The sequence below is a fragment of the Aureibaculum marinum genome (assembly GCF_003813905.1).
GTDB lineage: Bacteria > Bacteroidota > Bacteroidia > Flavobacteriales > Flavobacteriaceae > Aureibaculum > Aureibaculum marinum.
Window position 1 is genome coordinate 1 of sequence record NZ_RPFJ01000014.1, and the last position, 57,671, is coordinate 57,671.

Genomic DNA, 57,671 nt, shown 5'->3' on the forward strand with positions numbered 1-57,671 from the left:
AAAACGAGATCTAGGTCTCACAGAACTGAACGTGATTTTAAGTAGAAAAGAGAGAGGATTACCAATGTTGTCGAAGTCTAAGCTTCACCGTATATATTAACCTTAATTCTCTCTTTGGTTCTTTATGATTAATAGTTAAATTTAATAAAATTCAAATTTAAGCAGTATATAAAAAATAGGCGAAATATCAGTAAATTCAAGGTTTTTAGCTCGAATCAAACTTTGTGCTTATCCGAAAATTTGGAGCATCGAAACCGCCTACTTTTCATATACTAAACGTTGTAGGCAATATTGACCAAACCGACAGAAATTTAATGAACGAAATAACTTTACATTATCATTTAATAATTCCATCAATAATTTCAATTTTAATTTTAGGAATAATATTCTTGAAAAGAAAGCGAATATTTGGAAACGGAAAACTGAAATGGTTTTGGATAAGTTTGACAGTTTTCTTTCTGTTTTATTTATTTATTGTTGGAGGAGCAACTTATAATGACATTTATGCTCAATGGAATTCGAATAAGTTTGACTTAAATCAAGACGGATTTTTTAGCGGAAATGAAATCACGCCTGAACAGCAAGAAGCGATGAGAAATCTGATAAGTGATACTGGAAGAAATTTTTCATTTATAACTGGATTAATTTTTTCTGGAATTATTGCGTTCTTTGTTTTCGGAATCGGAAAAATAACTGAATTAATAAAAAAGAAAAAAACTACACACAACACCGTATCCTATGAAAAACACTAGTCACTCACTTCAAAGTGAATATTTTATTTTTAATTATTACATAATGATGTTTTTGGGGTGTTAAATTGTTGATAATCCTTTTTATCTTTTATATTGATTATCAATAATTTAATACCATATATAACTTGCTCCGCATCCTATATGTGATCAACTTCTAGAGTCGTCACCAGCATCTGTATGATTATAAGTTATAAAGCTCAATTCAAACCGTTGATAATGTAGCTCACGCAAAGAGAGCTGCAAAAAATGCAATAAATTTATACAACCAAATAAGATTACACTTATCTTTAAACTTTAAAACACCAAATATGGTATATTTAAAAACAGCGTAAATTCAATTTTAACCTGTAGCCATATTTCAGGACAAGATATTTGAAAAAAACATTGAGAAAACAACAATGATTTTAGATGATTTAGAATATTTAACTATTGAAAACCAAACAACTGAATTTCCAAAACACTTTCACGAAACGTTTTGCATTTCGTTAATACACTCAGGAATTGAACAAATTGATTTTGAACATCAAAGCCTTTTTAGTGAAGCAGGTTCAATTTCAATAACTAACCCTTACGAAATACATTCTAATCCACTATTTGACAAAACAACTCAATTGAAATTTGATACAATATATGTTCCTAATCAATTGATGAAATACATACTAAACGGAAAGAATATTAAATTTATAAACAGAAAAATAAATAGTAAAAACGCTAACAAATTGTTTGTGGAACTTAAAAATGCTATTGATAAACAAGAAACTGAAAATATCGAATTTAATCTACATCAATTTATTAATACCATCAAATCGCACTCACAAGAAAACGACAAAGAATATTCTGAATTAAATCTAAATAGTTTTAAGGAGGTTAATAACTACATTGAAAAACACATTTGCGAAAAGTTTAGTTTAGATGAACTATCGAAAATTGCGAATATTAATAAATATGGATTTGCGAAAAAATTCAAAGCATCTACAGGCATGACACCAATTAATTACATATTGATGAAAAAAGTTTTTTCAAGTAAAATGCTAATTAATTCAAATACAGAACTTACAACATTAGCGTATCAATACAACTTTACAGACTTGGCACATTTTTCCAAAACATTTAAGCGTTTTGTAGGAATTTCACCTAAAAATTACCAACAAAGCATCATTGAAAAACTATAATTGCCAATATTATACAAGTGCTAATATTATGACTGTATTACATTTGGAAAAAATTAAAACCAAATGAAAAAAATATTATATCTTTCACTTATCTTTTTTATAATATCAAATTCAATTTTTGCTCAATCAACAGATGATTCTAATTCACATAAAAAATTCGTTGAAGATTTTGATTATTTAATCACAGAACTAAAATTACAACATCAGGGACTTTATGAATATGTTGGAAAAAATGAAACAAATTCGAAAATTGATAGTATTCGGAACACATTAGAAACAGGTCAAACAAAATTAGAGTTCTACCAAAAGTTAAGGTATGTTATTGGATTAACAAATGAAGGACATACTTCTATTGACCTTCCAAGGTGGTCAATGATAAAATTTGGACTCTCAAAATCTTTTATACCATTAACAGTCAAACTATGTAACGAAAATCTCATTGTTACACAAAATTATGGCAAAGAGGTTTTAGGTCTTAAAAAAGGTGTAAAAATACTTTCTATCAATGGCAGTAAAGTAAGTGAAATACTTAAAAAAGTTTATCCTTTAATTCCTACCGACGGTTTTAATAAAACTTCTAAAAGCGAATGGGTTGGAGGTTTAAATTTTTCACTACTTTATAAATTGGTTTACGGTAAAGAGAAAAAATTTAAAATTGAAGTTCAAGAATTTAATAAAAATAAAACACAAACTTTAACCATTCCTGCAATTCGATTTACAAAATTTAAAACCAAAAATGCCAAATTTGCTTCACAAGATTTTGACTATAATCATTTTAAATTTGAGCATATTAACGATTCCATTGCCTATTTGAGTATACCAAGTTTTGGCGATGATCATATTAATTACGAAAAATTTTATCAATCCAACTTTAAAAAAATAGACTCTTTACATATTAAACATTTAATTATAGACATTCAAGCCAATGGCGGAGGAACAGAAGGAAATGAAAATTTACTTTACAGCTATTTGTCAAACAAAATCATACAAAAATATAAGCAAGTAACAATGCTTCCAAAACCATATCGTAAAAATAAAGATAAAGAAGGATATATAGAAGACGAATGGAAACTTGAAGACACAATTGCAAAAAGAGGAAACTTCACATTGTTCAGCGATTACTATTCCGATTTAGGATATAAAAAACCACAAAAGGAACTAATTTACAGTGGAAAATTGTATGTTTTAATAAGTGGCAAGACATTTTCGGGCGGTGCAGAATTTGCCAGCTTGATAAAAATGACCAACAGGGGTATATTTATTGGAGAGGAAACCGGTGGAACTTACGAAGGAAATGTTAGTGGATATTCAGAATATATAAAATTGCCAAATTCAAAAATTGAGGTAAAAATCCCGACTGTTCATTTTCAAATTAATGTAGAACCAAAAATAAAAGGACGAGGTGTAATACCTAACTACGAAGTACCACAAACTTGGAACGATTATTTGAATGGAAGAAATACAAAAAAAGATTTTACAATTAAAAAAATAATGGAATAAAAACGTTGTACAACAAAAAACTCATATGAAAAGCCCTAGTCCAGTTCTTCAAATCAAATTTAATATTTATTTTTAACCAATGTACTTTTGTAAGTATCATCGTAAGAAATTCTATTTTTACTATAAAAATGCCTGTTTTAAAAGCTTATTCCTCTCTTTTATTCTATATATAATTATTATAAATTTAATGTTAGTATTAAATTTATAACTTAAGTTGTATAAAAACATAGGGAATTTTTCTAAAACAAACGTGCAACTAATTAATACAACCAAATAACATTACACTTATCTTTAAACTTTAAAACATTAAATATGGTATATTTAAAAACAGCGTAAATTCAATTTTAACCTATTGCCATATTTTAGAACGTGACAAATCCGTCAAAATTTAGTACTTTTAGCTAAGTATTATGCTTTTATAATCTAATAAAACAACACAATGAAATATAAAATAATACTTGTAGTTTTGGCTTTTATAGCCATTCCTTTTAAAAGCAGTGCCAAAGACTTCAATTTAAAAAAAGATTTATTGTTGGTTCATTTTGATTGTAAAACAGATGTAGATGATCTTCAAACGGCTGCTGCCCTTGCAACTTTAATGTCTAATTCTAAATTTTCTAAAATAAAGTATCATGCTGTTGCTGGCACTTATGGCATTCAAAAAGGGTTGTATGTTCCCCCTAATAAGTTATTTAAACTTGCTTTTGGAAATAACTGGACAGATGCTAATAAAAACTTTAAAAATGCCATAAAACAAGTTAAAATGATAGCCATTAAAACACTTAAAGATGGAGGAGACATTTGGATTGCAGAAGCTGGTCAATCTGACTTTACAGCTGAATTAATAAAAGCTATTAGGTTAGAGTTACCCCAATTAAATAGTAAAGACCGAATACACGTAGTTCAACATAGTGATTGGAATGAAAAAGTTACTTCTAAAGAAAGCCTTCAGTTTGTTAAAAAACACATTAATTATCATAAAATTGCAGATGGAAATGTCGTTGGTAATGGAACACCAGGATTTCGAACACCTGAATATACGTATTGGAAAAAGAACATAAAAACTAAAAAGCTAATTAAGATTTGGCAACTTGCCATTGAAATATCAAATAAATACAATGGAAAAGATGGCCGTTACAACAATGAAGCTATTTCTGCTGGAGGGTTAGATTTCTCAGACTTATCAGAAGTGTGTTGGATTTTAGGAATCCAAGACATTAAAGATACAGAACAATTTTTTAGTAGTTATGCTAACTAGACTGGTTATTTCAATAGTACGCAAATTGATTAAATGAATATAAAAGTTATGAAAAAAGCATTTCTATATATAGCTACAGGAATTTTATTCTTCCAAATGTCACATTCTCAAAGTTTAAAAAAATCTTTTCAATGGCCAGAAAATAAAAAAGCAGCTGTCTGTTTAACTTTTGATGATGGCCAAGATTCTCACCTAGATAACGCTATTCCTATACTAGATTCGTTTAATATAAAGGGAACATTTTATTGTCCTGGGAATAAAGAATCTTTACAAAAACGTACTTCAGAATGGAAAAACATCGTAAAAAATGGCCATGAACTTGGTAACCATTCTTTGTTTCATCCATGCGATGGTAAACAATTTGATTGGGTTAAATCAGAATATGATTTAAACCAATATACATTAGAACAAATACGTATGGAATTATATACGGCTAATACTTTACTTAAAGCTATTGACGGAAAAAGCAAAAGAACTTATGCTTATACCTGCTCAAACTATAAAGTACAAGGTGATACAACTTACACAGATGTTGTAAAACAAATGTTTTCGGCAGCCAGAAGTGATGGTCCAATACCAAAGACAATGAAAGATATTGATATTAATTTTATGCCAAGTTGGTCTGTAGATGGGCACAGTGGTAAAGAATTAATAGAATATGTAAAAGAAGCAAGAAAAAACGGAACAATTGCCACATTTATGTTTCATAGTGTTGGTGGTGGTTACCTAAATGTATCTAATGAAGCCTTAACGGAGTTGTTAGTTTACCTTAAAAACAATGAAAAAGACTATTGGGTAGATACTTTTTATAATGTTACAACATACATATCAAATCAATTATAAGTTGTAACAGTTTTAGCAAATAGAAATAACTAGCTCTTCTTTTTTAAGTAAAAGTATACAATAACAGTGTTTTTTTATATAGAAGTGTCATATTTTAATTCACAATTAAAAACAAGTAACTACAATAAAAAAACCGATAGATTTCTCTATCGGTTTTTTTAATTATGTGTATTTATATTCTAAAAATTATCCTCCAAAGTCGTCAAATCTAATATTCTCATCAGGAATACCAAAATCTTCACCCATTTTTTGAACAGCTTTATTCATCAATGGCGGTCCACAGAAATACAATTCAATTTCTTCAGGAGTTTCGTGATGGTTTAAGTAGTGTTCAATTACACAATTGTGTACAAACCCAACAAAACCGTCTCCAGGAGCATCTATACTTTCTTTAACTTTCCAGTTATCTTCTGGTAAAGGTTCAGACAATGCTAAATAAAATTTAAAATTAGGAAAATCTTTTTCTAGTTGACGGAAATGATCAATATAGAACAATTCACGTTTAGAGCGTCCACCATACCAATAAGTAACTTTTCTACCCGTTTTTAATGTTTTAAATAGGTGATATAAATGAGAACGCATTGGTGCCATACCGGCTCCACCACCAACATATAACATTTCAGCGTCAGAATCATTGATAAAGAATTCTCCATAAGGTCCAGAAATTACAACTTTATCACCTGGTTTTTGATTAAAAATATAAGATGAAGCTACACCAGGATTTACATCCATCCATCCTCCTTTTTGTCTATCAAAAGGTGGGGTTGCGATACGCACATTTAGCATAATTTCTCTACCTTCAGCAGGATAAGAAGCCATAGAATAAGCACGTTCAACAACTTCATCATTTTTCATTACTAATGGCCATAACTTAAATTTATCCCATTCTTCTTGAAATTTATCTGGAGTTTCGTGTTCTTCTGGATGAGCAGTAATATCCATATCTTCAAATTTCACCACACAAGGTGGAATCTCAATTTGAATATAGCCTCCTGCTTTGTACCCCATATCTTCAGGTATTTCAACAACAAACTCTTTTATAAATGAGGCAACATTATAATTTCGTACTACAGTAGCCTCCCATTTTTTTATACCAAATACCTCTTCTGGTATGGTAATATTCATATCTTGTTTTACCTTAACTTGACATGCTAGTCTGGCTCCAGCTTGTAATTCTTTACGAGTAAAATGCGGTGTTTCGGTAGGCAAAGCTTCACCTCCACCTTCTAAAACATGGCACTCACATTGAATACAAGTACCTCCACCACCACAAGCAGAAGGTAAAAATATTTTTTGATTACCTAAAGTAGAAAGTAAAGAGTTACCAGAAGGAACTTCTATAACTTTTTCATCATTTATAGTAATTTTTACAGGTCCAGATGGTGCTAATTTTTGTTTTACAAATAATAATAATGCAACCAATAGTAATGTAATTACCAAAAAGGCAACTACTGTTGTTATGATTACACCTAATGTACTTACAGCTAATAACATATTATTGATTTAAAGCGGTTGTAGTTTCTTCTATTTGTTCTTCTTTATTAAAAATAACGTCAGTATCGTTAGTTTTTTCGTCTATTTGGATTGCTTGTTCAGTTGTAGTTGGCACTTCTTTACCTCCTTCGTCACCTCCAGTTAACATACCTCCAAAACTCATAAATCCAATGGCCATTAATCCAGTTAATATAAACGTAATACCTAAGCCTCTTAATGCAGGTGGTACGGCTGAATATCTTATTTTTTCACGGATAGCAGCAATAGCAACAATAGCTAAAAACCAACCAATACCAGAGCCAACCCCATAAGTTAACGCTTCAGATAAGGTAGGGATTTCACGAGATTGCATAAACAAAGAACCTCCTAAAATAGCACAGTTTACAGCAATTAATGGTAAAAAGATACCTAATGAATTATATAATGCTGGTGAAAACTTTTCAACAATAATTTCTACCAATTGAACCATAGTTGCAATGGTAGCAATAAACATGATAAAAGAAAGAAAACTTAAATCATATTCAGCATATTCAGGGCCCAACCATGTTAAAGCTCCTTCTTGTAATAAATATTGATCTAATAACCAGTTTAAAGGTACAGTAACTGCTAATACAAAAATTACAGCAGCCCCCAAACCCACAGCGGTTGATACTTTTTTAGATACAGCAAGGTAAGAACACATTCCTAAGAAATATGCAAATACCATATTATCTACAAAAATTGATTTAAAAAATAATTCTATATATTCCATTTTTTTAAGTATGTAGTCGGCAGTCAATGTATTCAATAGTAATATGAACAAAAGACTGAAGACTTATTTTAATGCTCTTCTATTAATTCTTTATTTCTACTTCTTTGTACCCAAATAATTAGTCCAACCACAATTAATGCCATTGGAGGTAAAACCATAAATCCATTATTTTCATAACCTATGGCATATAATCCAGTTTTTTCAACAGGGTCTCCAAGAACTTTAAATCCTAATAAAGTACCTGAACCTAATAATTCTCTAAAGAAACCAACAATTACTAAAATAACACCATACCCAGCTGCATTACCAATACCATCTAGGAAAGATCTCCAAGGACCTTCCGCTAAGGCAAACGCCTCGAAACGTCCCATAATAATACAGTTGGTAATAATTAATCCAATAAATACAGATAGTTCTTTACTTAAAGAATAAGCATAAGCTTTAAGAACTTGATCAACTATAATTACCAAAGTGGCAACTACAATCAATTGGACAATAATTCTAATTTTTGAAGGTATAATATTTCTCATTAAAGAAATAACCACGTTACCAAGAGCAAGCACAAACATTACTGAAATTGCCATTACAATAGATGCTTTTAACTGTGCGGTAATTGCCAATGCAGAACATATACCCAATACTTGAATAGTAATTGGATTATTATCCGTCAAAGGATCTGTTATTAGTTTTCTGTTTTTCTTAGAAAATAAAGGCTCTTTTTGAACCTCTACAATTTTTTCTTTTTCTGCTACTTCAGCCATCTTAATTATTTTAAAGTTTTAAAATAAGGAACATACATTTTTAAGTCTTTCTTTATCATTGCAGTAACCCCATCTCCAGTAATGGTAGCACCAGCAATAGCATCCACAGCATAATCTTCTTTTCTTTCATTTTTAGGGTCTCCATTCCCTTTAGTTATGGTAATTCCTTTAAAAACGCCATCTTCAGTTAATACATGTTCTCCAACAAAATCGTCCATAAAGTAACGTTGTTTTATCTCAGCACCTAACCCTGGAGTTTCACCTTTATGATCAAAAAATACACCTTGAACTACCATTGATTTATCAACTGCTACATATCCCCAAATAGCATCCCATAATCCTTTTCCTCGAATAGGAATTACATATAATGGTTTACCATCTTTTACGCCTTCAAACAAAGGAAGTTGTCTTTGATAATTAGGATCTTTTGCTTTAGACTCTTCTTTTTTAATATCTATCATATATGCTTCAGGATTCTCTGTAACCTCATCTCCTTGAATAACATATTGTTTTGTAATTGCGTTATTAAATACTTCTTCAACTTTATCTGTTGAAACAAACACAACATCACTTGTACTTTCATTAGCATTAATGCCCATAGCATACAATATATTCTGTTGTTTTTCAAAACGCTTATTTGCGTCTACCAAAGGTTTTAATCCTTGAGCGAGCCCTGCAAGTATAGAGCCAACTACCAATACCATAACAATGGCAAAAATAACGGTGTAACTATTTTTATCTGTATCGATTGCCATAACTTAAGCTGTTTTTAATTTTGCTCGTTTTAATCTTTTTTTCACATTACCTCTAATAACCATATGGTCTATAGTTGGAGCAAATACATTCATTAATAATATTGCCAACATTACTCCTTCTGGATAAGCAGGATTAAATACACGAATCATAATTGAAACAAATCCTATTAAGAACCCATATATCCATTTCCCTTTATTTGTCTGTGCAGCCGATACTGGATCAGTTGCCATATAAACAATACCAAATGCAATACCACCAATTAATAGATGATGCCAAAATTCGGTACTCATTAATCCATAAAATTTACTAGTTTCTGTTATCAAACCTCCAGCTACAACTAAATTAAAAATATACCCCATTACTAAAGCACCAATAACCGCACTTAGCATAATACGCCAACTACCAATTTTAGTAAAAATAAGGAACAATCCTCCTAATAGGATTAAAAGGGTAGATGTTTCCCCTACTGAACCTGGTATAAAACCAAAAAACATGTCCAGTACTGAATAATCAATAGGGTGTGATTGTGCTAAACCTCCTAAAATAGTTTCACCTGAAATTGCATCAGCATTTGAACCTGCAACAATTTCTTTTGCTCTTTCTACTGCACCATGCACCCAAACTTTATCACCACTCATCCAAGTTGGATAAGCAAAAAACAAAAAAGCTCTAATAGTTAATGCAGGATTAAAGACATTCATTCCTGTACCACCAAACACTTCTTTTCCTAGTACTACACCAAAAATAACAGCTATAATTAACATCCAATAAGGAATGTCAATAGGCACAATTAAAGGTACTAACATTCCTGTTACTAAATATCCTTCTTCTACTTCGTGTCCTTTTATAGTTGCAAAAATAAATTCAACACCTAAACCAACACCATAAGAAATAATAATCAATGGTAAAATTTTCCAAAAGCCTAAAGTAAAATTTTGCATAGTCCAAAATTCACTACTAAAAAAGCCACCAGAAACAGCTTGTATTTCACCTGCTGCTAAATAGTGTTGATATCCTGTATTAAACATACCAAATATTAAACATGGAATTAATGCTAAAATTACCATATTCATTGTACGCTTTAAATCGTCGGCTGCTTTTATATGCGTACCTCCGTGAGCGGTTTCGTTTGGTGTATATAAAAAAGTATGCAAAGCATTAAAGGCCGGAGCCATTTTAGTGCCTTTATATTTCTCTTTTAATTTATGTAAGTTCTGTTTTAAACCCATTTTTTTAATTTTAACCGATTTCTTCTAACATTAAATCCAAACCTTCTCTAATAATATGTTGATGTGGTTGTTTTGAAACACATACAAACTCTGTCAATGCAAAATCTTCCGGTGCTACTTCGTACATTCCTAATGCCTCCATTTCATCTAAATCTTTATACAAGCAAGATTTTAAGATTTGCATTACATAAATATCTAATGGAAAAACCTCTTCGTAATTACCTGTTAATACAAAGTTTCGGTGTTCACCATTGGTGTTTGTATTTAGATTGTATTTTTTATTAGGATTTAACCACGAAAAAGTTAACGCTCTTGTATTTGAAATTTTATTAAAAATAGGTTTATTCCAACCAAAAAATTCGTAAGTATCACCTTCAGGGATAGCACTAATCTCTTTATGATAATAACCTAAATAATCTTTTTCAGATACTTGTTTTCCTGTGAGCACATTACCACTTATCAGTCTAGTATTACTGTCTAAATTTTCCGCAACAATATCTGCGACACTAGCCCCAGCAATAACCTCTACATATTGATTTTTTATAAATTGAGAACCTACTAAAGCAACCGTTCTTTTTAAATTAAATTTACCAGTAAGTAACAATTCACCAATAACTACCAAATCTTGAGGAGTAACTACCCAAACTACTTCACCTTTGTTAATCGGGTCAATCTTCGCAATTTGCGTACTTACATTACCAATTGGATGAGGCCCTGAAACTTTATGGATTTCAGCTCCATTAATATTAGCAAAGGGAGAATTCGATTTTTTTCCAATACTAACATGAACTTTTCCTTCTGTTAATTTTGACAATGCAGTTATTGCAGCCTGCAGTTCTGACTCTTTACCTTGTAAAATATAATCATAATCAGCAGCTAACGGAGCACTATCATAAGCAGAAATAAATATAGCTTTTGGAGCTTCATTAGGGTTTGCTATAACATCATATGGACGTTTTTTTATAAACGGCCAACAACCTGATGTTAACAAATGCGTTTTAATATCATCTGCAGTAAGACTATTTACATCTTTTTTACCAAAATCTTGGTACTGCTGTTGCTTATCTGCTAAAACTCTAATTTCTAAAATTCTCCTTTTTGCTCCTCTAACAATCTCAATAACCTCACCACTTACAGGCGAAGGAAACATCATGTTCTCAAATTGTTTGGAATGGAAAAGGGCTTCGCCCGCTTTAACTTCAGCACCTACTTTAACAAGTAGTTTAGGCGTAATTTTGTGAAAATCTTCTGGCTTTACAGCATAAACACTAGCTAAGGGCGATGTTACAGTTGTCTTCTCTGCTTCACCTACAAGCTTGATATCTAAGCCTTTTTTAATACGAATGTCTTTTGACATATTAATATAGTATAGTTAATTATCAATAAAAAACGGTGCAAATCTAAAGATTTTGTATCATAATTTATAATTTTGACTTATAAATTATTCAATAATTTTCTTATGATGAAATTTAATAACTAATTTTGGTATTAAATTTGAGCAAAACCTCAACAAACAGAATAATGCTACACTTAAAAAAACACTATTTTATATTTATAATTTTAGCCTTTAGCATTAGTTATGGCCAAGCTCAATCTGAAGTAATTGTTAACCCACCTGAGTATATAAAAACCATAATTTTAAATTCAACACAAACAAATAATTATGCCCCAATTATTAAGCTAGGCGAGTCGTTAATTTTACAATTTGATGATTTAAGTGATAGCCAAGAAGAATATTCTTATAAAATTGAACATTACGATTACAACTGGAAAATATCCAAACTTATTGCCACAGAATATATTAATGGCTACAACAGTGATTGGATTAGAGACTATGAAAACTCATTTAATACCTTACAACCTTACACCTATTATAAACTAGTACTACCCAACGAAAAAACTCAAATAAAACTAACAGGAAATTATTTAATTACCATTTTAGACGAAGCTGACAATATTATTTTTACACGTCCTTTTATTGTATATCAATCTTTAGTTGATGTTGGTGTAACCGTACATAAAAGTAGAGATATTGCTACCATTAACTCCAAGCAAAATATTGAATTTAGTATTAGTCACCCTGATTTATTAATTAATAATCCTAGTCAAGAAATTAAAGTAGTAGTTTATCAAAATAACGATTGGAATACTGCCATTAAAAACTTAAAACCTCAGTTCTATCGTGGAAATCAATTACTTTATAAATATTCAGATAAGACTTCTTTTTGGGCAGGAAATGAATATCTATTTTTTGACACTAAAGAAATTAGAAATGCCACCAATAATATTGCAAAAAGCAAACTAGATGGCTTATTCAACACCTATTTGTATACTGATGAATTGCGAAAAAATAAACCATACACATATTATCCAGATATTAATGGTAATTTTTTAATAAGAACTATTGATAGTGACATTAACGCAACTGAAGCAGACTATTCTTATGTTCATTTTACGTTAGAGGCATATACTGATGTTGGTGAAGATGATATTTACATCTATGGCGATTTTAACGATTGGCAACTTACTGATGAAAATAAAATGTCATACAACGAACGCCTTAAGTTATATACTGGTACCTTATTATTAAAACAAGGATTTTACAATTATACTTATGTTACCGCAAACGAAAAAAAACAAGTAAATAATCATGCAATTGAAGGATCATTTTATCAAACAGAAAATGATTATTCTGTACTTGTTTATTACAAACCAATTGGTAGTCGCTATGACCAGATTATAGGTTATGGAACAGCAAATTCTGAAAACTTACGCAACTAAATAAATAATGTTGCATCTATCTTATATTAAATTTAGTTCTACAAATAAGAAAAGTTTAATTTTCAAATGAGCTTCTCTTATTTACGAACACTTAAAACATAAGGCATAACCAAAGAGTAACAACAAAAATATTTATATCTTTGTGTTCATATTTCTACTGTATAGCTATGGTACAACAAGTAACAAATGGAATTAAAATATCGGTAAAGACAAAATTTGAAGGCATCAGGCATCAAGTTCATAGACTTCTTTTTACCTTTAGTTACCAAATTACCATTGAAAACCAGAGCAACTCTTCCGTTCAGCTACTTAGCAGACATTGGAAAATATTTGATGCTTTAAACAACTTAGAAGTTATTGAAGGTGATGGTGTTATTGGTAAAAAACCTATTATTGCCCCAAAAAAATCATACAAATACAGTTCTTATTGCAATCTAACATCACCTACGGGAGCCATGAGTGGATTCTACAATATGATTAACTTTACAGACACAAGTAAATTTAAAGTTCAAATTCCATCATTTCAATTAACAGTGCCTGCGGTATTAAATTAAACTTCACCTTTACTAGGTAGAAAAATTTATAATACATATTTTTTGTAGATTAGCTACATTAATAAAAGTGTGAACATAGTAAAGCCATACTTTTAAAACACATGAAATCAACTACTCGATTTTCTAAAAACAAACGCGGAATAGAATGCTTGAATTGTAAGCAACCTATCTCTGACAAGGACAACTTTTGCTCTGAATGTGGACAAATAAACGACACCTCACCAATAAGCATTAAACAGTTTATTACAGAATTCTTCTCCGGTTTTTTTTCTTTTGATACTCGTTTTTTTAAAACATTTATACCGTTACTTTTTAAACCTGGCAAAGTATCTAAAGAATACATTGAAGGGAAACGTAAAAAATATATGAATCCGTTTCGGTTATATATAAATGTAAGTATTGTATTTTTTTTATTACAAGGACTTTTTGCTGTAATTGATGAATATTATATAGAGGATTATACCACTTCTTTAAAAACAACTCAAATTTCTAGTGATTCTATTCTTATGAATAAAGCTATCACTAACAACCAAAATAACTTAGCACAAAATGACACAAACTCAAACGCAGCTCTTTTTTCAACTAAGGCTAATGAAGCAGTAAAAAACATTTCATCAAGTAGAAACATTAAGCAAAAACTATTTAGTAGAATTGATTCTATATTTTATAAAACCGAATTTTTAGAAAAACTTAAAAACGATTCTATTTCTAAAGAGGAAAAAGATTCTCTTTATGGAGAATTTTATAAATCTACAATGTCATTTATTTCTTTTAAGGTTAATAACAATGCAAAAAATGACAATTGGGAAGAAATTAGTACAATATCTTCTTTAACCAAAGATGCCAACACGTATGTTCAAAACGTATTTATCGAAGAGGAAATAAATTACTACATTCCAGATCAATACACACTTGATATAAAAAATAACATTGTCAAAACGCTTTTAGGAAATAAAATAAATAATTTTACCAAATACATCGAAGAGCATCCAGAAGCGTCTGCTGCAAATGCAATAAATGATTTAGGTTTAGAGAAAACGAGATGGAATGCATTCTACTTTAAAATAGCTCATAATATTAATAAGTTTATAGAAGACGCTTCCTTTAGATCTTCTTATTTTAAAAGCGTTATTTCTAAAACCTCAATTGCCTTATTCTTTTTACTTCCAATTTTCACCTTGTTTTTGGCATTACTTTATTACCGACATAAGTGGAATTATACAGAACATTTAGTATTTGTTTTTAACGTTCAAACGGTATTTTTTTTACTACTTATTTGCTTTACTATTTTTAACAGAATTTTTAAGACAGATTTAGGTAATGTAATATTTATACTTGTTTTTCTTTTTTATCTAGAAAGAGCTTTACATCACTTTTATAAACAACACTGGTTTAAAACATTTATTAAATTTTTAATGTTAAATACTATTTATATCACCCTAGCAGCTATAGGCTCTGTTTTAGTTTCTTTTATTGCTTTTGTATTATAACTCTCAACCTATGGTTTTAATAACTGACCCAAAAAGTTTCTGTTTTTATCTTTTAGATTAATTTCTAGAAAAAATTGATTATTTTCTTTCCATTCAAGTGTTGTAGTTTTTACCAACTTTACCATTTTTTTTTGGATTTTATTTAAAGGAATATCAAGTGGTTTTTTTTGATACTTTTCTACATTAAAATAAAAGTTTAGCTTTGAGGTTACCGAAGAGACATCTGAACTATTCTCTTCTTGATTTACTTTTAAAACAAACGTTTCTTTAGTGTCAGTAGTTAAAAATTTAAGAATTGGAATAGCAGTAAACACCGTATCGTTTTCAACAACTTGAATAGCGTTTTTACGATAAAAATAATTTGACAGACTAAAAGTATTTTCTTGTCCTAATTTTAACGCTAATGTTGGAATATTTTGTTTTTGAATAACTTTTTTTTCAACCTTATTAAAATCATCGTCATATTCATAAGAAACTATTGTGTCAATTTTTTGATCAATAGCAGTTATATTCATACTAATTTTTCCATTCCATTTACTAATAATGGAATCTAATGACAAATGAGTTAGTTCATTAAATTTATCTTTTCTATCTGCATAAAATTGTTTAAATAACTGGTTGTTCTTATTAATTTTACCTGCATAAGAAACAATACCATTTTTATTTATTCTATCATTAGAATTTACAATAAATAAATTAGAACTTAATCTTCCTTTTATAGTAAGCGTACCTTTACTAAACCAAGCTTCCAAAAAATCGTCACCGAAAGAGAAACTAACATCTCGCTGACTATTTACAATTGGTTTTAACTCAGTAGCATTCTTATTTAAAAAATTCTGATTATTAAATAACAACTCAAAAATTGAAGGTTCAATTGACGGTTTTCTAAAATTTAGAGCAATTATTAATTGCTCGTTTTTTATAGCCAGTATAACTTTATCTTTTTTATAAAAAACAAAATCACCAACCTCTTCTTTTTTAAATTTTTCTTCTAATAAATAAGCTGAAAATTTAGGGGTATTACTTAGATAAATTACACTACTGAACCAATTGTTTTTTAATTCCTCTGAATTAGTATAAAACAATATATTTTTTGGTATACGTACTCCTTTAGTTAAAAAAGTATTTGTCTTTTTTATTGAATCTTTCTTTTTTCTAGATTTTATGTAAACAATTGGATTTGCTAAAAAATCAAATAACAACTGGTTTTCTATCTGTCTTAAATTAACATTTATCACTTTGGTTGCAAAAGACGGAACTCTCTTTTCAAAAATTTGCGATTGTTTGTACCTCCACAAATACATCACTCCAACAAAAACCGCTAAAACAAGTAAAAAATAGAACCACTTTTTTTTCATAGCAGCATATTACTTTGCTAAAAAGTCAATAAAATCTAACAATACCCTTAATGAGTTTTCACGATTGCTAGCTGTTTCAACAGTAATTTCAGAAACCAATTTACTTCCTTTTACTTTACCCAAAGTATAATAAGCATTCCCCAAATTTTTAGACGCAAAAGAAATCATTTTTTTATCATCTGCTCTAAATTCATCAACAGGCAGTTTAGATAATAATTTTTCAATATTCAAATACATTACAGCTGCATTTTTACGAATACGATTTTTATGAGTTCCAACATTAGAATGAGGAGATGAACTGACAATGTTTTTCAATTGTTTTTCTGAGGAAGTAATAAAAACAATTTCATCTTTTATTATAGCATATAAATCAAAAGGAACATCATTAGGCATATTTAGTTTGTAATAATTAGCATTTTTTTCAAATGCACTATGTTTAACACCTAAATCAATTACTTTATACAAAAACTCCTCATTTTCTGACCCAATCATAAAAGTAAAATCAGGACTCATTTCTTTTTTTGTTTTTTCCACCTCTGTTTCATTATATTCATCGTCATACTCATATGTGGTGTAAGTAACTTCCTTTTCTCCTAAATCATTTAAAATTAACAAGGCATTACCAGTAATTAATTCTCCTATAGCTTTTTCATCTAAAATTAAAGAAAGTAACTCTGCACTAACAGCAGTTTCTTCTTTGAATTTAGGCAAAATACCTCCATAAATATCAGACATCATATTTGGATATTCTTCCAAAACAGCTTCTGTATTTAAAGCAATACTTGTATATCCTAAAACATCATTAATATCAAAGTATTTAAAAAACGAACGATTTATCTTCGACTTATACATCTTTTTGATGGACTTTTTCCATTTATTATCAGTATTCATAGTATAAGTAAGTCTTGTAGCATCTTTTTCAAAATAAAGATTGAAATTCATAGAGCCAAAACCCAAATTATTAAAATTAGGATTTAGACCTATGGAGTAATTAAAAAGTCCTCTTCCTGTCAAACTTGTCATTAATTCTATATAGTTATTTATCCAAGCCGACGCAACCGCTTTATTATCTTTAGCTTCTAAATAGTTTTTATTTAGTAAAATGGAAGCCCCGTTATAATTAAAAATCTTTTTGCAATAATTAGAAGTCCACCCAGAGGCTATTCTTATTTTTGTTTGATAGTAATATTCATCTTCATTCTCGGCTTGTTTTTTAAATCGCTCTTCATTGTCTTTAAAATAACTGTAAGAAGGCTCTCCAGCAGTAAATAAAAGGGTATTGTCATTCCACATAATAGTTGTTTCTCTATCTAAAAAACTACTAACATTTCCTGTTCTGTTAACAGCAACCGATGTGTTTGAATCTAACATTTGCTCAAAAGCTTTTCTGTCTTTTAGTTTAATCAAAAAGTTGTGATAAGAAATACTATCCGTTGGTTGATAAAAGTAAAATGCTTTTGATTCTAAATCAAATCCAAAATCACTCAAGCTATTAAAATCAGGATTTTTTCTACTAACATCTTTTATTATTTCTTTCCCAATCGCATTATTATCTAAATCTGTAACGGTCATTAAATCAAGTAAATTTTCTCCATTTATAGATATTACAGCTTGTACCTCTGCAGGAATTTTAGTTTCCAAACTTTGTGAAAAACTTAAGGTAGATGCAATTATTGCACTAATTAAAATTATCTTTCTCATGCTTTTATTTTTGTAGTGTTATTTGATTTTTGATTGATTTTTTTTGATTTATAATATCTTGTGCAGATACCTTTAACATTATTGCTTTTTTACTCTTTGAAATTTTAGCGGCATCATTTTTTGCGAAAACAATTGGTTTTGGAAAACGATAAATAGTAGTTATAGAAGCCGTTTTAAAAACTTCTCTATCTTCCATTTTGGTCTTTTTAATTTCATTAGCTAAATCATAATGATAACTTCTAGTAAAAAGTTGCTCAGAGGTATTGTAGCTAAAATGTTTGTGGTTTTTTATTCTCTTAGCCTCTTCTTTTGAACTAAAATTTGAAACTACAGTATTTAAAGCTTCAACATTATTAAAATGACAAGACAGTGTAAAAATATAATTTTCTAAATCTATTGAGTTTGCTACGTTAGAAATTTCCTCTGTACTTTTTACTTTTTTTACAATGTCTGAAAAATGCTTTCTAATTTCTTTCTCTGTAGGTACTTTATAATTATTAACGCTATCTAAAAGCATTAATGAGTTTATTTTTGTTCTACTTCTACTTAAATTTAGCGTTAAAGTGACTTTTCCAGACCCGTCATCATTTAAATTTACTTCTTCAACAATTTCGAAACAACCAGTACAAATCAGTAACAATACAAATACAAAAAGGTAGTTAATTTTTTTTATCATGGTAATCATTAAGTGATTATAACGCGTTTTCGCAGTTCGAATTATTCAATTCAATTAATAATTCAGTTTTTTTCAATGTCCTTACGTCTTCGTATAAAAAATTAATATTGTTTTTTACTCTTTTTACAGAAGTTATACTAACAGTTCCTCCATTTTTTCTATTCATCATTACATCAATATTTGGGTCTCCAACTCCTGCCAAATGATGGAACTCTAAAATACTTTCTTGAGAAATAAGTTGATCATTCTGCCAATTTTTAAACCATTGCCAACGCATTTGCTTTACAGCATCATCATAAAGTGTTGAAGATGACCAAATATAAGGTTCATGCTTCATTTTTTTTAGGTGTTTTTTAGCTCCATCCCAAACGAACTCTAACAGCTCAAAATCGTTAGTATTCCAATCTAAAATTACCAAAGTAAACTGCTCTACTCCTTTTAAATCAACCTCATGCAATCCTTTTTTAATATTGTCAACTTTCAGAAGTTGCTTAACAATTAACCCCCTACTTTTTTTATAACTTGCTAAAGAAGTATGATACACATACCCTCCATTAAGCAAACATATAAGTCTATTTTTAGAACTAATACCAATCCATGACCCTCCAGCTTTTCCATCTTTGGGATACCACATAGATACACCATCTTCAATATACCTCTTTGGAGATAAAGCTTTTTCTCTTGAAAAAGGAATATCTCTGCTTGAAGTAAGAATAAAACCCTCTTTGTTTAAAGGAAGAAAGGTTACAGTACACATTATTTATAGGATTTTTTGTATTCTTATAATTGACAATACAAAGATGAGATAAAATACTTACATAGAAACATACCAAAATCAGTAAAAACAATACCCCTGAAAACTGGGTTTAAATATAATTGCAACTTAATAACGACAACTAATATGAATTTTTCATAACAATCTTTTAAAACAAAAACTATTACACTATTGTTAATTTCTTTGAAGTTAAGAATTAAAAATATGTTATCTACTTATTTTTTATTGATTGAGTGGTACATATTTATAACTTACTATTTGTAACTTTGTAACAAAATTAATTGAATTTCATAAAAATACACAATCTATGGCAAGCGGATTTTATAATATACCCAAAGCAATAAACGAACCTGTAAAAACTTACGCACCTAATAGTCCTGAAAAAAAGAGCCTATTAGATACTTATAAAAAAATGTACTCTGAAAAGGTAGACATTCCTTTTTATATAGGAGGTAAAGAAATCAGAACAGGAACTACAGTTTCTATTCACCCTCCACACGACCATAAACATACCGTTGGAAATTACCATGTTGCTGAAAAAAAACATATTGAAGAAGCTGTTTCAAATGTGTTAGAAGCAAGAAAAAAATGGGCAGCTACACCTTGGCAAGACAGAGCAGCCATCTTTTTAAAAGCTGCAGATTTATTAGCTGGGCCTTACAGAGACAGAATGAATGCAGCAACAATGATTGGACAATCTAAAAATGTAATGCAAGCAGAAATAGATTCAGCTTGTGAACTTATAGATTTCTTTAGATTCAATGTTCAATTTATGACAGAAATTTATGCCAATCAGCCTATTTCTAGCCCAGGTATCTGGAACAGAATGCAATACAGACCTTTAGAAGGGTTTATTTATGCAATTACTCCTTTTAACTTTACCGCAATAGCTGGTAATTTACCTGCATCTCCTGTTATGATGGGTAATGTATGTGTTTGGAAACCTGCTCAAACACAAGTTTATTCTGCTCAAATAATAATGGAATTATTTAAGGAAGCTGGCTTACCAGATGGTGTAATAAATATGGTTACTGGTGACCCTAAAATGATAACTGAAGTGCTATTAGACAACAAACATTTTGCAGGTATTCACTTTACAGGATCTACTGGCGTATTTAATAGTTTTTGGGAACAAATAGGTAAAAATATAAACCAAGGTAAATATGTTTCTTACCCGAGAATTGTAGGTGAAACAGGAGGTAAAGATTTTGTTTGGATGCACCCTTCTGCTGATGCCAAACAAGTAGCAACAGCTTTGTCAAGAGGAGCCTTTGAATATCAAGGTCAAAAATGTTCTGCAGCTTCACGTGCTTACATTCCTAAAAGCAAATGGAATGAAGTTCAAAAATTAGTAAAGGCTGATTTAGCCACAATGAAAATGGGTAGCCCTGAAGATACTTCTAACTTTATCAATGCTGTTATTGACAAAAAAGCTTTTGATAGGGTAACTAGCTATATAGATGCTGTAAAAAGCGATAGTGATGCTGAAATTATTGTTGGTGGAAATTATGATGACTCTGTAGGTTATTTTATAGAGCCTACCGTTATTTTAACCACAAATCCGAAGTACTCAACAATGTGTACTGAATTATTTGGCCCTGTTTTAACAATTTATGTTTACGAAGATGAAGAATGGGAAAAATCATTAACTTTAGTTGATGAAACTTCACAATACGCATTAACAGGAGCCATTTTTAGTGGAGATCGTTATGTTATTGATATCGCTACAAATGCCTTAGAAAATTCAGCAGGTAATTTCTATATTAACGACAAACCTACTGGTGCCGTAGTAGGTCAGCAACCTTTTGGAGGTGCAAGAGCATCTGGAACTAACGATAAAGCGGGTTCTGTGTGGAACTTATTACGTTGGGTAAACAACCGAACTATTAAAGAAACTTTTGTTCCTCCAACAGATTATAGATATCCGTTTTTAGGAGAATAAGTAATTTCATTTTTTATAAAAAAACCACGACAATTGTCGTGGTTTTTTATTGAATATAGGTTAGTATTGGTTATTATTTCTTATTACTTTTACTCCAATAAAACAGAACTACAATGAAAAAACTAGTCAATTATTTTTTACAAGGATTACTATATATTGCACCTTTAGGTATTACTGCATACATAATTTATGCAGTTTTTACTTTTTTAGATGGCTTACTACAAGATTTATTACTTACTTCTTTTGATATTAAAATTCCTGGACTTGGTCTATTAACCCTTATTTTATTTTTAATATTTGTAGGTTTTTTAGGAAGAACCATAATTGCAGATCCATTACGAAAAGTGTTTAAAAACCTTCTTGCTCGTATTCCTCTTCTAAACTTTATTTACTCAGCTTTTAATGATCTTTTCTCGGCTTTTGTAGGAAAAGAAAAGAAATTTAGCCAACCTGTTTTGGTAAAAGTAAATCTCAATTCTGATTTAGAAAAATTAGGTTTTATTACTGAAGAAAATTTAGAATTATTACACCTAAAAGATAAAGTTGCTGTGTATTTTCCTCATTCTTATAATTTTTCAGGAGAATTATTTATTGTACCTAAAGCTAACATAACCCCTATAGATATAAACTCAAGTGATGTAATGAAATTTGTAGTTTCTGCTGGTTTAACAGGATGGAATAAAGAGGAAACTCTTGAGCATGATAAATAACTTAACTCAGAATCATTTAAAGCTATATAAAACATTAAAAATTGATTAAGTAAGAAAAATATCACTATTTACAACTATTAATTATCATTAAAAAGATGGACATGACTTCACAGAAAATAGCAAATGACATAAAAATAGAAGTTAAAAAATCTTATAATTTTTTATATTCATGGGCTAAGAAATATAGTGATAAAGATGTTCGTTCGGCTTTTTTTGAACTTAGCTATATATCATTATATTCTCATTATCGTAATTTTTATACTGGTATAGATTTTAATCAATTTTATGAGCCGTTTAAAGAAATTCCTCATAATAATCATCCTGAACATTTAAATACCATTTTTAAAAACTACTATCATAGTTCTAATTTTATGTTAATGATACGGGTTTATTCTTCTTTTGAATTATCACTTAATTTAATTTGTGACAAATGTCTAAATGAAAAGAACAAAAATGAATTACTCAATATTGATGCGGAAAAATTAAAAAAGGATTTAAAAAATTGCCATTTAATATTGCCTGATAACATTTATAATAAACATAAATTTAAATCACTATCAAGAGTTCCTTTTTTAAGAAAACTTAGACTTTTACTAAAACAACAGGAAAAAGAATTGAGCATTGAACGAAAAGAAATATTAAATTTCTTTGAATGCCTAATGCATTATAGAAATTCAATTCATACTAACTTTGTTTATCAAGGGAACGAAGATAAACATTATGAAATTGAATATAACAATGAAATTATTACATTCAATTTTAAAAATAATGAGATTGTTCAAATGGCTTCAAAAGATGAATGGTTAGGTACAACTCACTTAGTTGGAAAAACAATAAATTATGCAAATTTAATATATGAAAGCTTACAATATCACAATAAAATTATTGACCCAAGCTATGAGATTTTTAAATTTAAAAATTAAACTAAGGCTTATACTTTAATGGCACATGTACTACTTTTTTGGTTTCAAAAAAATCTTCAGAAAAATAATTGGATAAGTTATAAATTGTTGCTTTAGGAAAATTAGTCAACTCTTCGGTTAAATCGCCACCTTTTAGGTATAGAATTCCATTTTTTAGCTCGTGTTTCTGTTTTTTGGCTACTTTTTTACGTGTCCATTTTACAAAATCATTCATATTGGTAACTGCACGACTAATGATAAAATCGAATTCACCCTTAACTTTCTCTACTCTAGTATGCTGAGCTCTTACATTTTTTAATTCCAATGCTTTAGCAACTTCTTCAACAACTTTTATCTTTTTACCTATTGAATCGACCAATAAAAATTGAGTATCAGGAAATAATATGGCCAAAGGAATTCCTGGAAATCCACCTCCCGTTCCAACATCTAATATGTTAGCTTTAGTGTTAAAAGACTGCACTTTGGCAATACCTAAAGAATGTAGTACATGCCTCTCATACAACGTAGAAATATCCTTTCTAGAAATTACATTAATCTGAGCATTCCAAAAAGTATATAATTGTTCTAATTGCTGAAACTGACTTAATTGTTTATCAGATAACTCTTTAAAATATGTTAAAATTACATCCATAAAATTGAATTGCAAAGCTACCATCTTTTGTTAAATATTTGACAAATAAAAAGTAAAAACCTATAGAAAAGCAAAAATTACTTAAATTTGTAAATAATTATAATACTTAATACCTATGTCGAATACGACTGTGAAATACTCCCGAGTAGATTCAGCAAAATTTTTTAGAACTCTAAACAAACGAATTAATAACTATTTTAAAGATAAAAATATTAAAAAAACAGGCAATTGGAAATTGTACATTAAAGCAGTAATAATGTTTGCTTTATTAATAACTCCTTTAGTCTTAGTACTTACCCTTACTATGCCTTGGTGGGCACAAGTTTTATGCATGATACTTGTTGGAATTGGAATGGCTGGTGTTGGCATGAATGTTATGCATGATGCCAATCACGAATCTTTTTCAAGTAAAAAATGGGTAAATAAATTAATGGGAAGTAGCATTTATATACTTGCCGGAAATGACTACAACTGGAAAGTACAACACAATGTACTGCACCATACATACACAAACATTCAAGGACATGATGAAGATATTGATGCAGGTAGAATTATCCGTTTTTCAAAACACGCCAAATGGTCTAAAATTCATCAATACCAAAAATATTATGCCTTTTTCCTTTATGGTTTACTAACTGTAAATTGGGCTATTACCACAGACTTTAAACAAACATACCAATATTTAAAACGCAAATTGTCTTATGGTAAAATGCCTCATCCAGCAACACAATGGACGAAGCTAATTATTGGTAAAATAATTTATTATGCCATTTGGATAGCTCTACCGTTATTTGTTGGTATTGTTTGGTGGAAAGTCTTAATCGGATTTTTTATTATGCACTATACCGCCGGTATTATTTTAAGCGTAATTTTCCAATTAGCTCATGTAATGCCCAATACAGAAATGCCATTACCAGATGAATCTGGAAATATGAAAAATACTTGGGCAATTCATCAATTGCACACTACTTCAAATTTTGCTCCTAAAAATTGGTTAGTTAGATTTTTTACAGGAGGCTTAAATTATCAAGTTGAACACCATTTATTCTCAAATATCAGTCATATTCATTATAAAAAATTAGCTGAAATTGTAAAAAATACAGCTAAAGAGTTTAGTTTACCTTATAATGAATATCAAACTTTTAGAAAAGCGGTGATCGAACATTATAAACAATTAGAGATGTTAGGTAAAAAACCAACAATGGCCTAATAAAATTTGTAACATCTAGCATAAATAGTTAAGTCTATCTAATTTATGCTAGATGTTATTATTATAATACTACTCTTTTTATTTTTATTTCAATTACTTTTGATATAAAGCTCAGATTTCTATCAAAAATACTTCTCAAACTAAATTTCTAAATTTTACATAAACCTTTTATAGTTTTATAACAGTTTTATTATTTTTACTAACAATTAAGTAAATTAACAATTTTGCCAATCCTACTTTTCTATAAATAATTATAATAGTGTAATTTTCTCTATTTGTTTGTACATTTAGGTCTAAAATAAAACACCTCATTTACCGAAATTTAGAATGTATTCAGGTAAGTTTAGCATTTTTGTTTAGATTTGCTCAAACTCTAAGGCAATAGACTTGTTTTAAGTAATTAAAGTTGATTAAAATAAAAATTTAATCTATATTAATAACGCATAAGACAAGTTAACTTTTATTAATTTTTTAGACATACAAAACTTCAATTATTATAATAAAACATACTATATGAAAGTAGGCATTTACGGACAATATTACAAAGGTGAAGCTATTAGCTACATAGAAATACTTTTAAAAACGTTAGCCGAAAAAAATATTGAAGTCTTTATTGAAGAAAATTTTTACGACTTAATAAAAGTTAATAATTTTCCTGAAAAGGAATATCAAACTTTCAGTAGCTATGAAGATTTAGACAATTCTTTTGAAGTAATGTTAACTGTTGGTGGTGATGGTACTTTTTTAAGAGCTGTAACTTATGTGAGGGATTTAGACATACCAATCTTAGGAATAAATATTGGACGTTTAGGATTTTTAGCTACAATTCAAAAAGATAGTATTTCAGAGGCTATCGATTTATTAATAACTAAAAAATACACTATTACAGAACGTACACTATTGGCAGTTACTTCTAATCAAAAAAATGAAGATTTGTCTAAAATAAACTTCGCTTTAAACGAAATTGCGGTAAGTAGAAGAAATACCACATCAATGATTACTGTAGAGTCGTATTTAAATGATGAATATTTAACTTCATATTGGGCAGACGGTTTAATAATAGCAACACCAACCGGATCAACCGGATACTCTTTAAGTTGTGGAGGTCCTGTTATTTCACCAAATGCTAAAAGTCTAGTATTAACCCCAATTGCCCCTCATAATTTAAATGCCAGACCCTTAATTATTTCTGAAAACACAACCATTAAATTAAAAATTATTTCTAGAGAAAAACAAGCTCTATTATCGTTAGACTCTCGTACAACAACAATTAATAGTAATTCTGAAATAAGTGTAAAAAAAGCTGATTTTTCTTTAAAAACCATTCAACTAGACCAGCAAACTTTCTTTAAAACACTTAGAGAAAAACTACTTTGGGGAGAAGACAAACGCAACTAAAAGCTTTAATATTAACATTATTTTGTAAAAACTTAACCATCTTTACAACAATATTTTATCATTAAAACTGTTTATCAAAAAAGGACTTTTTATCCTTTTTAAACCTAATAGAATTAATTATATTTGCAAACATTTTTTAAAATGAGACAAAGGCTTTTAGTTTACATATTTATATTCGTTACTAGTGTTTCTTCTGCTCAACTGTATGAAGCTGGTGCTTTTATTGGAGGTAGTAATTATATTGGAGATATAGGATCTGAGTATTACATTCAACCTAATAGAATTGCAATTGGTGGTATTGCTAAATTCAACTTTACTCCTCGTATTACATTTAGAGCTACTGGTTTATACACTAGACTACATGATGATGATGTTAGAGCCCAAAGCAATTTTAGACAAAATCGTGGTCTTAAATTTAGAAACTCAATTTTAGAAGCCTCATTAGGAGTAGAATTTAGTTTTTTTAAATATAGTTTAAACAAAACGGGTTTCACACAAACTCCATATATTATAGCTCAAATTGGAGCCGTAAACTATTCCTCTGTTAATGATGATGGCAATAAAACAAGAACAACTTCACTTGTTTTACCTGTAGGAATTGGTTATAAAATGAAGCTGATGGAGAATGTAGGCATTGCTTTCGAATCTTCAATAAGATATACTTTCAAGGATAATATTGATGGTAACAATCATAACCTAGTTGGCAATCCTAATCATACTTTTGGAAATCCAAATAGTGATGACTGGTATGTTTTTACAGGCATAACTATAGTTTATGCTTTTGGAAGACCAGGTTGCTATACAGGTGTTTTTTAATATATAATGAATATCATAACTCAAATAAATACTCAAAAAATTCCTAAGCACGTTGCCATAATTATGGATGGGAATGGCCGTTGGGCAAAACAAAAAGGAATGTTAAGAGTGTTTGGTCATCGCAATGGTGTTAAAGCTGTAAAACAAACTGTTGAGGCTGCTGCAGAAATAGGCATTAAAGTTCTTACCTTATATGCCTTTTCTACTGAAAATTGGCAAAGACCACAATCTGAAGTTAAAGCATTAATGAAAATTCTAGTAAGTTCATTAAAAGACGAACTAGAAACTTTTCAAAAAAATGATATTAAGCTTCACTCTATCGGACAAACCGAAAATTTACCAAAAAAAGCTCAAAAAGAACTAAAGGAAGTTATAGAATTGACCAAAAATAATAACAAAATGGTCTTAAATCTTGCTTTAAGTTATGGTTCTAGAGAAGAAATTGTTAACACAATTAGAAATATTTCTAAAAAAGTTGTTAATAAGCAACTTTCAATTGAAGAAATTAACGAAAAAATTATAAATAATCATTTATATACATTTACTTTGCCCGACGTTGATTTTTTGATACGGACTAGTGGTGAAAAACGCATCAGTAACTTTTTATTATGGCAAATTGCCTATGCAGAGCTATACTTTACAGATGTTTTATGGCCCGATTTTAGAAAAGAAGATTTTTTTAAAGCAATTTTAGATTTTCAACAAAGAGAAAGACGCTTCGGAAAAATTAGTGAACAAATTCAAAACAATAATGATTAGAAAACTTAAGGTCAACTTAGTACTCTTAGTATTTATGTTAACAGCATTACTAGTTAATGCTCAAGATACTCCTCCAATAGCAAAATCTAAAGATTCAATAGTTAACCTACCCGTTAGTGATAGTTTAGCTATTAAATCCACTGATACCATACCCACAAAAAAAACATCAATCAATGATGTTAACTTTTCTAAAGTTAATACCTACATTTTAGGAGGTATTTCGGTGAAAGGGAATCAACAATTTTCTGATCAATCTATAACTGTTTTCTCAGAATTATCAGTAGGTCAACCTATAAAAATACCAGGAGATAAATTAACAGCTGCCATTAAAAAACTATGGAACTCAAAACTTTTTAGCAATGTTGATGTTTATGTTACTAAGATTGATGGAAATACAATATATCTAGAATTTGAAGTTACTGAGCTTTCAAAAATAAGTTCTGTTACAGTTGAAGGTGTTAAGAAAAATAAAGGAGAAGAGCTTATTAAAGAAACAGAGTTTAAAAGAGGAGCTATGCTCACAGAAAACTTAGTTACAACCACAAAGAACTATATAAAAAAGAAGTATGTAGATAAAGGATTTTTAAAAACTAAAGTTACTATTAATACCAAAGTAGACACTACAGATAATAATGCCGAAAAAGCATTAATAGTAATTGATAAAGGCGACAAGATAAAAATTAAGAATTTACGTTTCCATGGAAATGAAAAATTTACTAATAAAAAACTAGCTAGTTATCTTAAAAAAACAAAAGAAAAGAGATTCTATCGTTTTTGGAAACCCTCTAAATACATTGAAGAAGAATACAATGCAGATTTAGAAAGATTAGTTGAAAAATATCAAGAAAAAGGGTATCGTGATGCTCAAGTTTTAAAAGATTCTATTTCTTGGAATGATGACAATACTATAAATTTAGATATTACCGTAAACGAAGGTAATAAATACTATTTCGGTGATATAGAATTTTTAGGAAATACCGTTTATTCCGATACCATTTTAAGACAATTTATAGGATTAGAAAAAGGTGACGTTTACAATGGAAAACTTTTAAACGAACGTATTAAAGGTGATGGAACTCCAGACTCTCAAGACATTACCAATTTTTACCTAAATAATGGATATTTATTTTCTAATGTTATTCCCGTTGAAACTAAAGTAGAAAATGACACAATAGATATTCAAATTAGAATTAGAGAAGATGAGCCTGCTACTATCAGAAAAATTACCTTAGTGGGTAACGAAGTAACTAACGATCATGTATTACTAAGAGAAATGCGTACCATGCCTGGTCAATTATTTAGTAGAGAAGATATTATAAGAACTATTAGAGAAGTTGGACAATTGCCTTATATTGACCCTGAAAGTATTACTCCTGATGTTAAACCAAATTACTTAGATAAAACCGTTGATATTGAATATAGCGTTGTAGAAAAAGGAGCTAGTCAAATAGAATTACAAGGTGGTTTTGGAGGTAGCACATTTATAGGTACATTAGGGCTTTCATTTAGTAACTTTTCCATTCAAAATATATTTAACGGTAGTGAATACAAGCCAGTTCCTAGAGGTGATGGTCAAAGTGTAGCTCTTAGAGCTCAAGCTAGCCGTTTTTCAAACTCTTATAGCTTATCCTTTACAGAACCATGGTTTGGTGGAAAAAAACCCAAATCACTTTCTTTCTCTATATATAGTTCTAGTCAATTTAGTTATAATTATGCTACTGGAGATGTTGATAAAGATCAGAAATTAAATATTATTGGAGCCAGCTTAGCCTTAAGTCAACGATTAAAATGGCCTGATGACTATTTTACACTCTCTACTTCTATTAGTTACCAACGTTATAATTTAGACAATTTCTTCTTAGGTACTTTTGGTTTTAACAATGGTGTTTCAAATAACTTATCTTTAGGTGTTAATTTTAGTAGAAGTTCTGCAGGTTACAATCCGATATTTCCAACATTGGGTTCTACATTTACTATTGGTGCCAAACTAACGCCACCTTATTCTTTATTTGATAATGATAAAGATTATGATAACATGACTTCCGCTGAAAGATTTAAATTACTAGAATATTATAAATTAACTTTTGGTGGTAAATGGTATAGTAAAATTATGGGTAAACCTCAACACGAACTTGTTTTAATGTCTAATGTTGAATTTGGTTTCTTAGGAGCCTATAATAATGATTTAGGGGTTTCACCTTTTGAACGTTTCTATTTAGGTGGAGACGGATTATCTTCTGGATATTTTGATGGACGAACCACTGTTGGTTTACGTGGGTATGAAAACAATAGTTTATCTTCTAACTTAGGTAGTACTATTTATAATAAATTCTCTTTAGAACTTCGTTACCCAATAACGTTAAAACCTACAGCTTCAATTTACGTGTTAGGCTTTTTAGAAGGAGGTAAAGCTTACGATGATTTTGACAACTTTGCTCCTTTTGACTTAAAACGTTCAGCAGGAGTTGGTATTAGAATACATATGCCTGCCTTTGGATTGCTAGGGATAGACTTTGCAAAAGGTTTCGATACCGATTTAGTAACACCAGGACAATCTGTTCATTTTATTATAGGTCAACAATTCTAATCAAAATTAGTACATTTGCATAATATTTTACTTTGGCACGGTTTTTTCTAAATACACATTGCACTATGATACGTAAAATAACTTTTATACTGACGTTATTAGTTAGTACTACACTTGTAGCTCAAAAGCCACAAAAGATAGCGTATATTGATATGCAATATATTTTAGACAATGTACCTGAATATGTAGAAGCCGAGGCTCGGCTAAAAGCAAAAGTAATAACGTGGCAACAAAAATTAGATGCAATAAAAAGTGAAATTGAAGTTTTAAAAACTGATTTAAGTAATGAAAAAGCATTGCTAACTGATGACCTAATAAAAGAAAAAGAAGAAGATATAGAAATAAAAGAACTAGATTTAAAAAATTTACAAGCTGCATATTTTGGTCCTAATGGAGATATGTTTTTTTTACGTCAACAATTAGTAAAACCTGTACAAGATCAAATATATAATGCTGTTCAAGAAATAGCAGTAGCTAAAAAATATGATATTGTTTTTGATAAGTCGAGTGACTTAATAATGCTTTACTCTAATGGTCAATATGACATCAGTGAGTTAGTATTAAGTAAAATAGTTAAAGGCCGAAAAATAAAGGCTATTGAAGAAAAAAAAGAAGAGCGAATTCAAGCTCAAGAAGAAGCTAAAATAAAGGCTCAAACAAAAGCTGAAGCAAAGCAAGCTAAAAATGAAGCTTTAAGAGAAAGAATTAGATTGCAAAACGAAGCCAGAGCTAAAAAAAGGCAAGAAGCTATTAAAGCAAAACAAGAGCTTCGTAAACAACGATTAGAGGAAATAGATAGAATAAAGGCTGAAAAAGCAGGAAAAGTGCAACAAGAACAAGATACAACGAAGACAGATTCGTCAAAATAAGAGGAAAAAATTCCTCATAACATGAAAAAAAAAGTAATAAATACCAATAAACAATAATTAATAAATTAATAAACAAATGAAACTATTTAAAAATCTACTATTAGCGAGTGTACTACTATTTGGAGCTATGACGGTGAATGCACAGTCAAAAGTAGCACATATTAATACCGATGAATTGGTTGCGTCAATGCCAGAAACTATTCAAATGCAAGAAGAACTTAAAAAAGTAGTTCAAGCATATGATGCTGATTTTAAAGAACAAGCCAATGCTTATCAAACTAAAGCTCAAAAATACGAACAAGAGGGTCCTACTCAAACAGATGCAGAAAACCAAAAAAGAGGTTTAGAGCTACAAGAATTACAACGTAAATTACAAATGTATCAACAAACAGCTCGTGAGGAAATACAAAAAAAAGAGTTTGATTTGTATAAACCAATAGCTGAAAAAGCTCAAAAAGCAATAGACGATGTTGCTGCTGAAAAAGGAATAGAATATGTTTTTGATTCTACTCCAGGTAAAGGTTTAGTTGTTTTTAAAGGTATGGACCTTATGGATGCAGTAAAAGCTAAATTAGGTATAAAATAAGATTTCAATTTTATATATTAAAATAAAAAAATCTCGTTAATAGCGAGATTTTTTTATTTTAAGTAACTAAAGGATAATAATCTATTCTCTTATATTTGTAATATGATTTCGAGCAATCCAATTGGTGTTTTTGATTCTGGTATTGGTGGTATTTCTATATGGAAAGAACTAATAAATCACCTTCCTAATGAAAACACTATTTATCTTGCTGATAGTAAAAATGCACCTTATGGAGATAGATCCAAACAAGAAATAATTGATTTATGTGTAAAAAACACAGAGTTACTTTTAAAAAAAAATTGTAAAATAATTGTTGTAGCTTGTAATACTGCAACTACAAATGCAATAGATTTTTTAAGAGCAACTTACAAGGTTCCTTTTATTGGAATTGAACCCGCAATTAAACCTGCAGCATTACAAACTAAATCTAACGCTATTGGAATTTTAGCAACTAAAGGAACATTAACAAGTGAATTGTTTCACAGTACTTCAAAAAAATTTACAGCCGGTATTACAGTTATTGAAAAGGTAGGCGAAGGTCTTGTTCCATTAATTGAAAGTGATAAAATAGAGAGTATAGAAATGGAACAGCTTCTCAAAAAATTATTACATCCTATGCTTGAAAAAAAAATTGACTATTTGGTATTAGGTTGTAGCCACTACCCTTTTTTAATTCCTCAAATAAAAAAAATAGTTGGAGAAGGTATAAAAATAATAGATTCTGGAGAAGCGGTGGCAAAACAAACTAAAGCAATTCTATTAAAGAATAATTTATTAAATACTTGCACCACAACTTCTGCTCATTATTTATATAGTAATGCAAACATTACTACATTAACACATCTTGTGAAAAATATTTCTAAATCAGCGAAAATTGCCTATTTAGATTTTTAACTAGTATATGATAAAAAATAAAAGCCGCACCTAGGTGCGGCTTTAAATTTTTGGGGATATAATTTTTGTCGCTAAACACTTATGAAAACACCCAAAAAAGAAAAGGACAAATCCTTCTCGTAGTAGACTGCTAAGATATAAATAAATTTTCAGTTTTTCAAAAAAAATTATCAAAAAAACAGAACAGTCACATCAGTAAAATGACGTGACTGTTTTATTTTTAGAGCATTTACACATACTAATCACTTATATATAATAACTCTAAAAAGAGAAAAGGATGAAAAATGTGGGGAGAATCCTTTTCTAAGAAGGAACTAAGTTACAAATTGTTACTTATAATCTAAAATTTCTAATAATATAAATTGGTTAAATTGTTGCCCTAATTTGTTAAAATTATTATCTGCCACTAAAAGTAAAGTTCTATTACCGTTTGATAATGTTGGCCCAAAGGTTAGTCCTTCAATATTGTCTATCACTTGATTTGAAAGTTGACTTCTAACACTTTCAAAATCGAATAGAAGTTCTTTATGAGCCGGTTCAAAATCAGTATCAATAAGACCATCCATGCTTAAAGTATTACTAGCATTAGTAGCATCAACATCGAACAATTTAATAGTATTACCTTGCAACCCCAATCCAGAAGAATAGCTTCTTTCAATTACAATAAATTTATCTTTGTCATATTCTAATAAATCTGACAACCCATTTACTGCAAAGTTCTCTTTCGGAATTTTGTCAATCTTATCTAATAAATAAGCAAATTGTTTTGTAGGTTTTTGTGTAGCAGCATCAATATTAGTAATTCTTATAGGCGATTTTGTTTCTACCACTTTAGGTTCGGGCCCATCTGCCTCTAAAGGCAATTCCATAGCAATCCAGTATCCCTTTTTATCATTACTAATAGTTAATCCTTCTAACGTACCGTTATTTCTAGGTTTTTGTTTACTGGTTGCTTTTAAAGAAGTTGGTATATCATAAAAATGATCTATAATCCCTTGCTGATTTACACTAAAAAAAGAGGGATCCTTTTTATAATTAATGCTTCCTTCACTTGTAATTAGAACATTATTTCTTTTTACATCAAATCTAATAGCTTCAACATCCAAATAGTGAGAACTATCATTAAATTTAACCACCGATGTGAATAGTATGGTATCAATTTTTGATTTATTAATTTTTATTTCTGCTTTATAATATCTAGGATTTTTAGCATCATCACAAATTAAATAATAGGTATTATTAGCGTAATCTATCCCAGATAACCCTCCTACCAATGTTTCATCTACCAAAATATTTTCTGGAATAATATACTCATCTAAATACTTAAGTTGTAATTTATCTTGAGAGGTTCCTTTTAAGGTTTTACAACTTAAAATAGTTACTAAAAAAAGTACTAAAATTATTATGTTCTTCATTTATTACTTCTTTTAAAATAAAAGTCAATTTTCTTATATTCACTATCAATTTTTCCTTCTATCCAAGCATGAATAGAATCTTTTACAGGATTTGTATAAGAAATTTTATTAGGAAAATCGTGGAGTTCATTTACAAAAGTAAATGTATCCTTTTTCTGAAGATTTAGATCAAAAATAACTGGTTTTTGATTACTTTCTTTAGGGCCACTTACAATTAAAACTACCTTATCTAAATCTTGTTGAATAGTCATGTATTCTTGAAAAACAGTATCCTTCAAAACTGTAGTATAGCTATAAGCTGTTAAAATACTGTCGTTCACTTTTGTCCAAGTTTCATAAGATTGTTGCTCTTCAGTAATATTAGTCCATTTGCCGACTAACCATTGTAATTGTTTTATTTGAGAGTAACTTTTTTTATTGGTTTTTGTTAGTACCTCCTCTGATTTAAATTCTTTGTTTTTACAAGAGTTAAATAGTATAAGAATACTAAAAAGTAAAACAATTTTATTCATATAATACGATTATAAGTAATTAATTATGGAAATAAAGCATCTCTACAACATTCCAACTCATAGATAAATTAAAAACTCACTATTAATTACTTATACCAACTTGAGTATTTTACATAATTATTAGCAATTCTATCTATTTCACCTGATATTAATTCTTGAGATATATCTTTTATTTTTTTTGCAGGTGTACCAGCATAAATACTACCTGACTCTACAGTGGTTCCTTTAGTTACAACAGCTCCAGCAGCAATAATTGAATTGCTTTCTATAATGCAATCATCCATAACAATGCTACCCATACCTATTAACACATTATCATGTATAGTACAACCATGTACAAGAGCATTATGACCAATAGAAACATTATTACCTATAGTAGTTGGGCTTTTTTTATACGTACAATGTACCACCGCACCATCTTGAACATTTACTTTATTTCCCATTTTTATATAATGTACATCTCCACGTAATACTGCATTATACCAAATACTACATTGGTTTCCCATTACAACATCGCCTACAATAACCGCATTTTCGGCAATAAAACAATCGTCACCAAATTGAGGTTTTTTACCATTTAATTCTTTAATAATCATATTATAATATTGAAAAAATTTATAGATAACACTAACACCTTGTTAGATACTACAAAATTAATCAATTTATAGAATAGCCGACTACTAAAACTAAGGTTTAAGAATATTTAAGTACACTAAAATTCATACTTAAAAACAAGTTACAATATCACATTTTTAAATAACAATTACGCTATAGTAATTATTGATTCAACTATAATTGATTAAGTATATAAAGTTAAAAAATTATTAGTTATCGTTTTTAAACAAAAATGGATTAAATCTAGGGATATATCCTTGGTCTTTTGGTCGTTTTTCAAATAAATTAATCCCCAATGTAAATTGATGAAACCCTCCATTAGTAAAGGTTATATCACCCAATTGATGAGTATAAGTGTAAGCTATTAAATATCTATCAATTTCAAACCCAGCAATTGGTGTAATTTGACTGAGTTCTTGCAATTTATTACCGTCTAAACTTTGTCGATAAGACAATGCTAGCCAAATACGTTTATTACGATCTAATAGCTTATACACTTTGGCATTTATATCCATTGAAAACTCTTGCGTTTTTTCTACAAATTGTAACATTACAGAAGGTTCAACTTGAAGTCTTTTTTGCCATCCAAAAAAGTATCCCATTGTTAACAAGTATGTTCTTAAATTAAGAGAACTATAATTATTATCTACAGAATTTTTTGTGTTTAACAACAAATTTTTAGCTGTAAAATAAACATAACCATCCAAATTAAAATAGGCAGCACTAAAATCAGCATTTACATAATGGTCTGATTCAATAACCTGTGAAATAACAGGATCAAAAGCTGTAAAACTACGTTGATCTACACTGTTTTGAACATAAGACCCTGATAAGGATAAAGAAAGTTGATTCAACGCATCGTCTCTACCAAAATTCAAATGATAAGCATATGTTGCACGAACGCCTAATTGAGAATGATACCCATTCTTATCATTGAAAAGCATGCCTCCAAGTGCCATTTTTTTACCAAACCGTTGATGATAGCTCAATGTTTGTAACGAAGGAGCATTTTCATTATCTGACCATTGTTGCCTATGAGTTAATCTTAATTTTGCAGCATTGCCTACTCCAGCGGCGGCTGGATGCACTAAATATACATTATCTGATAAATAGTCTGAATAAATAGGCATGGTTCCTTGAGCTTTTAAAGAAAACGTACCTATTATGCAAAGTAATACAATCACCGATTTTAGGTAATAATTACGTACACAATATTGTAACTTAAATTTATTAAAGGTTGTCTTTTTTTGGGAACTGAATGTAACAGCCAACGTATTTAAAATAATAACTCTCCGTTTTATACTATTTAACAATAGATTATGTTTTTCTTTATTATTAATTTCTATTAAATTCTTCATTAAATTTATCGCCTAATTAAACTAAAATTACCTTTCAAAGTTCTACCATCTTCTAATTGCACTTTAAACCAATAATCAGATTCTGGTAATAATTTTCCTCTATACCTACCATCCCAACCTTTTCCTAGTGGATCTAATTTTACTATTAATTTTCCAAACCTATCAAAAATATAGATAAGTGAACTCGGCTGAAAACTAATACCGTCTATTTGCCAAGTATCATTGTACCCATCACCATTTGGTGTAAAAAATTTAGGAAAACCAATAACAGAAACCTCTTCTTCTACAACTCCACATCCTTTTTTATCTCTAATATAAATAGTATGAATGCCTGAGGCTACATTTTGGAAAATGCTTTGGTCTTGATAAGGTCCAAATTTGTCATCTATAGCATATTCATAATCACCTTCTCCAGAAACAACGACAGTAACCGTATTATTTTCAATAGCATCTTCTACATGAAACTCTTTAAAAGTGGCGATATTTGAAGTACTTACTATTACAGATTTAGTTCTAGAGCAATTGGTAACCGTATTGTACGCAGTTAGTTTATAAGTACCAGGTTCTACTATATTATAAAAAGAAGTATCTCCATTAGCCAAAAGATTATCATTATTATCAGACCATTGATAAGAATACACTTCCTTTGGATTTTGTACAGAAACCGTAACAGGTTCTGAAGGATTATTGATACAAATAAAAGCTTCCTGAGGCAATTCAAACTCGGGTAAAGCATTTACCTTTAAAGTAACAAAATACCCCAATCCTAAACACTTATTATTATCCTTATTTTCAATTCTAACAACTATCTCTTGAGTAAACGCTGTGGTATTGGTATAATTTTCAGGATTAATTGCATTTATTTCTTTCAACGCATTCTCCATTGTTTCGTAATAGCTAACTTCTAAATTTTGATTATCTGGTAATTGCTCTATTATAGTTTGTGTAGCTTCCGAGAAATTAAATACTGCAAATCCGTTAGTATCGTCTCCATCTTTAGCACCATCACAAATATTAATAGTATACATAAAAGTAGGTGAAATAGTTGTTGATGTTACTTTTAAATTTACCTCAACTATCTTTTCACATCCATAGTTATTTTCAACACGAGCATAAACCTTATCAGTTTGATTATTAGAATATTGAACACTGTTTTTAATAGCATTAACAACATTTCCTTCAACGGCCTCACTATTGGTTTTATAAAATGTGAAATTTAAATCAGTTGAATCATCAACCATCAACGGAATAGCTTCTTTTAAATTAAAGGGAGTAAAACCATCCGTATCATCATCACACTGAAATAAATCTACCGGAGTAGTAACCGTAGGAACATCAAAAATTGTAACAGTTTGTGTAATCGTTTTTAATTCTGTAGCTGTTTTAACCTCTACGTTTACCATATATTCTCCAGGTGAAGTATAACTATGTGTAGGTTCTAAACTTGTTGAAGTAGCTCCATCTCCAAAATCCCATAGAATAGATAAAATAGGTTCATTTGACTCTATAGAAAATTCTGTTTCACTACCGAAACAAAGGTTTTCTGTATTGATTAAAGCTGCGAAAAAAGACTGAATAAAAGGGGGCAACCCTTGAGTACTATTTCTTCCTCCGAGGCTAACTTCCTTATGAGAATAAGTAGCACCTTCACTATCTGGATTTGTAATAACACCTAAGTATGGACTATTGTCAACAGTTCTATAAATTTTACCATCTAACCCTACTTGTAGTGCTGCTCTAGAATTAAGATAAGAGTGCATTTCAACCCTACTAGCATTAATAGTTGAAATAGAAAGGTCTGGCAAATCAAGAGAAAACCTAAACAATTTTTCTAAAGAAAGCTCATTTCTATTATAATTACCCGTTGAGATATATAACTTTTTACTAAGTGGAGAAAATTCGACACCATACCCAAATTCTCCAGACAAATCTAATCTTCGTTGATTTGAAACTTTTCCAGTAGCATTATCGAAATCATACAAAAAAGTTCCAGCCGTCATGTTTGCAGAAACTAAAAATTTTCCATTAGGAGCAGTTTTTAGATAACCTCGCATATCATCAGGATTAGTAAAACCACTATTTCCTGAAACAGGTATGGATTGCACTCCGTTTTCATCAACTTTATAAACATAAAAACCTCCGAGTTTTGTCGCTATTACCCAAAAAGCTTCTTCGTCTTTAACTTTTACAGCCGTAATTTTTTCAGATACGGGAGAAGATAATAGTTTGGTTGACTTTGGTGAATTATTCACACCTATAACATCTCCTAAACCATTATCTAAAGTCATGTCTACAGTATAATAATTCAATCCATTTTCACCAACAGCCCAATCAACTGTAAAAATATAATAGATATTAGTATCTGTTGGATTCGGTACAATTATGGCTGACTGAGAGCTTGAAGAGTCTCCTAAAAGACCTTTACCACTTGGCATTTTCTGATGATTTTTATTCCATACCGTTCTACCATCTGTATAAAACAAAAGGTTACCTCCAATATCAGAGATTGTGGCACAACCTTCTGTAGTAGATAAAGCTCCATTAGTATCTACTACAGGCACGCCAGAATTGAAATTTAATCCTGCGTTATCTCCAAAATACCAACGAGATGCTTCTTTTTGAGCAAAAGAAGTAAGTGATAAAAACAGAAAAAAAATAATGAATAAGTAAATTTTCTTCAAATGAATAAGTTTAGGTTGTATCAAATATAGTATTACTTTTGTAATTAAATTAGTTGAAGATGTTAAAAATACATATAGAAAGTACCAAAACCCCTACTATAGTTAAGTTTGTATCTAATAAAATATTGACTGAAGGTAGTTTTGAATATAACTCTGTTGATGATGTTAATAATTCATCTTTTATTCAACAATTATTTCATTTACCATTTGTTAAAAAAGTATTTGTCACGGCCAATTTTATTGCTATTGAACGATTTAATATAGTTGAATGGGCCGATGTCCAAGATGAACTAAAAAGTGTTATTGAAAATTACTTAACCGTAAATGAAAGTCTTTTTAATACAGAAACGGAGACTAAAAAAGTAATAGCAGAGATATATGCTGAAAGCACTCCTAACCCTGCCGTAATGAAGTTCGTTAGTAATAAGCTATTAACCTCTGAAAACATTGAAGTTATATCTGTAGAAGAAGCTAAAGAAGTACCTATTGCTAATGATTTATTTGATTTTCCGTTTGTAAAAGAAGTTTTTATAGCAAATAACTACGTTTCAATAACCAAAAACGATACTGTTGAGTGGTTTGAGGTTACAACCGCCTTACGTGATTTTTTAAAAAATTATTTATCAGACGAAAAACCTATAATTTCAAACAACTACATTCCAATAACTAGAGAAAAAACTGAAATTAAACCAATTGAAACTGAAAACTTAGATGATATTTCAAAAGAAATTATCGCTATTTTAGATGAATATATAAAACCAGCAGTAACTTCAGATGGTGGAAATATTATGTTTCAATCTTACGATACCAACAGCAAAACTGTAAGTGTAATTTTACAAGGAGCCTGCAGTGGATGCCCATCATCTACCATAACTCTAAAAAACGGAATAGAGGCAACATTAAAACAATTATTACCAGATAAAATAGGTCAAGTTGTAGCCTTAAATGGTTAATTTTTCTTATATTTACGTTTCACGGATTTATTAATCATTAGTTCATAAAACATGAACTATAAAATTTAATTATTATGGCAGTAATGAAAGTTATAGAGGTAATGGCCGATTCTGATAAAAGTTGGGAAGATGCCACTCGTAAAGCAATAAAACATGCTTCGAAAAGTATAAATCATATAAAATCTGCATTTGTTCAATCTCAAAGTGTTGTTGTTAAAGATGGCGATGTTGAAGAATTTAGAGTAAATGTAAAAATTACTTTTGAAGTTAAATAGTTTTAAATTGGAATACTAAAATCAATAAAATTGTATTTGTTAGTTATTCCAAAAACATTAAAAAAAAAGCGTTTTGATTTGTTTCAAAACGCTTTTTTTTAGATTAATAGTACACTTGAATTCTAAATAATATTTAGACCAAATTATACTACAAAATTAGGTTTCTGTTTTTGAAACTTTTTTAATGCTTATCTTTATTTCATGTATAGAAAGTATTTTCTGATAATATTATGCATTTTTCTGATAGCAAACTGCAACAGTAAAAATAAAGAAGAAATGATAAAACATAAACACACCAATAAATTAATAAGTGAAACCAGCCCTTATTTATTACAACATGCTCATAATCCAGTTAATTGGTATGCTTGGAATGATGAAACTTTAGAATTGGCTCAAAAAGAAAACAAACTTATTTTAATTTCTATAGGCTATGCAGCTTGTCATTGGTGCCATGTGATGGAGCACGAAAGCTTTGAAGATGTATCCGTTGCCGCTATCATGAATAAGAACTTTATCAATATAAAAGTGGATCGTGAAGAAAGACCCGATGTTGATCAAGTTTATATGAATGCAGTACAATTAATGACGGGAAGTGGTGGTTGGCCATTAAATTGTATTGCTTTACCAGATGGTCGACCTGTTTGGGGAGGCACTTATTTCACTAAAGAAAATTGGATAAGTGCCTTGAAACAGATTGCAAAATTGTATCTCGAAAATCCTGAAAAAATGGAAGAATATGCCACACAATTAACAGCTGGCATAAAACAATCTGATTATATTATTTTAAATACTTTAAAAAAAGAATACTCTATAAATGAATTAAATACAAGTATCGAAAAGTGGAAAGATTATATCGATATGGATTTAGGAGGTTCAACTGGTGCTCCTAAGTTTCCCATGCCAAGTAATTATCAATTTTTGCTAAAATATGCTGTCCAAAACAACGATGAAAAAATAATGGATTATGTAAACACCACACTCACAAATATGGCTTATGGTGGTTTGTACGATCAAATTGGTGGCGGTTTTGCTAGGTATTCTGTAGATGCGAAATGGCACATTCCGCATTTTGAAAAAATGCTTTATGACAACGGGCAGTTGATAAGTTTATATGCTAACGCCTATTTAGTAACTCATAATCCATTATATAAACAAGTTGTTTTTGAAACTACAGCTTTTCTAGAACGTGAATTAATGGACAAAACAGGAGCTTTTTATTCCTCACTAGATGCGGATAGTAAAACTGAAAAAGGAGAACTTGAAGAAGGAGCTTTTTATGTCTGGAAAAAAGAAGAACTAAAAACAATACTTAAAGGTGATTTTGATTTATTTTCAGATTATTATAATATTAAAGATTCTTTTAAGTGGGAAAATGAAACCTATCACTTAAATCGTATAGAAACTGATGATACTATTTTAAAAAAGTTTAACATCTCTCAAGAAGAACTTGATAAAAAAGTAACCTCCTGGAAAACAACTTTATTAAAAACTAGAGCTAAAAAAGACAGGCCTCGTTTAGATGATAAAATTCTAACATCATGGAATGCACTAACACTTAAAGGCTACATTGATGCCTTTCGTGTTTTTGACAATAAACATTATTTAGAAAGAGCTCTAAAAATAGCTAATTTTATAGATAAGGTGCAGTACAAATCTGATGGTAGTTTGTATCGTAATTACAAAAATGGTAAAAGTAGTATTAACGCCTATCTAATAGACTATGCCACTACAATTGATGCCTTTATAAGCTTGTATGGAGTAACATTAGATGAGCAATGGTTAAACACTGCAAAAAAATTAACTGACTATTGTTTTGATCATTTTTATGATGATTCTAGCAAAATGTTTTTCTTTACCTCTGATAAAGATAAACAGCTAATAACTCGTAAAATTGAAACAGAAGATAATGTAATTCCTTCTTCAAATTCAATTATGGCTAACAATTTATTTATGTTAGGACATTATTTTGTTAACCCGACTTATCTAAAAAATGCAGACCAAATGCTACATAATGTGAAAGAGACTGTTTCTAAATACGCTGGTGGAGGATCAAAATGGTTAGACTTGTATGCTAACTATGTAAGTGACTTTTATGAAATAGCAATCGTTGGAAAAGAAGCACACCAAAAATTAAGAGAAATAAATCAAAAATACATTCCTAATAAAATAATAGTTGGAAGCGTAACCGAAAGTAAATTACCCTTATTAAAATATAAGTATTCAGAAAATACTACTACTATTTATGTGTGTATTGATGGGACTTGTCAATTGCCAGTTAATGACACTAAAAAAGCATTAGAACAAATTAAAATACTCATAAAATGAAAACAGTACAAATCATATTAATAATTATAGTGGCTTTATTACATTTTTACTTCTTAATATTAGAAATGTTTTTATGGACCAAGCCTCAAGGATTAAAAGCTTTTGGTTTACCCAAAAAACTTGCAGAACAAACTATTGTTTTAGGAGCTAACCAAGGTCTATATAATGGTTTTTTAGCTGCAGGTTTAATTTGGTCACTTGTTAGTCAGGATTTTACAAACCAAATTGCTACATTTTTTTTATCATGCGTAATCATTGCAGGGGTTTATGGTGCCTATTCAACAAAAAAAATAAAACTATTTTATATACAATCAGTACCAGCAATTCTTGCATTAATTGTAACTTTGCAGTATTAATTAATTTTTAAAACACAAGTATGGATATTAACAAAATTTTGGATAAAGGTGCAGAATTAATGACCACTTATGGCTTAAAAGTAATTGGAGCTATTGTAATATGGATTATTGGTTCATGGGTTATTAAAAAATTAATGAAGGCTGTGTCTAATGTAATGACTAAAAAGAACTATGATGAAAGTTTACAAAAGTTCTTACTCAACTTAGTTAGTTGGGGGTTAAAAATATTATTAATAATTAGTATATTAGGTATATTAGGTATACCAACAGCTTCATTTGCTGCTATTTTAGCTGCAGCTGGTCTGGCTATAGGTTTAGCCCTTCAAGGTTCACTTGCAAATTTTGCAGGTGGTGTGCTATTAATGATTTTTAAACCAATAAAAATTGGTGATTTTATTGAAGCTCAAGGTGAAATGGGTGTAGTTAAAGAAATTGAAATATTTACTACCAAAATAAACACAGTAGACAATCGTCTGGTTATCATACCTAATGGAATACTATCCAATGGTAATATAATTAATTATACTGCAGAAGATAAAAGACGTGTTGATTTAATTGCTGGTGTATCTTATGATGCTGATATAAAACAAACTAAAGATGTTTTAATGAAAATTTTAACTGATAATCCTTTAGTTTTAAAAGATCCTGCTCCTACAGTTAATGTTACAGAGTTAGCAGATAGTTCAGTTAATTTTAATGTACGACCATGGACCAAAACAGAAGATTATTGGACTGTTTATTTTGAAGTAGTTGAAAGTATGAAATTAGAGTTAGATAAAGCAGGAATTGAAATTCCTTATCCACACTCTGTAGAAATACAAAAACAAGGATAGATTTTTTTACTTCTTTGAAGGAGTAATCATAAAGTCTTTTAAATAAAAAGGCTCAAAATAAGCGACATCTTCGATGTCGCTTATTTTATACTTGTTATATGATAATGTTATCATTTGTTTAGCAGAAGGAAAATAGCCTTCTAAAAAAATAGCATTGTTACTTTTTATAACGGATTTACATTTTTGAGCACCATCACCTAAAAAATAAACTTTATTAGTATTTAAATATTCTGAAAAAGAATTTTCAGTAATAACTTCTGCTTTTATACTTCTAATTTGGTTATGTTTTGCATCATAAACTGCACTATAAACTTCCATTCTTCTAGCATCCAACAAAGGTATAATAATAGCATCCTCATCTACAGAGATTGCATTAGCTAAAGAAGTTAAGGTCGAAATAGAAATTAGTGGTTTATCTAAAGAATAACACAACCCTTTTGCTGTTGAAACCCCAATACGTAAACCTGTATAAGACCCAGGACCTTTACTTACCGCAATAGCATCAATTTTATCTATAGTCGTGTTGGTATCTTTTAAAAGATCTTTAATAAAAAGATGCAATTGTTCTCCATGAGAATAACCACCCTCATTTAACTCTTTTAAAGCCAACATTTCACCATTTTCAGCTAAACTTACCGAGCAGTTTTTAGTAGAAGTTTCTATGTTTAGAATTAAAGACAAGATTAATTTTTAGTTGGCAAAGATAAACTATTGAGGATAAAAAAATAGAACACTTTATAAATTATCAAGACAAGTATTATTCAAAAAAAAAATCGAACTACTAATTAGAAGTTCGATTTATAATTAAATAAATTCTCTTTATTCTAAAGCTAATTCTTCACCGTAATAGAATTCTAATACTTTTATTTTAAATACATAGTCAAATTTAGCCCTTATTAAAGTTGATTCAGCATTTACTAAACGACTACGTACTTCATCAAATTCAAAAGAAGTCATAGCTCCTAAATTATAACTCTCTTCTGCATTTTTAAAAGCTTCTTTTTGTGCATCTAAAGATATTTTAGCAACTTCATAAGATTTTGAAGCAGCCTTAGCATCTAAATATGCTCTTTCAATAGTTTCTTTTAATTGAAGTTTTTGATTTTCTAAATCAAGTTCACTTAGGCTTTTATTAATAATTGACTTATTTACATTTGCTTTAGTTTGATTTCTATTAAAAATAGGAATGCTTAAAGATACGCCACCTCCATATTGAAATCTATCACTAAATTGATCTGCAAAACTCGCATTTACTTGGTTTGTAAATAAATTATTAAATTGGTGAAAGTACGACGTACTCGCTCCTAAAGAATAAGACAATGTTGGCAGATAAGCTCCTTTTGCAATTTTAATGTTTAAATCTGCATTATCAACCATGAGTTTTGCTTTAGCAATTTCTGCTCTATTTTCTAAGGCTTTTTCATAAACTATATTAGAATTATCATATAACATAAGCCCAGATGGGGTTCCTACATCAATAATAGCAATATCAAAATTTTCAGATGGTAATTGTAGTAGTTGAGCTAAAGAAAGTAATGCTAAATCCAAGGCATTTTCTTGAGTAACTACATTTTGGGCATCAGCGGCAACTACAGATTCTGCATTCAATAAATCGCCTCTAGGTTTTACACCAGCTTCAACCTGAGCTTGTGTTACTTCAACTTGTTTTCGACTAATCTCTAATTGTGTTTGTGCTACTGCTAAGTTTTCTTTAGCAAATAGAATATTAAGATAGGCATTAACTACAAATAATGAAATATCATCTTCAATTTTTTGTAAATCCATTTTACTCGATTCAACACCTAATTGAGCCTGCTTATAAATATTTAAATTTCTATAACCATTAAAAATGGTACCACCAGATGAAAGGTTAAAAGACGAACTAAAGTTATTTGTATTTTTTAAAATCCCTTCTTGATTTGCGGAAAGACCTGCACTAAAGTTTGCATTAGTTGAAGCTCCTAAACTAGGTAAAAAATTACCTTTAGCACTAATTACATCCTGTTCACTAGACTCGACAAGTTTTTCATTTTGCCTAATGGAAATATTATGCTCTAAAGCATAATCTATACATTCTTTTAAAGTCCATTTTTTATTATTTTGAGCCAGGGCAGTTGCAACAACAAAAAGTGTTATTAACGTACTAAATATTACTTTCATCTGTTCTTTTTTAATTGTAATATTATCTGATAAAAGATAATTTGTAAAGGTTGATATAATTGATTATTAATATATGACGAGTAAAACCAAAACTTGTTACAGATAATTTGTGTAAATAAAATAATTATTATTTTTTCTTCCATTTTTTAAAAAGAAAATAACCTGCAACACCCACCAAAATATATGGAAATGCCATTAAATAGATAATTCCATTATTTAATCCTTCAGCCATTTCAGTTTCACCAGACTCAACTACAGCTTTACACATTGCACATTGAGCACTAACAAAATGTGAAAAAAGAAAGAAGATTAATACAAGTATAAATTTATTTTTAGTAAGCATTTTTAATTTTTTAAAATATTATCCTTGTATATTAATAGATTCTAGTAAAAAGTTAAACAAATCTAAATTTGTCAATTATTCTTGGTTTGTATTAACAAACTAATATCTCATCAATAATAAGGCGAAATCATAATATAAACTACCACACCTGATACTGCAACATAAAGCCATAGTGGAAATGTAAATTTCGCAATTTTTTTGTGCTTATCAAAATCAGCAGTAATAGCTCTTACATAGGTAATTAACACAAATGGTATTACTATTATTGACAATAATATATGTGTAAGTAAAACAAACAAATAAATATATTTTATAATTCCTTCTCCACCAAACTTAGTAGAATCTGAAGTCATATGATATAAAACATATAGTACTAAAAACAACACTGAACATATTATGGCTGTTTTCATCAGTTGCTCATGCAATCTTCTATTATTATTTTTTATAGCCCATACTGCTACTATTAAAAATAGTGCTGTAAATGCATTGATAGTTGCGTAAATTGGAGGTAAAAATACTGGCAATTCTAGATCAATTTTTACTTTAAATAAAAGAGCAACTACTAATGGAATAACAACCGATAATGCTATAATCCATTTATTATATGATTTTGTTGACTGTTCCATTATTCTTTTAATAAAATATTTATGTCTTCTTTTAACATCTGAATTTGTTCTGAATCTAAACCATCATAAAATTTAATTGGATTTTCAAACTCTCCAGTAGTAATGGTTCTAGATCTTATATATCCATCTTTATCAATTAATGCAAACAACCCTGAATGTTCAAAACCACCTTCAGCTTCAGCGTTTTCACCTGCATAAAGTTTAAATCCCTTATTAGAAAAATCATAAATTACATCTTTTTTACCTGTTAAAAAATGCCAATTTTTTAATGATACATTATGTTTTTCGGCATATTTTTTTAAATGTTCAGGAGTATCTCTAACAGGGTCTATAGTTACTGAAACAATTCCAAAATTTGGATTTCCATAAAATTCATCTTGTAGCTTAAGTAAATTTTGATGCATTTTTGGACAAATAGTAGGACATGATGTAAAGAAAAATTCTACTACATATACTTTACCATTCAAATCTTTATTTGAAATCATCTTATTGTTCTGATTTGTAAATTCAAAATCAGGTACTTTTTCAAACTTTAATAGTGAGGCTGGCGATAGTTTGTCTACAATTTTAGGAACCGCCCATATTCCAAAAACAAGAACTATAAATGCTATACCTGTGTATGTTTTTTTCATATAAAATATTTTTATTCAACTGTTTGTAGAATCATTTTTAGAGATTGTACTTCAATAAAATTCCTTAAACATAGAAAGAATGAGTTATTATTAAATCTCCCTTTTATTCTTTTTTAAGGCTAATCGATACTCTGCGATTACTACTTTAACATCATCTACCATTTTGCCATGAATAGGAGCAACAGTTTCTGCGTTATACCCATACATCAATCCTTCATCTTCATCGTCTGTTCTTCCGCGTAAATGCATATCTTTATCAATAATAAAGGCATAAGGAGAATACCCATTATCATCAATACTAAGATTGGTTTTTAAACTATTAAATAGGTCTTTAATCTGTTGTTGAGAACCATATACAAAATTCCATTTTTGCATATCAGTAGTAACTTTAAGTTGTTTAATCAGTTCTTTTACTTGATCTGATGACCCTTCTTGGAGTACAACTACAAATTGAAAATCTTTAAATTTATAAAAATGCTTATAGATTTTCTCATTAAGATTTAAGGCATTGTTTTTTACTGTCAGTAAATCATCTCCTAAAAAACAAAGTATTGAAATTTTACCCTCTAAAGAAATTGAAGAACCGGTACTATTTTTAAATGCCGTTACATCTTCAATGTTTTCATTTAAAACTGGTAATTTGGCAAATTTGTTTGTTCCTGTTAACAAGAGCAAGTAGAACACTAACGGCATAATAAATAGCCCTACTAAAAGCCATACTTTTTTTGATTGCAAACTAAAGTTCCTTTTTAATTAAGTTACAAAATTACGGTTCTTTAGCGTATAAAAAAAGCGGTTTAACAACCGCCTTTTTTTATATTATTTCAATTGAAGATTAGTAACTCCATCGTGTAAACTCACGCATTACATCACCAATATAATTTCCTTCTATTAACACTAACGTAGATAAATAACAAATTAGAAATACTCCTGTCCACACTATGGCTCTACGAAAACTAGTTTTTTCATCTTTTAAGTGCATAAAATACCAAGCAATTCCATAAGCTTTTACTAGTGTTAGTATAATAAAAATCAAATTTAAATAGCTTGTACCTAAAAATTTACCTAAGTGTAAACTATCAGGTTTAATAATACCTAATACTACTTCAATAATTGTTATTAGAGATAAAAATCCGAAGACTTTCCAGATTAAACCTACATGTGATTCGTGTTCGTGCTCTTGATTATGTGTCATAATATTTTTTTTAAACTAAATAGAAGAATGTAAATACAAATACCCATACTAAATCTACAAAGTGCCAATAGAGACCAACTTTTTCTACCATCTCATAACTACCTCTTCTTTCGTAAGTACCAATAATTACATTAAAAAATATGATTATATTTATTAAAATACCTGTAAAAACGTGAAATCCGTGAAAACCAGTAATAAAGAAAAAGAAATCACCAAATAAGGTATGTCCATATTCATTAATTTTAAGATTTGCACCTTTTACAACACCAGTAGCTTTTGCTAAAAATTGATTAGCCTCTTCTCTAGAAAGTACTACTTTTTTCTTTAAGTCATGATTAAGTTGCTCTGTTCTCAGGTTTACATTAGGGCTATTTTTAAAGCTCTCTACTACTTCATTAACAGTGTATGGTGGTATTGCACCAGCATCTTTAACAAACCATAATCCATTAGTTCGTGTATGCTCTACTCTTTGATTAGTTGGTGATTTAGTTACAAAATCTTCCAAAGCAATTAGGTGACCAGCATCATCAACAAACTGAACAATCTTACCATCTTCTAATACTAATGATCCATAAGTACCATTAATAAAGTTTTTCCACTCCCAAGCTTGTGAGCCTAGGAATATTAGTCCTCCAACAATAGTAAGCAACATATACAACGTGACTTTAGCTTTTTTCATTTGATGACCCGCATCTACGGCTAACACCATTGTTACGGATGAAAAAATAAGAATAAAGGTCATTAATGCTACATAATACATTGGGTAATGACCATGTATAAATGGAACGTGTGTAAAAACCTCATCGGCTATAGGCCAACTATCAATAAATTTAAAACGCATAAGTCCGTAGCCAGCTAAAAATCCGGAGAAGGTTAACGCGTCAGATAAAATAAAAAACCACATCATCATCTTGCCATAGCTGGCTCCCAATGGTTTATTACTTCCACCAGCCCATGTGCCGTCTGCTGTGTTTTCTGTAGCAATTGTTGCTTCCATAAAAATTAATCAATTAATTTTGGTTATATATACTATAATGGTTGATAGGCAAAAATAAAAAATTATATGACATCAACAATATTATGTTATAAAATAGAAAAATAAAAACAGGAAAATCCATAAAACATCCACAAAATGCCAAAATATGCCACCAACTTCTAAGCCTAATGCATCGTTTGGTTTATATTTATGTCTTAAATGATTTATTAGAACAACTAATAAAACGATAAGACCCGCAGCTACGTGCAACAAATGAGCAAATGAAATCACTACCAACATTGATGATGAAACCACACTACCCTCTCCTGTAAAATACAATCCTACTTCTCTGAGTTGATTAAATCCTTTCACCTGGAAAGCGACAAATCCAACCGCCAATACTAACGTTAATATTAAAAAAATTGTTGTTAGAGCTCTATTATTTTTGTGAATATTTTTTTTAGCTAAATAATAAGAGACACTACTTAACATAATAAGTATACTACTGATATAAAGACCTTGTGGCAACCCAAAAGTAACCCAATCTTCTCTTTTACTACTAATTACATACGCACTAGTTAAACCAGCAAACATCATTATCATACTAATAATTGCAACGTACATCATTTGCTTTGTAGCTCTACTTTTTACTTGTGCATCCATAATCATTTAATGTAAAAATTTATCGATTACGTATATAACCTGAATTAAAGTTATATACAGTACACTAGATAACATTAGCTTTCTGGCCAGTTTATCAGTTTGTTTTTTATGCAATTGAATACCATAGTACAGCATTACTATACCTGCTATCAAAATTAAAATAGCAGCTACCACAGACAAACGTAGATTTCCTGTTAAATTAAAAACAGGAACAATTGAAACAATTATCATCCATATAGTATAGAAAATAATTTGTGCTGTAGCTTTTTTATTTTTTTCTCCGGTAGGCAACATATTAAAGCCTGCCTTTTTATATTCATCATACTGCAACCAACCGATAGCCCAAAAATGAGGAAATTGCCAAAAAAACTGAATCACAAATAGCATACCTGCTTCAATTCCAAAATTATTTGTTGCTGCTACCCATCCTAACATAAATGGAATAGCACCTGGCAAAGCTCCAACAAATACTACCAATGGTGTTTTAGGCTTTAACGGCGTATAAATACTAGTATATAAAAATATAGAAATAGCTCCAAACATTGCTGTTTTAGGATTAATCAAGTATAAGATTACTATTCCTAAAATAGTAGATAAGGCTGCTATCAATAAAGCAGTATTAACCGACATTCTACCAGCTGGTAAAGGTCTATTTTGAGTCCTTTTCATTAATTTATCGGTATCTTTTTCAATTATTTGATTAAAAGCATTAGACGCTCCTACCATAAAATACCCTCCTACAGCCAATAAGATTAACGTTGATACTTGCACTGTGTCTACCGCTAACAAATACCCAGATAAGGCAGAAAAAACAACACTAATTGACAATCCAAACTTAGTTAATTGTTTTAAATCATCTAAGATGGTAGCAAAAGATTGTTTTTTTGTAATAGTACCCAAAGAAGTTTGCATAATTAATTACTAAAGTGCTGCAAATATATTTATTAATTCAATACTACCAACAGTAAATCAGAGACTTTCCAGTTCCTTTTTAAAAAATATTAAAAAAGGCTTTGGAATTTATAGAATTGTATTAAATTTGCCGTCGCATTTGAGATGAAAATGTAATGTTCTTTAAAAAAACGCGAAAGTAGCTCAGGGGTAGAGCATCACCTTGCCAAGGTGGAGGTCGCGGGTTCGAATCCCGTTTTTCGCTCATTCATAATATATACCAATTTGTTGTCGTACAAACGACAAACAGGCTCGAGTGGTGGAATTGGTAGACACGCTGGACTTAAAATCCAGTGGACAGTAATGTCCGTATGGGTTCAAGTCCCATCTCGAGTACTTAAAACCTTGTTAATCATTTGATTTTCAAGGTTTTTTTTATTTTACACTCTATTTTTTAAGACCTTTTACACACGATATAAATAGGTAATAGCGAAGTTGAATTTGTAAATTAAAAAATATTGGAACTGAACTGTCCCCTTAAGTTTTTCCTATAATCCCTTAAAAAAACTTGTTTAGAACCTTTAAAATTAAAAAGCCTAGGCAAATTGCCTAAGCTTTTTAATTTAAGCTAGTGTTTAACGCTTAAAATAAACTACATTTGACTTTAATAAACACCCTTCTTTCTTAATATTTTTCTAGTTTAATACAGTAATCGTTACTTTTAAAGGATTATTAATTTGTTTAGAAAAGTTATTCAAATAAGCTTCCCATTCTTGTTGATTTTTAAATTGACCACTTTTTTTCCATCCAAAACCAGCATAATATATCACTTTATTATTTTCTACAGCTAGGTGTGCATAAGCATTGCTTAAATCTTTTGTTTCTACATCATAAGTCTCAAAGCCGTTAAACGTATTTTTAGGAGCAACTATAGCCGTACCTAATTCAGAATCTCCATGTGGTTGCCAGTAACTAAGCCAACCATTATCATTATTTCCTGTAACTACACCATCTTTTTCGTGAAGTGTTAATCCTGCAGATAATTGGTTAGCACCTTCTATTGAAACTTCAAATTTTGATAAATTACTACCTAAATCTAAACTGATAATTTTTGATTCTTTAATTAAACTACCTGCAGCATCCCAATCTTCAACCTCTAAATAAAAACTAGTTCTTATTGGACCTGTAGTTATCGTTTTCCATTTTTTATAATTTTTAGAAACATAGTATATACTGTCTTTTTTTACCGCTACACCACCTACACCTCTACTACTGCCTACATGAAAATTATCCAGTCCTTCTCCAGTGTCTACATGATAAGAACCATCTGTCTCAAGATCTTTCTTGTACCATTTGTTTATTATAGGATATTCAACCCTTTTTAACCAAGCATCTACCCCGCTAGAAAGTGTACCTCCTGGGACATTATCTTCAATCATTTTTTGAGCGGCTGGACCATACATTCGAAATGCAACACGATTATTTTCCCATGCATAATCATCAGTACGTTCAGGGACAAACCTTGAATAACAAAGATCTTCTGCTTGAGGTCTTTCAGAATCTGAAATTGTAACTATTTGATACGTATTTTCAGAATTTGCATTTACTTTTGGCTGAAATAAAATGTTATCCATTACACCATCACCATCATTATCAACCAGCTGTGTAACCTGAAAGGTCTCTGTTTCTAAATCTTTTATTCCAATATGAGTTAAACTATCCAGTTTCAATTCAGATTTGCTTAAAACAACGGTTTCATTAGTACGCTCAATATCTAATGTATTAGTTACTTTAACAATAGTACTACTTTCTTTTGGTAAACAAGATGTTATCAATATAATAACAAACGTTAAACTAAGTAATCTTGTAATTTTCATAAGAAATATTTAATTTTAAATAACATTATTCGTTTGCTGGTTTTCCAATAGTAGCCAAAATACCACCATCTACATAAACCACTTGCCCATTAACAAAATTGCTTGCTTTAGAACTTAAAAAAACGGCTGTACCTTGTAAATCCTCTGGATTCCCCCATCGGGCTGCAGGTGTTCTTTGAATAATAAAATCATTAAACGGATGCCCATCAACTCTTATGGGTGCTGTTTGACTTGTTGCAAAATAACCTGGACCAATACCATTAGCTTGAATGTTAAATTTTGCCCATTCAGTAGCCATACTTTGAGTTAACATTTTTAATCCTCCTTTTGCAGCAGCATAAGCACTCACTGTATCTCTACCTAATTCACTCATCATAGAACAAATATTTATGATTTTTCCTCCTCCTTTTTCAATCATTCCTTTAACAACGTGTTTTGAAACAATAAAAGGTCCCACTAAATCAACATCAATTACGGCTTTAAAATCATGAACTTCCATATCTACAATGGGTGTTCTTTTAATAATTCCGGCATTATTAACCAAAATATCTATGGTACCAACTTCTTTTTCAATATTAGCTATAGCTTTAATTACTTCTTTTTCATTTGTTACATCGAAAAGACTTCCATAAACTTCAATGCCTTCTTTTTTATATTCTTCAATTGCATTGTCTAATTTTTCTTGAGATGAATTTCCATTCACAACTATTTTAGCTCCCGCATTACCAATACCTTTAGCCATAGCCATTCCTAAGCCATGTGTTGCTCCAGTAACTAATGCTATTTTTCCTTTTAAATCGAATAAATTAATTGACATAATTTTTTCTATAATGATTATCTTAATTCACTTATTTTACAATGGTCCATGTCACCATAATCTAAATTTTCACCAGCCATTCCCCATATAAAGGTATAGTTACTAGTTCCTGAACCAGAATGTATAGACCAAGGAGGAGAAATTACAGCTTCGTTATTTGCCATCCAGATGTGTCTTGTTTCTTGAGGTTGCCCCATAAAATGGCATACTGCCTGGTCTTCAGGCACTTCAAAATAAAAATAAACTTCCATTCTTCTATCATGCACATGAGCTGGCATAGTATTCCAAACACTTCCTGTATTTAATTCTGTCATTCCCATTTGCACTTGACAAGTATCTACAGTACTATTCACAATAAGTTTTCTAATAGTTCTGGCATTGGCTGTTTCTAAAGATCCCATTTCCACAACTTCAGCATCCTCTTTACTAACTTTTTTTGTTGGAAACTCCTTATGTGCTGGTGTAGAGTTTAAATAAAATTTTGCTGGTTTAGCAGCATCATCACTACTAAAAGTAACATTTTCATTTCCTCGACCAATATATAAGGCATCCTTGTAACCTAATTTATATACAAATCCATCAACAGTAACTGTTCCATTTCCACCAACATTGATAATACCTAGCTCTCTTCGCTCTAAAAAATATTCAGCTTTTAAAGGATCAATAGTTTCTAATTTAACACTCTTTTTAACTGGCACAACACCACCTACAATATACCGATCATAATGGGTGTAAACCAATTTCAATTTATCTGGCATTAATAAATCTTGAATTAAAAACTCATCTCTTAATGTTTCCGTGTCATATGCTTTTACATGCTTTGGAGATGCAGCATACCTTACTTCATAATGATTTGACATATTTTTTATATTTATTACTATTATTTAAATTCATTCAATTTAGACCTTATAAAAAGATTCTAAACCACGCAAAGATAGCAAAAATACCACAAAATACAATCGATTGTATTTTTAATTATCACTATATTTGCTACAAAATTTATAAGGAAAAGAATTTCAAATGAAAGCAAATAAAGTTACCATACATGACATTGCTAAAGCGTTAGATATAAACAGTTCTACGGTTTCAAGAGCTCTAAACGACAGTCCTAGAGTTACAAAAAAAACAAAAGAAAAGATTTTAAATAAAGCTAAAGAAATGGGCTACAAACGCAATCTTTTAGCATCCAATTTACGCAAAAATGTTACAAACACTATAGGTGTTGTAGTTCCTAGAATATCGCGTCATTTTTTTTCTTCAGTAATTCAAGGAATAGAAGAAACTGCATATTTAGAGGGGTATAGCGTTATCATCTGCCAATCTTTAGAGCAATTAAAAAGAGAGAAAAACATATTAGAAACATTAGCTGCAAATAGAGTGGATGGCGTATTGATGTCAATTTCAATGGAAACCACTAATTATAACCACATACAAGAATTAAAACAAAGAGGAATCCCTTTAGTTTTCTTTGATAGACATCCAAACATTTCAAAAACCAACAACGTTCTTATAAATGATTTTAAAGGAGGTTTTGATGCAACTCATCATTTAATTTCCAAAGGATGTAAAAATATTGTTCACTTTTCAGGACCTCAAGAATTAGCAATATATAAAAATAGATTGCAAGGTTATAAGCAAGCGTTAAAAGAAAGTAACATTCCTTTTAGAAATGAATATATTATAAGCTCTAGATTAATGGAACACGACGGAGTAAACAATATAAAGGAACTAATAGCTAAAAATTTAATTTTTGATGGTATCTTTTCAGCCAACGACCTCGCAGCTATTGGAGCAATAAAATACTTAAACGAAATTAAAGTTAATATTCCCAAAGATGTTGCTATTGTGGGCTTTAGCAACGAACCTATCTCAACAGTAATTAATCCTAGCCTAACAACAATTAATCAACCAGGGTTTGAAATAGGAAAAACAGCAACTGATTTATTATTACAACATATAAAAAACCAACACACATCCTTAACCACTGAAACCATAATTTTAGAATCAAATTTAATAGAACGTCAATCATCGAACAGATAATACAAAAATAGCCTAACTACAAAGTCTTAAGTAAAACCAAATTTCAACTTCTTAAAAACTGAGTAACATTCTCTGAATTAATGATATCAATTGGCAATAACAGCTGGTTTGGAATATTTTTTTCAAAAAGAAAATGTTCTACTAAAAACTTTAATCCTAGATAAGCTTGCTGTTTCGGATTTTGATGAATTAAAAAATCAATAGTACCAGTTTTCAAATGGTTAACATTTTCATCCAACAAATCATAACCAACCAAAGCAATATTTGTGTAATTATTCTTTTTTAGAAAATCTGCAACTTGATAAACTTTAGATGTTGTTACAAAAATTCCGGTCAAGTTGGGATGTGATTTTAAAAACCGATTCAAAAGACTATCAAAATCAGGATGTTTTAATTTACATTTTAAGACTTTGTAATTTGAAATTTCTTTAAAAAAACTCTCAAACCCCCTCTCCTTTTCTTGCATAAACACCGCATTTTTATATTTCTCATCAATATGAATAACTGCAAGATCACCTTTAGAGGTAATAGTTTGTAACAATTTAGCCCCTACCCTACCGCTTTGATACAAGTTCTGACCAATAAAATTTTTAGTAGTAACCGTCTCAATAGTATTGTTAAAAATAGAAACAACAATACCCAACCGCTCATATTGTTTCATAACAACACTAGCTTCTTTAAAAAATAAAGGAACTAATAAAACTGCATCAGGTGTTGCTTTTTGAATTTCATTATTAGCCTGCAGAAACGATTTTGTGCTTTTAGGACTAAAAAACAATTGCTTTATATTAACTCCAAACGCATTAAATTCATCAACAACACTATTAACCCCTTCTAGACAAGGCTCCCAATAAGGGTCCTGTTCTGGATTAGGCAACAATACATAAATAGTATAAGCCTTATTATTTTTTAAATTACGAGCAATAAGATTAGGATGATAATCAATTTCATC

The 57,671-nt window shown here is 29.7% G+C and carries 55 protein-coding genes and 2 tRNA genes (1 of these 57 running past the window's edge); 27 read left to right on the forward strand and 30 right to left on the reverse strand.

Features of this window, described 5'->3' with window-relative positions:
* The first annotated feature begins 224 nt into the window (after positions 1–224).
* The 5 genes from EGM88_RS10775 to EGM88_RS10795 all read left to right on the forward strand — a co-directional run bounded on the left by EGM88_RS10775 (position 225) and on the right by EGM88_RS10795 (position 5,525).
* The gene (locus EGM88_RS10775; RefSeq protein ID WP_238988426.1) at positions 225–752 is read left to right on the forward strand and encodes a hypothetical protein; all 528 of its coding nucleotides are present in this window, start codon (positions 225–227) and stop codon (positions 750–752) included.
* Positions 753–1,150: 398 nt separating this feature from the next.
* Positions 1,151–1,924, forward strand: a complete 774-nt coding sequence (locus EGM88_RS10780) for an AraC family transcriptional regulator (RefSeq protein WP_123898301.1) — start codon at positions 1,151–1,153, stop codon at positions 1,922–1,924.
* A gap of 63 nt (positions 1,925–1,987) precedes the next feature.
* A complete protein-coding gene (locus tag EGM88_RS10785; RefSeq protein WP_123898302.1) occupies positions 1,988–3,424 on the forward strand; it encodes a S41 family peptidase in 1,437 nt (478 codons plus the stop codon).
* A gap of 439 nt (positions 3,425–3,863) precedes the next feature.
* Positions 3,864–4,682, forward strand: coding sequence for a hypothetical protein (locus tag EGM88_RS10790; RefSeq protein WP_123898303.1), 819 nt, complete (start codon positions 3,864–3,866; stop codon positions 4,680–4,682).
* A 48-nt stretch (positions 4,683–4,730) separates the two neighbouring features.
* Positions 4,731–5,525 (forward strand): polysaccharide deacetylase family protein, encoded by a 795-nt coding sequence (locus EGM88_RS10795; RefSeq protein WP_162497571.1) that lies wholly within the window; start codon positions 4,731–4,733, stop codon positions 5,523–5,525.
* A 186-nt stretch (positions 5,526–5,711) separates the two neighbouring features.
* On the opposite strand, the gene nqrF is transcribed toward EGM88_RS10795, so the two are convergent.
* From nqrF to EGM88_RS10825, 6 genes are all read right to left on the reverse strand, one after another.
* The gene (nqrF, locus tag EGM88_RS10800; RefSeq protein ID WP_123898305.1) at positions 5,712–7,019 is read right to left on the reverse strand and encodes an NADH:ubiquinone reductase (Na(+)-transporting) subunit F; all 1,308 of its coding nucleotides are present in this window, start codon (positions 7,017–7,019) and stop codon (positions 5,712–5,714) included.
* A 1-nt stretch (position 7,020) separates the two neighbouring features.
* Positions 7,021–7,770, reverse strand: a complete 750-nt coding sequence (gene nqrE / locus EGM88_RS10805) for an NADH:ubiquinone reductase (Na(+)-transporting) subunit E (protein ID WP_123898306.1) — start codon at positions 7,768–7,770, stop codon at positions 7,021–7,023.
* 68 nt (positions 7,771–7,838) lie between these two features.
* The gene (locus tag EGM88_RS10810) at positions 7,839–8,531 is read right to left on the reverse strand and encodes an NADH:ubiquinone reductase (Na(+)-transporting) subunit D (protein ID WP_123898307.1); all 693 of its coding nucleotides are present in this window, start codon (positions 8,529–8,531) and stop codon (positions 7,839–7,841) included.
* Between the two features lie 5 nt (positions 8,532–8,536).
* Positions 8,537–9,286 (reverse strand): Na(+)-translocating NADH-quinone reductase subunit C, encoded by a 750-nt coding sequence (locus EGM88_RS10815; RefSeq protein ID WP_123898308.1) that lies wholly within the window; start codon positions 9,284–9,286, stop codon positions 8,537–8,539.
* Between the two features lie 3 nt (positions 9,287–9,289).
* Positions 9,290–10,516, reverse strand: coding sequence for an NADH:ubiquinone reductase (Na(+)-transporting) subunit B (locus EGM88_RS10820; protein WP_123898309.1), 1,227 nt, complete (start codon positions 10,514–10,516; stop codon positions 9,290–9,292).
* A gap of 10 nt (positions 10,517–10,526) precedes the next feature.
* Positions 10,527–11,873 (reverse strand): Na(+)-translocating NADH-quinone reductase subunit A, encoded by a 1,347-nt coding sequence (locus EGM88_RS10825; protein WP_123898310.1) that lies wholly within the window; start codon positions 11,871–11,873, stop codon positions 10,527–10,529.
* Positions 11,874–12,037: 164 nt separating this feature from the next.
* Here EGM88_RS10825 and EGM88_RS10830 point away from each other — a divergent pair, with 164 nt between their 5' ends.
* The 3 genes from EGM88_RS10830 to EGM88_RS10840 all read left to right on the forward strand — a co-directional run bounded on the left by EGM88_RS10830 (position 12,038) and on the right by EGM88_RS10840 (position 15,341).
* Positions 12,038–13,297: a type IX secretion system plug protein gene (locus EGM88_RS10830; protein WP_123898311.1), complete on the forward strand. Its 1,260-nt coding sequence runs from the start codon at positions 12,038–12,040 to the stop codon at positions 13,295–13,297.
* Positions 13,298–13,464: 167 nt separating this feature from the next.
* On the forward strand, positions 13,465–13,851 hold the full coding sequence (gene apaG, locus EGM88_RS10835; RefSeq protein ID WP_123898312.1) for a Co2+/Mg2+ efflux protein ApaG: 387 nt from the start codon (positions 13,465–13,467) through the stop codon (positions 13,849–13,851).
* Positions 13,852–13,952: 101 nt separating this feature from the next.
* A complete protein-coding gene (locus EGM88_RS10840; protein WP_123898313.1) occupies positions 13,953–15,341 on the forward strand; it encodes a DUF3667 domain-containing protein in 1,389 nt (462 codons plus the stop codon).
* A gap of 8 nt (positions 15,342–15,349) precedes the next feature.
* On the opposite strand, the gene EGM88_RS10845 is transcribed toward EGM88_RS10840, so the two are convergent.
* The 4 genes from EGM88_RS10845 to EGM88_RS10860 are packed head-to-tail and all read right to left on the reverse strand — an operon-like array spanning position 15,350 to position 19,833.
* Complete coding sequence (locus EGM88_RS10845; RefSeq protein ID WP_123898314.1) at positions 15,350–16,699, reverse strand: hypothetical protein; 1,350 nt, start codon at positions 16,697–16,699, stop codon at positions 15,350–15,352.
* A gap of 9 nt (positions 16,700–16,708) precedes the next feature.
* Positions 16,709–18,400, reverse strand: a complete 1,692-nt coding sequence (locus EGM88_RS10850; RefSeq protein ID WP_123898315.1) for a hypothetical protein — start codon at positions 18,398–18,400, stop codon at positions 16,709–16,711.
* Positions 18,401–18,404: 4 nt separating this feature from the next.
* Positions 18,405–19,076: a hypothetical protein gene (locus EGM88_RS10855; RefSeq protein ID WP_123898316.1), complete on the reverse strand. Its 672-nt coding sequence runs from the start codon at positions 19,074–19,076 to the stop codon at positions 18,405–18,407.
* Positions 19,077–19,092: 16 nt separating this feature from the next.
* On the reverse strand, positions 19,093–19,833 hold the full coding sequence (locus EGM88_RS10860) for an NRDE family protein (protein ID WP_123898317.1): 741 nt from the start codon (positions 19,831–19,833) through the stop codon (positions 19,093–19,095).
* Positions 19,834–20,158: 325 nt separating this feature from the next.
* Here EGM88_RS10860 and pruA point away from each other — a divergent pair, with 325 nt between their 5' ends.
* From pruA to EGM88_RS10875, 3 genes are all read left to right on the forward strand, one after another.
* Positions 20,159–21,793 carry an L-glutamate gamma-semialdehyde dehydrogenase gene (pruA, locus tag EGM88_RS10865; protein WP_123898318.1) on the forward strand — a complete coding sequence of 545 codons (1,635 nt, stop codon included), beginning with the start codon at positions 20,159–20,161 and terminating at the stop codon, positions 21,791–21,793.
* A 113-nt stretch (positions 21,794–21,906) separates the two neighbouring features.
* Positions 21,907–22,503, forward strand: a complete 597-nt coding sequence (locus tag EGM88_RS10870; RefSeq protein ID WP_123898319.1) for a DUF502 domain-containing protein — start codon at positions 21,907–21,909, stop codon at positions 22,501–22,503.
* A 101-nt stretch (positions 22,504–22,604) separates the two neighbouring features.
* Positions 22,605–23,426, forward strand: a complete 822-nt coding sequence (locus EGM88_RS10875; RefSeq protein ID WP_123898320.1) for a hypothetical protein — start codon at positions 22,605–22,607, stop codon at positions 23,424–23,426.
* Between the two features lies 1 nt (position 23,427).
* Here the strand turns inward: EGM88_RS10875 and rsmG are convergent, their stop codons facing one another.
* A complete protein-coding gene (rsmG, locus tag EGM88_RS10880) occupies positions 23,428–24,057 on the reverse strand; it encodes a 16S rRNA (guanine(527)-N(7))-methyltransferase RsmG (protein ID WP_123898321.1) in 630 nt (209 codons plus the stop codon).
* Positions 24,058–24,172: 115 nt separating this feature from the next.
* Between rsmG and EGM88_RS10885 the strand changes: the two genes are divergently transcribed.
* The 8 genes from EGM88_RS10885 to murI all read left to right on the forward strand — a co-directional run bounded on the left by EGM88_RS10885 (position 24,173) and on the right by murI (position 33,176).
* Positions 24,173–25,267 (forward strand): fatty acid desaturase family protein, encoded by a 1,095-nt coding sequence (locus tag EGM88_RS10885; RefSeq protein WP_123898322.1) that lies wholly within the window; start codon positions 24,173–24,175, stop codon positions 25,265–25,267.
* Between the two features lie 513 nt (positions 25,268–25,780).
* A complete protein-coding gene (locus tag EGM88_RS10890; RefSeq protein WP_123898323.1) occupies positions 25,781–26,665 on the forward strand; it encodes an NAD kinase in 885 nt (294 codons plus the stop codon).
* Between the two features lie 141 nt (positions 26,666–26,806).
* Positions 26,807–27,481, forward strand: coding sequence for a type IX secretion system protein PorG (porG, locus tag EGM88_RS10895; protein ID WP_123898324.1), 675 nt, complete (start codon positions 26,807–26,809; stop codon positions 27,479–27,481).
* Between the two features lie 6 nt (positions 27,482–27,487).
* The gene (locus EGM88_RS10900; protein WP_123898325.1) at positions 27,488–28,240 is read left to right on the forward strand and encodes an isoprenyl transferase; all 753 of its coding nucleotides are present in this window, start codon (positions 27,488–27,490) and stop codon (positions 28,238–28,240) included.
* Entirely contained in the window at positions 28,233–30,827 is a 2,595-nt protein-coding gene (gene bamA / locus EGM88_RS10905; protein WP_238988427.1) for an outer membrane protein assembly factor BamA, read from the forward strand. The genes EGM88_RS10900 and bamA overlap by 8 nt, the downstream gene beginning before the upstream one ends.
* 65 nt (positions 30,828–30,892) lie before the next feature.
* A complete protein-coding gene (locus tag EGM88_RS10910; protein WP_238988428.1) occupies positions 30,893–31,696 on the forward strand; it encodes an OmpH family outer membrane protein in 804 nt (267 codons plus the stop codon).
* Between the two features lie 76 nt (positions 31,697–31,772).
* Positions 31,773–32,282, forward strand: a complete 510-nt coding sequence (locus EGM88_RS10915; RefSeq protein WP_123898326.1) for an OmpH family outer membrane protein — start codon at positions 31,773–31,775, stop codon at positions 32,280–32,282.
* Between the two features lie 102 nt (positions 32,283–32,384).
* On the forward strand, positions 32,385–33,176 hold the full coding sequence (gene murI, locus EGM88_RS10920; RefSeq protein WP_123898327.1) for a glutamate racemase: 792 nt from the start codon (positions 32,385–32,387) through the stop codon (positions 33,174–33,176).
* Positions 33,177–33,505: 329 nt separating this feature from the next.
* On the opposite strand, the gene EGM88_RS10925 is transcribed toward murI, so the two are convergent.
* The 5 genes from EGM88_RS10925 to EGM88_RS10945 all read right to left on the reverse strand — a co-directional run bounded on the left by EGM88_RS10925 (position 33,506) and on the right by EGM88_RS10945 (position 39,757).
* A complete protein-coding gene (locus tag EGM88_RS10925) occupies positions 33,506–34,591 on the reverse strand; it encodes an esterase-like activity of phytase family protein (protein ID WP_123898328.1) in 1,086 nt (361 codons plus the stop codon).
* The gene (locus EGM88_RS10930) at positions 34,588–35,103 is read right to left on the reverse strand and encodes a DUF6265 family protein (RefSeq protein ID WP_123898329.1); all 516 of its coding nucleotides are present in this window, start codon (positions 35,101–35,103) and stop codon (positions 34,588–34,590) included. Before EGM88_RS10930 ends, EGM88_RS10925 begins: the two co-directional genes overlap by 4 nt.
* A gap of 86 nt (positions 35,104–35,189) precedes the next feature.
* Positions 35,190–35,699 (reverse strand): gamma carbonic anhydrase family protein, encoded by a 510-nt coding sequence (locus tag EGM88_RS10935; RefSeq protein ID WP_123898330.1) that lies wholly within the window; start codon positions 35,697–35,699, stop codon positions 35,190–35,192.
* A 228-nt stretch (positions 35,700–35,927) separates the two neighbouring features.
* A complete protein-coding gene (locus tag EGM88_RS10940; RefSeq protein WP_123898331.1) occupies positions 35,928–37,076 on the reverse strand; it encodes a PorP/SprF family type IX secretion system membrane protein in 1,149 nt (382 codons plus the stop codon).
* A 5-nt stretch (positions 37,077–37,081) separates the two neighbouring features.
* On the reverse strand, positions 37,082–39,757 hold the full coding sequence (locus EGM88_RS10945) for a T9SS type B sorting domain-containing protein (RefSeq protein ID WP_123898332.1): 2,676 nt from the start codon (positions 39,755–39,757) through the stop codon (positions 37,082–37,084).
* Positions 39,758–39,816: 59 nt separating this feature from the next.
* Here EGM88_RS10945 and EGM88_RS10950 point away from each other — a divergent pair, with 59 nt between their 5' ends.
* From EGM88_RS10950 to EGM88_RS10970, 5 genes are all read left to right on the forward strand, one after another.
* A complete protein-coding gene (locus tag EGM88_RS10950) occupies positions 39,817–40,710 on the forward strand; it encodes a NifU family protein (protein ID WP_317126543.1) in 894 nt (297 codons plus the stop codon).
* 74 nt (positions 40,711–40,784) lie between these two features.
* Positions 40,785–40,985 (forward strand): dodecin family protein, encoded by a 201-nt coding sequence (locus EGM88_RS10955; RefSeq protein WP_123898334.1) that lies wholly within the window; start codon positions 40,785–40,787, stop codon positions 40,983–40,985.
* Between the two features lie 276 nt (positions 40,986–41,261).
* The gene (locus tag EGM88_RS10960; protein ID WP_238988429.1) at positions 41,262–43,310 is read left to right on the forward strand and encodes a thioredoxin domain-containing protein; all 2,049 of its coding nucleotides are present in this window, start codon (positions 41,262–41,264) and stop codon (positions 43,308–43,310) included.
* On the forward strand, positions 43,307–43,666 hold the full coding sequence (locus tag EGM88_RS10965) for a DUF1304 domain-containing protein (protein WP_123898336.1): 360 nt from the start codon (positions 43,307–43,309) through the stop codon (positions 43,664–43,666). The genes EGM88_RS10960 and EGM88_RS10965 overlap by 4 nt, the downstream gene beginning before the upstream one ends.
* Positions 43,667–43,686: 20 nt before the next feature.
* Positions 43,687–44,499 carry a mechanosensitive ion channel family protein gene (locus EGM88_RS10970; protein ID WP_123898337.1) on the forward strand — a complete coding sequence of 271 codons (813 nt, stop codon included), beginning with the start codon at positions 43,687–43,689 and terminating at the stop codon, positions 44,497–44,499.
* A gap of 6 nt (positions 44,500–44,505) precedes the next feature.
* Here the strand turns inward: EGM88_RS10970 and tsaB are convergent, their stop codons facing one another.
* The 10 genes from tsaB to cyoE form a co-directional block, all read right to left on the reverse strand.
* The gene (tsaB, locus tag EGM88_RS10975) at positions 44,506–45,180 is read right to left on the reverse strand and encodes a tRNA (adenosine(37)-N6)-threonylcarbamoyltransferase complex dimerization subunit type 1 TsaB (protein ID WP_123898338.1); all 675 of its coding nucleotides are present in this window, start codon (positions 45,178–45,180) and stop codon (positions 44,506–44,508) included.
* Between the two features lie 138 nt (positions 45,181–45,318).
* On the reverse strand, positions 45,319–46,659 hold the full coding sequence (locus EGM88_RS10980; RefSeq protein ID WP_123898339.1) for a TolC family protein: 1,341 nt from the start codon (positions 46,657–46,659) through the stop codon (positions 45,319–45,321).
* Positions 46,660–46,786: 127 nt separating this feature from the next.
* Positions 46,787–47,002, reverse strand: a complete 216-nt coding sequence (locus EGM88_RS10985) for a hypothetical protein (protein ID WP_123898340.1) — start codon at positions 47,000–47,002, stop codon at positions 46,787–46,789.
* Positions 47,003–47,112: 110 nt separating this feature from the next.
* Positions 47,113–47,628, reverse strand: a complete 516-nt coding sequence (locus EGM88_RS10990) for a DUF420 domain-containing protein (RefSeq protein ID WP_123898341.1) — start codon at positions 47,626–47,628, stop codon at positions 47,113–47,115.
* A complete protein-coding gene (locus tag EGM88_RS10995) occupies positions 47,628–48,260 on the reverse strand; it encodes an SCO family protein (protein WP_123898342.1) in 633 nt (210 codons plus the stop codon). The genes EGM88_RS10990 and EGM88_RS10995 overlap by 1 nt, the downstream gene beginning before the upstream one ends.
* Positions 48,261–48,350: 90 nt before the next feature.
* Positions 48,351–48,995, reverse strand: a complete 645-nt coding sequence (locus tag EGM88_RS11000; RefSeq protein ID WP_238988430.1) for a hypothetical protein — start codon at positions 48,993–48,995, stop codon at positions 48,351–48,353.
* 100 nt (positions 48,996–49,095) lie between these two features.
* A complete protein-coding gene (locus EGM88_RS11005) occupies positions 49,096–49,455 on the reverse strand; it encodes a cytochrome C oxidase subunit IV family protein (RefSeq protein ID WP_123898343.1) in 360 nt (119 codons plus the stop codon).
* 10 nt (positions 49,456–49,465) lie between these two features.
* Positions 49,466–50,452 carry a cytochrome c oxidase subunit 3 gene (locus EGM88_RS11010; RefSeq protein WP_123898344.1) on the reverse strand — a complete coding sequence of 329 codons (987 nt, stop codon included), beginning with the start codon at positions 50,450–50,452 and terminating at the stop codon, positions 49,466–49,468.
* Between the two features lie 81 nt (positions 50,453–50,533).
* Positions 50,534–51,094, reverse strand: coding sequence for a cytochrome c oxidase subunit 3 (locus EGM88_RS11015; protein WP_238988431.1), 561 nt, complete (start codon positions 51,092–51,094; stop codon positions 50,534–50,536).
* Between the two features lie 6 nt (positions 51,095–51,100).
* Positions 51,101–52,006 carry a heme o synthase gene (gene cyoE, locus EGM88_RS11020; RefSeq protein WP_123898346.1) on the reverse strand — a complete coding sequence of 302 codons (906 nt, stop codon included), beginning with the start codon at positions 52,004–52,006 and terminating at the stop codon, positions 51,101–51,103.
* Between the two features lie 172 nt (positions 52,007–52,178).
* On the opposite strand from cyoE, the gene EGM88_RS11025 reads away from it, so the two are divergent.
* Together EGM88_RS11025 and EGM88_RS11030 are read left to right on the forward strand one after the other, a co-directional pair.
* Positions 52,179–52,250, forward strand: a tRNA-Gly gene (locus EGM88_RS11025).
* Between the two features lie 45 nt (positions 52,251–52,295).
* Positions 52,296–52,381 (forward strand) — tRNA-Leu (locus tag EGM88_RS11030).
* Positions 52,382–52,680: 299 nt separating this feature from the next.
* Here EGM88_RS11030 and EGM88_RS11035 read toward each other — a convergent pair.
* Genes EGM88_RS11035 through kduI form a run of 3 tightly spaced genes read right to left on the reverse strand, consistent with a single transcriptional unit; the run spans position 52,681 to position 55,539 of the window.
* The gene (locus EGM88_RS11035; RefSeq protein WP_123898347.1) at positions 52,681–53,862 is read right to left on the reverse strand and encodes a DUF4861 domain-containing protein; all 1,182 of its coding nucleotides are present in this window, start codon (positions 53,860–53,862) and stop codon (positions 52,681–52,683) included.
* Positions 53,863–53,887: 25 nt separating this feature from the next.
* Positions 53,888–54,679: a gluconate 5-dehydrogenase gene (locus tag EGM88_RS11040; RefSeq protein ID WP_123898348.1), complete on the reverse strand. Its 792-nt coding sequence runs from the start codon at positions 54,677–54,679 to the stop codon at positions 53,888–53,890.
* A gap of 17 nt (positions 54,680–54,696) precedes the next feature.
* Positions 54,697–55,539: a 5-dehydro-4-deoxy-D-glucuronate isomerase gene (kduI, locus tag EGM88_RS11045; protein WP_123898349.1), complete on the reverse strand. Its 843-nt coding sequence runs from the start codon at positions 55,537–55,539 to the stop codon at positions 54,697–54,699.
* Between the two features lie 160 nt (positions 55,540–55,699).
* Here kduI and EGM88_RS11050 point away from each other — a divergent pair, with 160 nt between their 5' ends.
* Positions 55,700–56,719: a LacI family DNA-binding transcriptional regulator gene (locus tag EGM88_RS11050; RefSeq protein ID WP_123898350.1), complete on the forward strand. Its 1,020-nt coding sequence runs from the start codon at positions 55,700–55,702 to the stop codon at positions 56,717–56,719.
* A 43-nt stretch (positions 56,720–56,762) separates the two neighbouring features.
* On the opposite strand, the gene EGM88_RS11055 is transcribed toward EGM88_RS11050, so the two are convergent.
* A protein-coding gene (locus EGM88_RS11055) for a LacI family DNA-binding transcriptional regulator (RefSeq protein ID WP_123898351.1) crosses the window boundary here: on the reverse strand, positions 56,763–57,671 show its 3' portion. 129 nt of this gene lie beyond the right edge of the window; the window shows 909 of its 1,038 coding nt (coding positions 130–1,038); its start codon lies off the right edge, out of view; the stop codon is at positions 56,763–56,765.

Bases quoted from the DNA above. Each gene is read 5' to 3' on its own strand.
- EGM88_RS10915 (WP_123898326.1), top strand. From the start codon at position 31,773: ATGAAACTATTTAAAAATCTACTATTAGCGAGTGTACTACTATTTGGA.
- EGM88_RS11010 (WP_123898344.1), bottom strand. From the start codon at position 50,452: ATGGAAGCAACAATTGCTACAGAAAACACAGCAGACGGCACATGGGCT.
- EGM88_RS10820 (WP_123898309.1), bottom strand. From the start codon at position 10,516: ATGGGTTTAAAACAGAACTTACATAAATTAAAAGAGAAATATAAAGGC.
- pruA (WP_123898318.1), top strand. From the start codon at position 20,159: ATGGCAAGCGGATTTTATAATATACCCAAAGCAATAAACGAACCTGTA.
- kduI (WP_123898349.1), bottom strand. From the start codon at position 55,539: ATGTCAAATCATTATGAAGTAAGGTATGCTGCATCTCCAAAGCATGTA.
- murI (WP_123898327.1), top strand. From the start codon at position 32,385: ATGATTTCGAGCAATCCAATTGGTGTTTTTGATTCTGGTATTGGTGGT.
- EGM88_RS10910 (WP_238988428.1), top strand. From the start codon at position 30,893: ATGATACGTAAAATAACTTTTATACTGACGTTATTAGTTAGTACTACA.
- EGM88_RS11035 (WP_123898347.1), bottom strand. From the start codon at position 53,862: ATGAAAATTACAAGATTACTTAGTTTAACGTTTGTTATTATATTGATA.
- EGM88_RS10790 (WP_123898303.1), top strand. From the start codon at position 3,864: ATGAAATATAAAATAATACTTGTAGTTTTGGCTTTTATAGCCATTCCT.
- EGM88_RS10810 (WP_123898307.1), bottom strand. From the start codon at position 8,531: ATGGCTGAAGTAGCAGAAAAAGAAAAAATTGTAGAGGTTCAAAAAGAG.
- EGM88_RS11005 (WP_123898343.1), bottom strand. From the start codon at position 49,455: ATGACACATAATCAAGAGCACGAACACGAATCACATGTAGGTTTAATC.
- rsmG (WP_123898321.1), bottom strand. From the start codon at position 24,057: ATGGATGTAATTTTAACATATTTTAAAGAGTTATCTGATAAACAATTA.
- apaG (WP_123898312.1), top strand. From the start codon at position 13,465: ATGGTACAACAAGTAACAAATGGAATTAAAATATCGGTAAAGACAAAA.
- EGM88_RS10845 (WP_123898314.1), bottom strand. From the start codon at position 16,699: ATGAAAAAAAAGTGGTTCTATTTTTTACTTGTTTTAGCGGTTTTTGTT.
- EGM88_RS10830 (WP_123898311.1), top strand. From the start codon at position 12,038: ATGCTACACTTAAAAAAACACTATTTTATATTTATAATTTTAGCCTTT.
- EGM88_RS10940 (WP_123898331.1), bottom strand. From the start codon at position 37,076: ATGAAGAATTTAATAGAAATTAATAATAAAGAAAAACATAATCTATTG.
- EGM88_RS10930 (WP_123898329.1), bottom strand. From the start codon at position 35,103: ATGAATAAAATTGTTTTACTTTTTAGTATTCTTATACTATTTAACTCT.
- EGM88_RS10780 (WP_123898301.1), top strand. From the start codon at position 1,151: ATGATTTTAGATGATTTAGAATATTTAACTATTGAAAACCAAACAACT.
- EGM88_RS10850 (WP_123898315.1), bottom strand. From the start codon at position 18,400: ATGAGAAAGATAATTTTAATTAGTGCAATAATTGCATCTACCTTAAGT.
- EGM88_RS10885 (WP_123898322.1), top strand. From the start codon at position 24,173: ATGTCGAATACGACTGTGAAATACTCCCGAGTAGATTCAGCAAAATTT.
- cyoE (WP_123898346.1), bottom strand. From the start codon at position 52,006: ATGCAAACTTCTTTGGGTACTATTACAAAAAAACAATCTTTTGCTACC.
- EGM88_RS11015 (WP_238988431.1), bottom strand. From the start codon at position 51,094: ATGGATGCACAAGTAAAAAGTAGAGCTACAAAGCAAATGATGTACGTT.
- EGM88_RS10980 (WP_123898339.1), bottom strand. From the start codon at position 46,659: ATGAAAGTAATATTTAGTACGTTAATAACACTTTTTGTTGTTGCAACT.
- EGM88_RS10890 (WP_123898323.1), top strand. From the start codon at position 25,781: ATGAAAGTAGGCATTTACGGACAATATTACAAAGGTGAAGCTATTAGC.
- EGM88_RS10860 (WP_123898317.1), bottom strand. From the start codon at position 19,833: ATGTGTACTGTAACCTTTCTTCCTTTAAACAAAGAGGGTTTTATTCTT.
- EGM88_RS10875 (WP_123898320.1), top strand. From the start codon at position 22,605: ATGACTTCACAGAAAATAGCAAATGACATAAAAATAGAAGTTAAAAAA.
- EGM88_RS10925 (WP_123898328.1), bottom strand. From the start codon at position 34,591: ATGAAGAACATAATAATTTTAGTACTTTTTTTAGTAACTATTTTAAGT.
- EGM88_RS10955 (WP_123898334.1), top strand. From the start codon at position 40,785: ATGGCAGTAATGAAAGTTATAGAGGTAATGGCCGATTCTGATAAAAGT.
- EGM88_RS10950 (WP_317126543.1), top strand. From the start codon at position 39,817: ATGTTAAAAATACATATAGAAAGTACCAAAACCCCTACTATAGTTAAG.
- EGM88_RS10795 (WP_162497571.1), top strand. From the start codon at position 4,731: ATGAAAAAAGCATTTCTATATATAGCTACAGGAATTTTATTCTTCCAA.
- EGM88_RS10815 (WP_123898308.1), bottom strand. From the start codon at position 9,286: ATGGCAATCGATACAGATAAAAATAGTTACACCGTTATTTTTGCCATT.
- EGM88_RS10855 (WP_123898316.1), bottom strand. From the start codon at position 19,076: ATGATAAAAAAAATTAACTACCTTTTTGTATTTGTATTGTTACTGATT.
- EGM88_RS10935 (WP_123898330.1), bottom strand. From the start codon at position 35,699: ATGATTATTAAAGAATTAAATGGTAAAAAACCTCAATTTGGTGACGAT.
- EGM88_RS10870 (WP_123898319.1), top strand. From the start codon at position 21,907: ATGAAAAAACTAGTCAATTATTTTTTACAAGGATTACTATATATTGCA.
- EGM88_RS10900 (WP_123898325.1), top strand. From the start codon at position 27,488: ATGAATATCATAACTCAAATAAATACTCAAAAAATTCCTAAGCACGTT.
- EGM88_RS11040 (WP_123898348.1), bottom strand. From the start codon at position 54,679: ATGTCAATTAATTTATTCGATTTAAAAGGAAAAATAGCATTAGTTACT.
- EGM88_RS10990 (WP_123898341.1), bottom strand. From the start codon at position 47,628: ATGGAACAGTCAACAAAATCATATAATAAATGGATTATAGCATTATCG.
- EGM88_RS10965 (WP_123898336.1), top strand. From the start codon at position 43,307: ATGAAAACAGTACAAATCATATTAATAATTATAGTGGCTTTATTACAT.
- EGM88_RS10985 (WP_123898340.1), bottom strand. From the start codon at position 47,002: ATGCTTACTAAAAATAAATTTATACTTGTATTAATCTTCTTTCTTTTT.
- porG (WP_123898324.1), top strand. From the start codon at position 26,807: ATGAGACAAAGGCTTTTAGTTTACATATTTATATTCGTTACTAGTGTT.
- nqrF (WP_123898305.1), bottom strand. From the start codon at position 7,019: ATGTTATTAGCTGTAAGTACATTAGGTGTAATCATAACAACAGTAGTT.
- EGM88_RS10785 (WP_123898302.1), top strand. From the start codon at position 1,988: ATGAAAAAAATATTATATCTTTCACTTATCTTTTTTATAATATCAAAT.
- nqrE (WP_123898306.1), bottom strand. From the start codon at position 7,770: ATGGAATATATAGAATTATTTTTTAAATCAATTTTTGTAGATAATATG.
- EGM88_RS11050 (WP_123898350.1), top strand. From the start codon at position 55,700: ATGAAAGCAAATAAAGTTACCATACATGACATTGCTAAAGCGTTAGAT.
- EGM88_RS10825 (WP_123898310.1), bottom strand. From the start codon at position 11,873: ATGTCAAAAGACATTCGTATTAAAAAAGGCTTAGATATCAAGCTTGTA.
- bamA (WP_238988427.1), top strand. From the start codon at position 28,233: ATGATTAGAAAACTTAAGGTCAACTTAGTACTCTTAGTATTTATGTTA.
- EGM88_RS10960 (WP_238988429.1), top strand. From the start codon at position 41,262: ATGATAAAACATAAACACACCAATAAATTAATAAGTGAAACCAGCCCT.
- EGM88_RS10970 (WP_123898337.1), top strand. From the start codon at position 43,687: ATGGATATTAACAAAATTTTGGATAAAGGTGCAGAATTAATGACCACT.
- EGM88_RS10840 (WP_123898313.1), top strand. From the start codon at position 13,953: ATGAAATCAACTACTCGATTTTCTAAAAACAAACGCGGAATAGAATGC.
- EGM88_RS10995 (WP_123898342.1), bottom strand. From the start codon at position 48,260: ATGAAAAAAACATACACAGGTATAGCATTTATAGTTCTTGTTTTTGGA.